Genomic DNA, 57671 nt, shown 5'->3' on the forward strand with positions numbered 1-57671 from the left:
CCAGCGCCGGGTCATCGGCCAGGTCAGGCCGGCCGATGGCCTGCATCATGCGCTTGAAGATGGCATCGCCGTTGGCCGCCACCAGCACGTATTCGCCGCTGCTGCACGGATAGGCGTTGGACGGAGCGATGCCGGGCAGCGCGCCGCCGGCGGGCTGGCGCACCGCGCCAAAGGCGGAGTATTCCGGCAGCAGGCTTTCGCTCAGGTTGAACAGCGACTCATACAACGCCACGTCGATCACCTGCCCTTCACCGCCGCGCGCATCGCGCTGGTACAGCGCCAGCAGCACGCCCATGGCGCCGTGCAGGCCGGCGATGGTGTCGCCCAGCGACAATCCGGCGCGCACCGGCGCGCGGCCCGGCTCGCCGGTCAGGTGACGCAGTCCCGCCATGGCCTCGGCCACCGCGGCAAAGCCCGGCTCGTCCTTCTTGGGGCCGGTCTGGCCATAGCCCGACACGCGCAGCATGATCAGGCGCGGGTTGTCGGCATGCAGCACGTCCCAGCCCAGGCCCCACTTTTCCATGGTGCCGGGACGGAAATTCTCGATCAGCACATCGGCCTCGGCAGCCAGTTTGCGCACCAGCGCCTGCCCTTCCGGCTGGCGCAGGTCGATGCAGATCGACTCCTTGTTGCGCGACTGGGCTTCCCACCACACCGACGTGCCCTCATGCAGCATGCGCCATTTGCGCAGCGGATCGCCCTGCCCGGGCGGCTCTACCTTGATGATGTGGGCACCGAAATCGGCCAGGGTTTTCGCTGCAAAGGGGCCGGCGATAAGTTGCCCGAGTTCGAGGACGCGGATGCCCTCGAGTATCTGTTGCGCCATGGCGTGTCTCCGTGCAATGCGGGGGATTTGTTGCGCCGCGGAAACTCGATCCGCTGATCGATACCGCCGCGTCTGTCATTGGCACGGAGTGTGCCCCAGCCAGGGGCGAGCCAGGAATCGGCAATCGGAGAAGCGGGTTTTCTCGGAACGCGAAAGGCTCCGGGGGCGCTTGCCGCCCAAGGCGTCAGAACGGCGCCCTATCCCCGCAAAGATGGGTGATGAGCAGCCGCGCCGACACCGTCAGGCCTGCCGGGTCGCGCAGGCCGATCAGCAGCGAGCGGCGCGCCCAGGCATCCTGCAGCGACACCAGCGACAAACCCATCGACTTGACGTGCGGCTCGGCGGCGATGCGCGGCAGCACACCCACGCCGAGGCCGGCCATCACCATGCGGCACATGGCATCGAAGCTGCGCACCTGGATGCGCAGGCGGAACGGCCGGTCGAGCCGGCTGCTCTCCTCCAGCAGCCGCGCCGCCAGCGAGGTTTCCTGCGGCAGGCTGACGAAGTCGAATTCGAGCGTGTCGGCGTAGCGCACCGGGCCGCGCGCAGCCAGCGGATGGTTGGGCGGCGTGATGATGACCAGTTCGTCCTGACGGTACTCGATCGTCATCAGCCCCGCCGCCGGGGTGCGGTCGGCAAAGATGCCGACGTCGGCGCGGTTCTCCACCAGCGCGGCGACGATGTCACGGCTGTTCTGCTCTTCCAGCTCGATGCGGATGGTGGGATGGCGCTGCATGAACGACGCCAGGTCGTCCGGCAGGAACTGCGTGATGGCCGACGTGTTGGCGCACACGCGCACCTGCCCGCGCACGCCGGATGCATAGTCGGACATCACGCCGGCCATGCGTTCAACATCCTGCAAGATGGTCAGCGCATGGTGGAAGCAGGCCTGCCCGGCTTCGGTCAGCTGCACGCCGGCGGCATGGCGGAAAAACAGCGGCGCGCCTACCGCGGTCTCCAGGTCCGAAATACGCTTGCTGGCGGCCGCAACGGCCAGGTGCGACTGGCGCGCGCCGGCCGAGATGCTGCCCTGTCGTGCCACGGCGACGAACAAGCCAAGCGTGACGAGATCGAAGCGGGCCAGGTTCATGGGGCAGGCAGGGACGCGGAAGAAAGCGGAAAACGGAAAGCGGGAAGCGGCGCGCGGGCATGCAGCCCCGCGCGGCCGGGATCAGAGGTTGCGGCGGTCCATCACCGCGCGCGCGATGGTGCCGGCGTCGACGTATTCCAGCTCGCCGCCGACCGGCACGCCGCGCGCCAGGCGCGACACCTTGAGGCCCCGCGCCTTCAGCATTTCGCCGATGTAGTGGGCGGTGGCCTCGCCTTCGCTGGTGAAGTTGGTAGCGACGATGACTTCGCCCACCGGGCCGCCCAGCTCTGGCTCGATGGCGCGCGCGAGCAGCCGGTCCAGGTGGATTTCGCGCGGGCCGATGCCGTCCAGCGGCGACAGCCGGCCCATCAGCACGAAGTACTTGCCGCGGTAAGTCAGGGTCTGCTCGATCATGACCTGGTCGGCCGGCGTTTCCACCACGCACAGCAGCGCGGCGTCGCGGCGGTCATCCAGGCAGGTCTCGCAGATATCCTGCTCGGTGAAGGTATTGCAGCGCTGGCAGTGGCGGATATGGTCCGCCGCGCCGCGCAGCGCGTCGCCCAGCTTGCGCGCGCCCTCGCGGTCATGCTGCAGCAGGTGGTAGGCCATGCGCTGGGCGGACTTGGGCCCGACGCCCGGCAGCACCCGCAGCGCCTCGACCAGCGCCTGCAGCGAAGTTGGCGCGGAACCCTTCACACCCGCTTTCACGCTTGCCTTCAGAACGGCAGCTTGAAGCCCGGGGGCAGCGGCAGGCCCGAGGTCATCGAGCCCATCTTTTCCTGCGTGGTGGCCTCGGCCTTGCGCACGGCGTCATTGAAGGCGGCGGCGACGAGATCTTCCAGCAGGTCCTTGTCCTCGCCCTCGGCCAGCAGGCTGGGGTCGATGGTGACGCGCTTGACGTCGTTCTTGCAGGTCATGACCACCTTGACGAGACCGGCGCCGGACTGGCCCTCGACCTCGATCTGCGCCAACTGCTCCTGCATCTTCTTCATGTTTTCCTGCATCTGCTGGGCTTGCTTCATCAGCCCGGCGAGTTGACCTTTCATCATGATGGAACGCTCCTGGATTCGGTAGGGAATTCGGTGGTGGAAATTCGTGGCAGGCCGTGGCCGTCAGGCCGCGCGCGGCTGGATCGAGCCCGGCACGATCTGGCCGCCAAAGTCGCGCAGCAGCCCTTGCACAAAGGGATCGGCCTCGATCACGGCCTCCGCTTCGCGCTGGCGTTCGGCACGTGCCTGGGCATCGGCCGCCGCGGCGGTGACCGCGACCGCGCCGACTTCGCACAACACGCGCACCGGCTGGCCGAAATGGTCGCACAGTACCTGTTGCAGGCGATCGGCGACGCCGTTCTCGCCGAGGGCTGCCACCGGGATGCGCAGGTTGAAGGTATTGCCGACCACCTGCGTCAGTTCGCTCTGGTACGCCAGCTGTTGCGCCAGGCCCTTGAGCGGCAAGCCGGCAGCCAGCGCCGGCCAGTCGCCGGCGAAGACAGGTGGCGAACCGTCTTCGCCCGCTGCGGGCGGGCGCGGGGCGACGTACTTGGCGCCCTCGGCCGGTGCTGCCGGCGTGGCGGCCTCGCGCACAGGCTCGGCTTCGCGCACGGGCGCGCTGGCGGGCCTGGTCGCGCCGTTGCGTGGGTTGACACGTGCCGGCGGCTCGCTGAATCCGTTGTCGCTGAAGCCGTTGTCACGCTCATCCGCACGGAAACCCGGGTCGCTGTCATAGGGGCCGATCACCGGCAAATCCGGCGGCAGGTCTTCCCATGGCGGCACGTCGCTGCCGCCGGACATCTCCCACGGCGGCACCGATTCGGGTTCAGGCTGGCGCGCCGCCGGAGCCGGCCTGGCGGGCGCTGCCGAGGGCACCTGCACAGCGCGCTGCGCCGGTGCCTGGGCTTGCGCGGACGGCTGCGGAGCCGGCCGGGCCGGCGCCGCGGCGGGACGGCTCACGGCCGCGGCACCAGGCGCGCGCAAAGGCTGTGCCGGCGGACGCTGCGCGCCCGCCGCTGCAGCGGCGGGCGCGGCAGGCGGCGGGGCATTGCGCGAGCCACCGCGCGCGGATGCCGCACGGGCGGCCGCCAGCGCGGCACGGGCCGGCGACATGGCAGCGTCTGGCGTGGGGCGTGCCGGTGCTGTGGGTGCAGCCTGTGCGGTCGGTGCAGCGGGCTCGGCTACTGGTTCGGATACGGGTGCCGGTGCGGCCGGCTTTGCCGCCGCCGGCATCGGCGCCGCCACAGTGGCCGGCGCAGCCGGTGCTGCCGGTGCGGCCGTCACAGCGGGCGAAGCCGCCACGGTGGCATGCCGGGGCGTGGCCGGATCGGCCGCCAGCGCCGCACTGCGGGGCCGCGACGGCGCAGCGCCGCCCCCCTGCCCTTGCGCAACGGTCGGGGGCGTCGGCTCCGGCGATGCCGACGGCCGGAACGCCAGCATGCGCAGCAACGTCATGGTGAAGCCGGCATACTCGTCCGGCGCCAGCGCCAGCTCGCTGCGGCCGAGGTTGGCAATCTGGTAGAACAGCTGCACTTCCTGCGCGTCGAACACGCCGGCGAGACGGCGCACATCGTCCGCCTCCGGCCATTCGTCCTGCACCGAAGCCGGCACGGCCTGCGCCAGCGCCACCTTGTGCAGCAGCGAGCCCAGGTCCTGCAGCGCGCCGGCAAACGACAGGCTGCGGTCGGCCATGGCATCGGCGATGCCCAGCATGGCGGCGCCGTCCTCGGCGGCGAGCGCATCGAGCAGCTGCACCAGGTAGCCCTGGTCGATCGCGCCCAGCATGCCGCGCACCGCGTCCTCGGAGACCTGTCCCGCGCTGTAGGCAATGGCCTGGTCGGTCAGCGACAGCGCGTCGCGCATCGAGCCATGCGCGGCCTGCGCCAGCAGCCGCAGCGCGTTGCCGTCATGGGCGATGCCTTCCTGCGCCAGGATATGGTCCAGGTGCGAGACGATATGCCCCGGCGGCATCTGCTTGAGGTTGAACTGCAGGCAGCGCGACAGCACCGTGACCGGGATCTTCTGCGGATCGGTGGTGGCGAGGATGAACTTCACGTGGCCGGGCGGCTCTTCCAGCGTCTTCAGCATGGCGTTGAAGGCGTGGTTGGTGAGCATGTGCACTTCATCGATCATGTAGACCTTGAAGCGCCCGGTGCCCGGCGCGTAGACCGCCTTGTCGAGCAGCTGCGCCATCTCGTCGACGCCGCGGTTGGAGGCGGCGTCCATCTCGATGTAGTCGACGAAGCGGCCGCTGTCGATCTCGGTGCAGGCCTTGCACACCCCGCATGGCTGTGCGGTGATGCCGCCGTTGCCGTCAGCGCCAGTGCAGTTCAGGGCCTTGGCCAGGATCCGCGACAGCGTGGTCTTGCCGACCCCGCGCGTGCCGGTGAACAGGTAGGCGTGGTGCAGCCGCTGCTGTTCCAGCGCGTGCGTGAGCGCGCGGACCACGTGCTCCTGGCCGACCAGCGTGGTGAAATCCCTGGGGCGCCATTTGCGCGCTAGAACTTGATAACTCATGGCGGCGATTGTAGCAAATGGCGACCATCCGCTGCCCGCCGCGGGGCCGGAGTTTGCGGCCTGGCGCGCGGGCCTGCCAGCGGCGCCGCGCCGCTGGCGGGTTTCAGGCGCGGGACGGCTTCAGCCGCATTCACCCACGTAGCCGCAATTCGCGCATTTCGCGCAGCCGTCGACCTTGTGCAGGGCGTGCGCGCCACACTCCGGGCAAGGCTTGCCGGTGCCCACGCCGGGGGTGACCACACCCGCTCCGGCCTGGACGGCGGACCCGGCATCCGCATCCATCGCGGCCCCGCCGCTTTCGCGCTGCGCCAGCCGGGCTGCCAGCGCCGCCACCGGCACCTGCCCGCCTTCGGCATCGAGGAAGCCGCGCTTGATCAGGATGCGCTGCAGCGCGTAGCTCAGCGCCGCCACCTCCGAGTCATGGAAACGCGGCACCTCGGTGCCGTCCTGCCGCACCAGCGAGCCGTAGCGCACCGTGCCCTTGTCCCACACCACGTTGCGCATGTCGGCCAGCGCCTTGGCGACCGAACCGCCCGAGCGCGCCACCATCGACAGCAGCCGCATGGTCGAGGTGATCCACTGCTGGCCTTCGCTGCGTTGCCCCGCCGGCATGAAGAACTCCACCGGCCGCTCGATCACCACAGGCTTGCCGTCGGCGACGCCTGCCACGCGCATGAAGTTGACGGTCAGGTAGACAGTCTTGTGGCCTTCGTAGGTGAGGTATTCGACCTTGGAGGTCACACCCTCCAGGTCGCCGACCGGCCGGCTGTTGAACGGACGCACCAGCGGGTTGTCATCGGCCACCGCCGCAGGCGCTGCCGACGGCGCTGCAGTTGCCGCGTCGACCGACAGCACCGCGCCAAGCACCGAATTGGGGCGATAAGTCGCCAGCCCCTTCAGACCAGCCTGCCAAGCCTCCAGGTACAGGTGCCGGAAGGCCTCGTACGGATAGTCCTCCGGCACGTTGACAGTCTTGCTGATGCTGGTGTCGATATACGGCTGCACCGCTTCCAGCATGCGCATATGGTCCAGCGCCGACATCTGCAGCGCCGTGACAAAGCTGTCCGGCAACTGCGCCATGTCAGCGCCCATGTGACGGTAGAGGCGCCAAGCGTGGTCCGCCACCTCGAACGCGCGGTAGCTGTTGTCCGGCATCCGCTTGCGGCGGTGATAGGTCCAGGAGAAGGCCGGCTCGATGCCATTGGAGGCATTGTCGGCAAACGCCAGCGTGATCGTGCCGGTCGGCGCGATCGACAGCAGGTGCGAGTTGCGCAGGCCGTTGCGCGCAATGGCATCGCGCACGGCCTGCGGCAGCCGGCCGGCGAAGCCGCTCTTCAGGTAGGCGTCGACATCCAGCAGCGGGAAGGCGCCCTTCTGTGCGGCCAGCTCGGTCGACGCCAGGTAGGCGTCGTCGCGCATGCGTTCGGCAATGCGCGCCGCCAGTTGCCGCGCCGGCTCGGTGTCGTAGCGCAGGCCCAGCATCACCAGCGCGCTGCCCAGCCCCAGGAAGCCCAGCCCCACGCGGCGCTTGGCATGGGCCTCGGCCTGCTGCTCGGGCAACGGCCAGAAGGTCACGTCGAGCACGTTGTCGAGCATACGCGTGGCCACGCGCACCACCTCGGCAAAGGCATCGAAATCGAATTCAGCCTGCGGCGAGAACGGCTGGCGCACAAAGCGCGTCAGGTTGATCGAGCCCAGGCAGCAGCAGCCATAGGGCGGCAGGGGCTGCTCGGCGCAAGGATTGGTGGCCTCGATGCGCTCGCAGTAATAGAGGTTGTTGTCGGCGTTGATGCGCGACAGGAACAGGATGCCGGGCTCGGCGTGGTCGTAGGTGGCCTGCATCACCTGGTCCCACAGTTGCCGCGCCGGCAGGCGGCGGTACACCCATTGGTCGTCGTCGCGGCGATAGGCGCCGGCGGCGATCATGTCGGCGCCGGGCTCCGCTTCATGGATCAGCTCGACCTCGCCATCGTCCTGCACCGCGCGCATGAATTCGTCGGTGACGCCGATCGAGATATTGAAATTGGTGAGGTCGCCCTTGTCCTTGGCGTGGATAAAGCTCTCGATATCCGGATGGTCGCAGCGCAGCACGCCCATCTGCGCGCCGCGGCGCGCGCCGGCAGATTCCACCGTCGCGCACGAGGCATCGAATACCTTCATGAAGGACACTGGCCCCGACGCGCGCGAGTGCGTCGCGCGCACCAGTGCGCCCGCCGGCCGGATCGCCGAGAAGTCATAGCCGACGCCGCCGCCGCGGCGCATGGTCTCGGCCGCCTGCGCCACCGCGGTGTAGATGCTGGGCCGCCCGTCGCGCGCTTCCGACACCGAGTCGCCCACCGGCTGCACGAAGCAGTTGATCAGCGTGGCCTGGATACCGGTGCCGGCGGCAGAATTGATGCGCCCGGCCGGCACGAAGCCGTTTTCCTGTGCCCACAGGAAGCGCGCGCTCCAGGCCTCGCGCTCGCCCTCTGGCTCGGCCTGCGCCAGCGCCCTTGCCACACGCTGCCTGACGTCGGCAATGCTGCCTTCTTCGCCCTTGGCGTATTTTTCGATCAGGACTTCGGTGGAGATTTCCTGCGGCGCCATGGCACCGTGAATGATCTGGTCGTTTGCGTTCATGTCTGGGCTCACCACGCTCCGAGGTTGGGTGAATCAGTGGATCCGGGACGCGCGTCGCCGGCGCGCCGCGCCGCTGATAGTGCGGCGGCCTGTCATGGTCGGGTCAGCGCGGCCTGCACCGCCTGCGCCAGATCAAGCCGGCGCTATGCCGCATGCAATGACCCGCGGCGGACAAGGCAATTCGACGCAATGCCGCGGACTGGGTTACAATGCCGCTCGGACGGGCCTCCTCGCATGGTGGCGCGGTCAACCTGGTCAGGTCGGGAACGAAGCAGCCACAGCCGTTTTCCACCAGTGCCGAGGGTCAGGCTCGTCCACCTCTACCCGCTCTACCTGCTCTACCCGCCCTACCCACCGTACGCTACCCGCCGTACGCCCCTCCTGCCTCACCCTTCCACCGCTTCACCCCACGCTCCCGCGAACCGCATTTCGCATCGGCATGCGCACGCCGCTTGCAGCGCCGTACCTGCCACTTTAGTACAGCATGCCGGCTGGCGTGCGCCGGACACGGCGCACCCACGTCCCATTCTGCGCCGATTCCCCGGAGCTGTCCGGCGCGATCACCACTCAGAACAGCGAACCCTGCTGCGTCAGCATCGGCGGCGCCAGCCGCTCGGCGGGAATCCACGCGCCGTCCGCGGTGGCTACGCCGGCCTCGATGCGCTTGCCCGGGAACAGCGGCGCGACCGCCGCCACGTAGCGCCCCAGCTGCGCGCGATAGGCCGCGTGCTCCTGCGGCAGCAAGCGCAACTTGTAGTCGACGATGACGACGCGGTCGTCAAATTCCACCAACCGGTCGATGCGCAGCAGCCGGCCGCGCGCGTCATACAGTTCGACTTCATTGCGCGCGCTGCCGGCTCCATCCAACGACAGCAGGCGCGCCAGCGCCGGCGCGCCCAGCATCACGCGCACCGCCGCGAGCGCTTCATCGACCTGCTCGCGCCACGCTTGCCGCGCCTCGCGGGTATGCGCGCCGGTGAGCGGGAACCAGCGCAGCACGGTATCAATGTCCGGAATGCCGGCAAACGCTTCCGGATAGCGCGTCAGCCGCTCCAGCAGGGCGTGCACCAGTTCGCCATGGCGGGCTGCCGCGGCGTTGAAGACGATGCCGTCATCTTCCGACGGCGCCTCTTCGGCCTGCGCGTCGTCCTCGAACGATGGCAGCGCCCCGGCGTCGCGATAGCGCAGGCGGAAGTCGGTGAAGCGCACCGGCTCGCTCAGCGGCGCCAGTATGGGCGCCTCGCTGTCGCCCGCTTGCGCCAGGTGCTCGGGGTACGCGGGCAACATCTCGCCCACGCCCGCGCCCTGCAGCCGCACGTACCAGCTGCCGGCGATCTCCGCGTTATTCTCGCCGGCGCCGGCGCGGCTGGTGCGGCCCTTCACGCCGCTGACCAGCAGGCCTTGCTGCGCCCGCGTCATGGCGACATACAGCAGGTTCCAGTTCTCCCGCTCGCCCAGCGCCAACTCGGCCTCGAACATCGGTGCGCGCGCCAGGCCGCGTTCACTGCGCTTGCCATACGCCGAGAAATGCCGCGGCACCGGCGACGACGGCGGCCAGTCGACCAGGATCCCGCCCTTGTCCGCAGCGGGATCGCTGTGGTTTGCATCGAGCAACACCACGAACGGCGCCTCCAGGCCCTTAGCCGCATGCACGGTCAGGATGTGGACCGCATCGAGGCCGGCGAAGGAAGCATCGTCCTCGGCCGGCTCGATGTCTTCGGCGTTGTCGCCCATGCCGCCTTCGTCAGGACTCTCGCCCTCGTCGCCACGGCGGATTTCCTGCAGCTCGTCGATGAACTTGGGCAGACTTGGGTAACGGCCGCCGTCCAGATCCAGCGACAGCTTCAGGAAGGCATCAAGGTTGGCCAGCACCTGCTCACGGATATCCGCCGGCGCGGCTTCGGCATAACGGCGCCGGACTTCGCCGCCGTGGAAGATCTGGTCGATCAGGTCGTGCACCGGCTGGTGCGGCGCGACGCGCAGCCACTGGCGCAGCCGAGGCACGCCTTCGCGCAACGCGTCCGAGACGTGCTCAGGCAGGCCGCAGGCCTCGATGCGCGCCCACCAGCCGCCCTCGCCTTCCAGCTGGGCCAGGGCCAGCAGGTCATCGTCGGTCGCGCCGACCAGCGGGCTCTTGAGCACGTGGGCGAGATCGAGGTCGGACTCCGGTGTCATCAGGAAGGCCAGCAACGCCGACAGGTCCAGCGCTTCAAGCGTGGCCAGCAGACCGCCGCGGCGCGGGCTCAGGCATGGGATACCCGCCTCGCGCAGGGCACGCTCGTAGTCGGCGAGGTGGGTCTTGCGGCGCACCAGCAGGTGCATGTCGCTCCAGCGCGCGGGGCGCGTGCCGCCGCTCTCGTGGACCGGCACGGTGTCACGCACATGGCGAAGCCACGCAGCCACGCGCCGGCCTTCTTCCAGGCGCAGCGAGTCGCCGGCCTGCCGGCGCGGCTGCAGCAGCGTGTCGCGATGCGTGGCGTTGTCCTCGGCCTGTGCTTCCGGCTCGTTCGCTTCGCTGTCGCTTGCCTTGTCGGCGGACTTGTCGTTGGCCTTGTCTTCGGCCTCTACCAGCGGCAGCAGCCACACCGGACCGCCGCCTTCGGCCAGCGCCGAGGTCTGCGTCTCGTACTGCGGATAGCGCCCTTCAGCACGCGCCGCGTCGAACACGGCATTGACCCAGTCAAGCACCTCGGCGCGATTGCGCCGCGTGCGGTTGGTGCGCAGCACCGTCGCCCCGAAGGCATCGCGCAGCATCTCGCCGGCAGCGCCGAAGAGGCGCGCGTCGGCTCGGCGGAAACGATAGATCGACTGCTTGGGATCGCCCACCAGGAACACGGTCGGGCGCTCGCCCAGGCCCGCGTAGCCGGCCAGCCAGCCCTGCAGGATGCGCCACTGCAGCGGGTTGGTGTCCTGGAACTCGTCGAGCAGCAAATGGCGGTAGCGCGCATCGAGCCGCACCTGCAGGTAGGTCGCCGTCCCTTCGTCGGACATCAGCTGCGCGGCCTGCCATTCCAGGTCGGCGAAGTCCATCGCGCGCTGTTCCTGCTTGTGCTGCTGGTAGCGCGTCAGCAATGCGTCGCCGATGCAGAACAGCGCCTCGTTGATGGCGAGCACCGCGGCCTCGCAGCAGCGGGCGCTGATCTCGTCAAGCATCGCGCAGATGGACGCGTGCTGGTCGAGCAGCGTGTCGATCATGCCCTCGCCCCCTGCGGCCTTGACGAGGGCATTAGTCCGGCGCAGCGAGCGCGGCTCTCCCGTGGTGGTGAAGAACGCTGCGCGCAGTTGCGCGAACACGCGTTCGGCGGCCTTGCCCGCTGCCTTGCCCGCTGCCTTGCCCGGTGGTGCGCCGGCTTCGCGCCAGGCGGTGATGGCCATCAGCGCGTCGGTGATGCGCGTGGCATGGGTCTGCTCGGTCTTGCCGCCGGCGCCCAGGCGCAGCGCCAGCGTCTCGCAGGCATCGCGCCAGCCTTCATCGGCCAGCGCCTGCAGCAGGACATCGCCCTGGGCGTCTTCGCCAAGGCAGTCGCACAATGCTTGCCGCGGGTCGCCGCCTTCCTGCATCGCCCACCATTCGCTGCGGGCATGGAACATGGCATCGAGCAGCGCGCGCGCCTGGAAGTCGCCCACGGTATCGACCAGCGTTTCCCATGCAGCACGCAGGTCTTCGTACTGCGGCGTGGCCAGCGCGCGCCAGACCGGCGCCCATGCTTCACGCTTCATGCGCAAGGCATCTTCGCGCAGCGACGCGCCGGGCACGATGCCCGATGCCAGCGGCGCGCCGCGCAGCAGCGTGCCGAACCAACCGTGGAAGGTGTCGATCGCCATGCGCCCGGGCGCAGCCAGCACCTGCGCATGCAGGCGGCGCGCGCGCGGCAGCGCCTCGCGCGCGGCTTCCGGGCTCAGGCCGCGCTGCACCAGCGCGGCGATGACATCGTCGTCGGGCTCGCGCGACAGTTGCGCCAGCACGTCCAGCAGGCGGTCGCGCATTTCTTCGGCGGCCTTGCGCGTGAAGGTGATCGCGAGGATCTCGTGCGGCGCGGCGCCGGCCAGCAGCAGGCGCACCAGGCGCGCCACCAGCAGCCAGGTCTTGCCGCTGCCGGCGCAGGCCTCGACCACGACCGAGCGCGCGGGATCGCAGGCCGCACGGGTGAACTCGGCCTCCGACACGGGATGGCCATCGCGCTGGTAGGGCTGGACCTGGTTATCCTGGGTATTGAGCGGATCGTGGACCATCATGTTTTCAGCACCGGCACGGCGGTGGATTCCCAGAAGCCCTTGCGGCACAGGCCGCGGGCGGTGCAATACACACAAGCCGAGGCATCGCCGAACGCAGGCAGCTGCGCGCCCTGGCGCAGCCGCATCACGTCATGGCGCATCTGCCGTTCCAGCCAGGTGACCGCGGCCTGGAAGTCGGGCAGGCCGACCTCGCGTTGCGCCGCCGAGGTGTCGCGCGCGCTTTCTTTCGCACCTTCAAGCGACACCCAGCCACCGTCCACGGCATCGGCGCGCAACAGCCCGTAGAACGGCAGCTGGCAATCTTCCTCGACCTCGGCCAGCTTGCGCTTGAGCCGCGTGGCACTCTGCGTCTTGTAGTCAAGCACCGCATGCGCGCCGTCCGGCCCCTGGTCGAGGCGGTCGATGCGTCCGGTCAGCCGCAGTGGCTGGCCGTCGGGCATAGGCAGGTCAATGCCGGCATCGAGCTCGCCGCCGCGCCAGAACCAGCCCTCGGCCTCGCGCGCCGACTGCCAGGCGACATACGAGGGCAGCACCTCGCACCAGCGGCGGTAATAGGCGATGGCGTTGCCGTCCTCGGCCATCAGCGCGCCGAACACATCGTCGGAGATCTCGCGCAGCCGCGCCAGGCGCTGGTCTTGCGACAGCGTCTCGCCGCACTCGCGCCGTGCGTGCAGATCCTTGTGGTAGCGCAGCAGCACACGGTGCAGGTGCTCGCCGATCTCGCGCTTCTCCAGTTCGTCGCTGACAGTCTCCAGCCCCGCCAGGCCGAGCATGCGGCCGGCGAAGAACTGGTACGGGCAGCGGCGCAGCATGTTGTAGGCCTGCGCGCTCCAGCGTTGCGGCACCAGCTCCGGCAACGCGAACGGCGCGGGCATGCCTTGCGGTTCGGCGAAGGTTTCGTAGGCCTGCGGCACGGCGTTGCCGTCAATGATGACGCCGCTGCGCGCACAGCATGCCGCCAGCCGCTCGATCCAGCCCGACACGTGATGCGGTTCGCCGCGGCCGCCGAAGCGCTGCCAGGTCATCACCACGTCGTCATTGTTCAGCAGCACCTCTGCCAGGTCGCGCGCCTGCTGGGCGAAGCGCGCCTCGCGGTCTTCCAGGTCCAGCTCGCGGCGCATCTGATTGGAAAAAAACATCAGCTCGGCCGCGCTCGACGGCAATTGCGCGTCGTCGCAGCCCACGATCACCACGCCCTCGAAGCGGCGCATGCGCGCGCCGTTCAGCGGCAGGATGGTGATGCGCGCCGGGCCGCTGGCGGACGGCTCCTTGTAGGCCACGGATTCGAGCAGCGCCGACAGCATGGCGCGGAATTCGCCCAGCGACAGCGTGGCATGGCCGCCGGTTTCGTCCTGCGGCAACTCTTGCAGCCGCGCCAGTGCGTCGAGCAACTGGCTGCCGGCAGCATCGGCTGCCAGCGCGGCGCGCATGCCGAGGCCGTCAAGCATGCCGTCGAGCCGCTCCAGCCACGTTGCCAGCGGATGCTGCGCAAGGCCGCGCGGCCAGCGTGCCGCCTCGTCCGCCAGCACCGCAACCAGCGCCCGTGCTGCGCGACGCGGCGCTTCGGCTGCCTCGTCCTCGTCGCGGCCAGACTCGGGCGCACTTGTCGGCGCGATGCCGAACAATTGCCGCAGGCGCTTCCAGCCGCCGGTAATGCCCTCGCGCCGTACCTGGCGCTCCAGCAACGCAATGGCCACGCCACGCTCGGCGAAATCGGGCAGGCAGAACGGGCTTTTCAACAGGTCGAGCAGCGCCGCGGTATCGCCGTCGCGCACCAGCAGGTCGAACCAGCGCATCAGCGCGGCGGCCGCGCGCGTGGTCGAAAGCTTCCAGCCGGTTTCGTCACGCACCGGTGCGCCGGCACGCGCCAGCAGCGCCCGCGCGCGCCGCGCCACCACGCGGTCATGGGCTACCAGCGCGACCTGACGGCGGCCTTCGTTGAGCCATTGCACCAGCTGCGCCGCCGCGGCCGCGGCTTCGTCCTCGAAGCGCGCGCTGCCGATCACGCGGATGGCCGGGCGTTGCTCGGGCAGTGCCGGCGTGGCGGGCGGCGGCGCAAGGGCATCTTCCTCCCCGGCAATTCGCGCCTCAGGCCACAGCGACAGCAGCGCCTGGTACCAGTCAGCATCGGCGTCCGCTTCCCCCTGCCCCGCCCAGTCATAGCCGACCTGCAGCACCGGCACCAGTTCGGCGGCTTCACGCAGGAACGCGGCTTCGAGCGGCGTGGGCGGGGTCGGCGCGATCCACACCACCGGGCCGCGCAGTTGCTGCGATAGCTCGCGCAGCGCACGGCGCCGTGCCGGCAGCGGATCGTCAGGCCCGGACAGCGCTTGCCAGAAGGCCAGCACGATGCGCGCCTCTTCACCGAGGAAGCGTTCGGACAGGTGCGAGTAGGTGCGTTCCAGCGCGCCCTGCAGCAGCGCGGCGCGATCGTTGCCGTCGATGTCGTCGATGTCGTCGATGTCGTCGCCATTGCGGATGGCAGCGTCCTCGAGCCAGCGCGCATTCAGTTCGTCGCAAATCGCAAGCAGCGTCTGCGACAGGCCCCACGCCGCGGTCTCGTTCTGCGCGCCGAAGGCACGGCGCAGCCACTCTTGCCCGCGCACGGCCTGCTGCACCGCCAGCAGACGCGCCGCTGGGCTGCGCACCGGCGTGCTGTCGGGCGGCAGGTCGAGCAGCCAGTGGCCCAGCGTCAGCACGCGCGGCAACAGGCGCGGCCGTCCGGCCGCACGCGCGGCGGCGTCGAGCGCCTCGCGCACGCCCGGAATCTGCGCCGCGGTCGGCACCACCACGTGCGCGCCAGCTTCGGGCGCGCCGCAGCGGTCAAGGAAAAACCACGCGGCGGTGGCCGCCTGTTCGAGGAAATCAGGGCCAGGGCGAAAACTTAGCGACGTCATGGGCTCGTGGGCCGCAGCGCGGCATGGCTGCGGTAACTGCGTCGGTCGGGGGAAGACGTCAGGGCGTCAGGGAACAAGGCAAAGAGAATACCGCGCGTCGCCGGCAGCACGGCGGGCGGCGATTCATGAAAGGGCCCCGGTGCGCGGCACGCGGAGCCGTTTGCGATCGGGCGGGCCGCTCAGTGCGTGCCGCCCTCCAGCCGGGCGCGGATCTCGCGCGCGGTTTCGAGAAGGCCCTCGTAGCCGGAGCGCGCATGCTCGGGGAGGTCCGGGTCGCCCACCAGGGTACCCAGCGTTTCGATGATGCTGTAGACCAGGCCCTTGGCGGCGCCGCTGGCAATGCTGTTGGTCTCGACTGCGCTGCTGATATGGTCCAGCGCATCGCTCAGGTGGTCCACGTCCGGCGCCTGGCCGGACTCGGGCTGGGTAGGCTTGCGGGGATCGGTGTTCATATCGATGACCTTGTCGATGACCTTCTCGGGAGAGCCGGGTTCGTGAGGGTCAGCCGGCCGGTGCGCGGCCCGCGGACTACTTTCTATTCTACGCGCACGCAACGCGGATCTGGCACTGCGCCGAGCGCGCATGTGCACGCCATGGCACCCCCCACCGATTGGCTGGTCTGATTGGCTGAAACTCTTGGCGCCATTGAAAATAAGCATTTCTACTAATCACCCGATTGCAGCAGAATCATTACCGTTGCCGACGACGCTTTCAGCCCCACACCGGTGCTGGTCTTGAAAATCGGCAAACTGGTAACATATTGGCAGCAACGGGCGCGGCTACGGCCGCCAGAGCCAGCCGGCAGGCGGCAAAGGCGTCTTCGGCGGGTCCGCGCAATCTCGTGTAAGGTTACGGTTCTGCCCTATCCAGCTTCCCGGCCTTCAACATAAACAGAGCGAAACCAGAGGTTTTCCGCCATGAGCGAACAAATCAAGTATGTGAGCGACGCCTCCTTCGACGCCGACGTCCTCCAGTCCGACAAGCCCGTCCTGCTCGACTTCTGGGCGGAATGGTGCGGCCCCTGCAAGATGATCGCCCCGATCCTGGACGAAGTCGCCAAGGACTATGGCGACAAGCTGCAGGTCGCCAAGATCAACGTCGATGAAAACCAGCAGGTCCCGGCCAAGTTCGGCATCCGCGGCATCCCGACGCTGATCCTGTTCAAGAACGGCGCGGTCGCGGCCCAGAAGGTCGGCGCGCTGTCCAAGTCGCAACTGACTGCCTTCCTCGACGGCAACCTGTAAGCTGCGCGCCGGAGCCAGACCAGCCGCTCCGTTTTTGTCACGATCCGACGTGCGTGCGCCACACCCTGGCGCACCGGTCGGATTGTGCTAAGATGCCACCAACAACTCCCCGAGCGTTCGCTCATTTTTCCCCCTTCTCTTTCAGTCTCGCCCGTCCGGGCAAATCTGTACCCCTCGTCTATGCACCTGACAGAACTCAAATCGCTTCACGTGTCTGCGCTTCTCGAAATGGCGGCAACGCTCGAGATCGACAACGCACAGCGGATGCGCAAACAGGAACTGATGTTTGCGATCCTGAAGAAGCGCGCCAAGATGGGCGAAACCATCTTCGGAGACGGCACGCTGGAAGTTCTGCCCGACGGCTTCGGCTTCCTCCGCTCGCCGGAGACTTCGTACCTGGCCAGCACGGACGATATCTACATCAGCCCGTCGCAGATCCGCCGTTTCAACCTGCATACCGGTGACTCGATCGAAGGTGAAGTGCGCACGCCCAAGGACGGCGAGCGCTACTTTGCGCTGGTGAAGGTGGACAAGGTCAACGGGCAGCCTCCCGAAGCGGTCAAGAACCGCATCATGTTCGAGAACCTGACGCCGCTGCACCCGAACCGGCCGCTCACGCTCGAACGCGACATCAAGGCTGAAGAAAACATCACCGGCCGCATCATCGACATGATCGCGCCGATCGGCCGCGGGCAGCGCGCGCTGCTGGTGGCCTCGCCCAAGTCCGGGAAGACCGTGATGCTGCAGCACATTGCACACGCGATCGCGAACAATCATCCGGAAGCCGACTTGTTCGTGCTGCTGATCGATGAGCGCCCGGAAGAAGTGACCGAGATGCAGCGCTCGGTGCGCGGCGAAGTGGTGGCGTCGACCTTCGACGAACCAGCCATTCGCCACGTGCAGGTCGCCGAAATGGTGATCGAGAAGGCCAAGCGCCTGGTCGAGCTGAAGCGCGACGTGGTGATCCTGCTGGACTCGATCACGCGCCTGGCGCGCGCGTACAACACGGTGGTGCCGGCCTCGGGCAAGGTGTTGACCGGCGGTGTCGACGCCAACGCGCTGCAGCGTCCGAAGCGCTTCTTCGGCGCCGCGCGTAACCTGGAGGAAGGCGGTTCGCTGACCATCATCGCCACCGCGCTGATCGAAACCGGCAGCCGCATGGACGACGTGATCTATGAAGAGTTCAAGGGCACCGGCAACATGGAAGTGCATCTGGAACGCCGCCTGGCCGAGAAGCGCGTCTACCCGTCGATCAACCTGAACAAGTCTGGCACGCGCCGCGAAGAACTGCTGATCAAGCCGGAAATCCTGCAGAAGATCTGGGTGCTGCGCAAGTTCATCTCCGACATGGACGAAGTGCAGGCCATGGAGTTCATCATGGACAAGATGAAGGCCACGAAGAACAACGCAGAGTTTTTCGATATGATGCGCAGAGGCGGCTAAAGCCTCGCTGCGGCGTACCGCTCAAGGACGCGCGGCAAGACGAACAAAAAGGCGTGCCACGGCACGCCTTTTTGTTGCCCGATTGGTTTCCTATGCTCGGCAAACTGACTGCATTCCTGCGCACCCGCTCCAGGGCCCGCAAGCTGGAACACTACGCGATCCCCGACGACCTGTGGGAGCGCACCGTCGCCACGCTGCCGTTCGTTCAGCGCTATGGCAGCGAAGACCTGACCGCGCTGCGCGAACTGGCCACGCTGTTCATTGCCGAGAAGGAATACTCCACCGCGCACGAACTGCCGCTGGCCGACGACATGGTCGTCAGCGTCGCCGTGCAAGCGTGCGTGCCGATCCTGAAGCTGGGGCTGGCGTGGTACCGCGGCTGGCACGGCATCGTGCTGTACCCCGGTGAATTCATCATCCGCCGGACCGTGCAGGACGAGATCGGCCTGGTGCACGGCGTGGTAGAGGAAGCCAGCGGCGAAGCCTGGGAGCATGGCCCCGTGATCCTGTCCTGGGCGGACGTGTATGCACCAGGGGCCGGCATCGACAGCGACCATGAGCTGCCGGCTGACACCTACAACGTGGTCATCCATGAATTTGCCCACAAGCTGGACATGCTCGACGGCGAGCCGGACGGCGTGCCACCCTTCTCGCGCGTGCTGCATCCGGATATCAATGCTGAGGCGTGGGCGGAAACCTTCCTCACCGAGTACGACCGCTTTGCAGCGGCATGGGAGGCACGCAAGGAATCGGACTGGGAGCATCCCGAACGGCTGCCGCCGGCTCTGCGTATCATCGACCCCTACGGTAGCGAGGCAGCCAGCGAGTTCTTTGCCGTGACGTCAGAAGCATTTTTTGTTGAACCCGGTGGGCTGGCCCGGCATTGGCCGGTTGTCTACCAGTCGCTAGCCTCCTTTTACCGCCAGGACCCCGCTGCGATGTGAATAAAAAGGCATAACCAGCCATCCAGACTGACAGCGCGCGATATGCCTCTCGCCCTTCCCCAAGTTATTGTTTTTCTGCCATAATCCCGGTTTGCCCGTTACCGGCAAGTGGTTCGTTCGTCGATGCGTCGTGTTTTCAGCGGTGAATTCAGCAGTAGAGCGCGGATCGCAACGGACTGGCTACCCAACCAGAAAGGACTCATCATGAAAGAAGGCATTCACCCGAATTACCGCGAAGTCGTGTTCCAGGACATGTCCAGCGACTTCAGCTTCATCACCCGCTCGACCATCCAGACCAAGGACAAGATCGTGAAGGACGGCAAGGAATACCCGCTGGCCAAGATCGAAGTCTCGTCGGAATCGCACCCGTTCTACACCGGCACCCAGAAGATCATGGACACCGCCGGCCGCGTCGAGAAGTTCCGCCAGAAGTTCGGCAACAAGCTGGGCAAGGCTGCAAAGTAATCGCTTTCGGCGAACCCCGCTTCGCGCGGCCCGCGGACAGATGCTCCGGGCCGGCGCGAACCAGCAAAGAGGCAGCAATCGGCTGCCTCTTTTCTTTTGTGCCGCCGTTTGCCCCGCGTTTGCGTGCCCCTCCCGGCCAGCCAGCGCCGGCACTGTTGTATCCACCGGAATCCCTCACCTGCGTGAGGCTTCTACGGCATGTCACGGCCCTCGCGGCCGCCGCATGCGCGATACTGTGGCCTTCGCGCCATTGCGCCACGGCCCGACCTGAGCATCGATGCGTCAAGCCAATACCTCACCCGTCCAGTTGACCGCTGCCGCGACCGGCGCCCTGCCGCGCGCCCTGCTGCTGGCGATCTGCATCATCTACGGCCTGGTCGGCCTGTTTGGCCGCGATCCGTGGAAAAACGAGGACGCCGCCGGCTTCGGCGTGATGTGGCAACTGGCCACCGGCGGCCTGCATGACTGGCTGATGCCGAACATCGTTGGCCGACCGTTCACGGCGGACGGCCCGCTGGTTTTCTGGATCGGCGCCCTGATGATCCGCGGCTTCGGCAGCTGGCTGGGACCCACCGACGCCGCGCGCCTTGCTACCGCCCTGTTCTTCTTCTCGACCTGCGCCTGCATCTGGTACAGCACCTACCTGCTGGGCCGGCGCGACGAGGTCCAGCCGTTCGCCTATGCGTTCGGCGGCCAGCCCAATGCGCGCGACTATGGCCGCACGCTGGCCGACGGCGCGCTGCTGATTTTCCTGGCCTGTGTCGGCCTGGCCATGCGCGGGCACGAGACCACGCCGCAGGTCGGCCAGGTGGCCTTTATCGCGCTGGCGCTGTACGCGCTGGTGCGCAGCCTCGACAAGCCGCTGATGGGCAGTCTGGTCTACGGCGCCGCACTCGGCGGCCTGGCGCTGGCCAGCGGCCCCATCCTGCCGCTGGCGCTGCTGTTCGGCACTGCCGTCTGCGCGCTGGTCTGCAAGCCGCTGCCGTGGCGGAGGCTTGCCGCCATCGGCATCCCACTGGCGTTGCTGATCGTCGCGGCCTGGCTGGCTGCGGCGTATTTCGGTGCGACGGACCGCACCGAGGCCGTCACCTTTATCCGCGAATGGGCGCGCTACGACCGGCGCAACTATGGTTCGCCGAACATGCAGACGTTCGGCTTCAACATGCGCAACCTGTTCCTGTACACGTGGCCGGTCTGGCCGATCGCGGCATGGGCATGGGTAGCCTGGGCAGGCATGCGCCGCGCCGCCCACGTGGCAATGCCCCTGGCGGTACTGCTGCCCGTTGTGGTGCTGCTGTTCCTGCAACGCAGTGGCGGCGACGTGCAGTTCATCCTGCTGCTGCCGCCGATGGCGGTGCTGGCAGCCTTCGCACTGCCCACGCTGGCGCGCGGCGTGATCAACGCGATCGACTGGTTCGCGCTGCTGTTCTTCACCATCTTCGGCGGCACGGTCTGGTTCATGTGGATCGCCAAGACCACCGGCTGGCCGCCGCGCGTCGCGCGCAACGTGTTTCGCCAGCTGCCTGGCTACCAGCATGAGTTCACGATCACTGCGGTGCTGATCGCGCTGGCGGCGACCATTGCCTGGGTGCTGATCGTGCGCTGGCGCCTGTCGCGCGCGCCCAAGCAGATCTGGCGGCCGGTGGTGATCTCAGCCGCCGGCACCACGCTGATGTGGGTGATGGCAATGACGCTGTGGCTGCCGTCGATCAACTACGGCAAGACCTACCGTGACGTGGCGCAGGCCGCGGCGATGGCGCTGCCGCCCGCATATCAGTGCGTGCAGCCGATCCGCATGGGCGATGCGCAGCTGGCGTCGTTCGCCTACTTCGGCCATATCCGCTTTGGCGGACCCAGCGACGGCTGCGACGTGCTGCTGCGCCACGATGCGGTGGACTACGGCGAGCCCGGCAATATCTCGCATTTCGAGTGGCGGCTGATCTGGGAAGGCCGCCGCCCCGCGGACCGGGACGAGCGCTTCCGCATGTACCGGCTGGTCGACACCGCGCGCGCCGTGCACCCGCGTCCCGACCTGCCGCGCCGCCGCCTGCCGCGGCAACCCTGATCCCATCACCGGCACGAACTCCCGCAGCGCACCGCAGCGCCATCGAACCATTCCGGCCGCAGGCGGCTGCGGGCATCGTGCCCGGTCAACGCCCCTGACATTGCCCCTGAGGCCTGAATGACCCTGATCCAAGACCTTCGCCGCATCTTCAGCCTGGCCGCGCCGGTACTGGCCGGCCAGCTGGCCGTGATCGCCTTCGGCGTCATCGACACGGTGATGGCCGGCCGCGCCTCCGCCACCGATCTCGCCGCCGTCGGCCTCGGCGGTTCAATCTACGTCACCGTCTATATCAGCCTGATGGGCGTGCTGCAGGCACTTGCGCCTGTCGCCGGCCAGCTCTATGGCGCCGGCCGCGTCGAAGCGATCGGTGCGGAAGTGCGGCAGGCCGCGTGGCTGGGTGCCGCGCTGGCGATCCCCGGCGTGCTGCTGCTGGCCTTCCCGGCGCCGTTGCTGGCCTTCGCCAAGGCGCCACCCGAACTGGTGGACAAGGCCACCGCCTACCTGCATTTCGGCGCGTTCGGGCTGCCCGCGGCCCTCGGCTTCCGCATCTATTCGGCGCTCAACAATGCGATGTCGCGCCCGATCATGGTCACGGTGCTGCAGGTCGGCGGACTGGCGCTGAAGATTCCGCTCAATGCCTGGTTTATCCACGGCGGCCTGGGTGTGCCCGCCATGGGCGGGCCCGGCTGCGGGCTGGCCTCGACGTTGATCAGCTGGGCATGGTGCATCGCCGGGTTGCTGATCCTGCGCTATAGCGCTGGCTACCAGCCGCTGCGGATCTTTGCCACCTGGAGCTGGCCGGCAGCCGCGCCGCTGCGTGCGCTGCTGCGTCTGGGCGTGCCGATGGGGCTGACCTACCTGATCGAGATCACTTCGTTCACGCTGATGTCGATCTTTATCACGCGGCTGGGCACGGTCACGCTGGCGGGACACCAGATCATCGCCAACCTGGGCGCCGTTGCCTACATGCTGCCACTGTCGCTAGCCATCGCCACGTCGACGCTGGTCGCGCAGCATATCGGCGCACGCGATCTCGCCGGAGCGAGCCGCATTGCCTGGCGCGGCATCCGCGCGGCAGCGGCACTGGCCATGCTGACCGGTGCGCTGCTGTGGCTGCTGCGCGAGCCCATCCTGCACGCCTATGCGAGCGACCCTGCCGTGGTGGCGGCCGCACTGCCGCTGGTGTTGTTCGTGGCCTTCTACCAGGCGTTCGATGCCGTGCAGGTGATGACGGCGTTTGTCCTGCGTGCCTATAAGATCGCGGTGATTCCGACGCTGATCTATGCGGGGTCGCTGTGGGGTATCGGACTGGGCGGCGGCTATGTGCTGGGGTTCGGACTGATTGAAGGCCTGCCGGCGTTCACGCACGGGGCCGGCGGATTCTGGCTGGCAAACAGCATAAGTCTCGCCATTGCCGGCGGATTGCTGGTGCGGTATTTCGCGCGAGTAAGCACCGACGAGAAGGGCTGAGGGACTGAGGGGACTGAGGGGACTGAGGGGACTGAGGCGATCGTATGCTTCGATGACGCGCCCGCGCTTGCCGCAGCCGCGCCTCGATACTGAGGCGTAATAAACCTGGAGCAGGAAAGAAAAACGCCCGCTTGCGCGGGCGTTTAATTTGGCGGAGTGGACGGGACTCGAACCCGCGACCCCCGGCGTGACAGGCCGGTATTCTAACCGACTGAACTACCACTCCTTAGTCGGCGTCGTTTCAAGCGTATGGCTTGAAACAACTGCTGGACGTCTGATTACGCCCGGCTGTTTTGGCGTCCCCTAGGGGATTCGAACCCCTGTACTCACCGTGAAAGGGTGATGTCCTAGGCCTCTAGACGAAGGGGACAGAAACTTGTTTTACAACGCGTTTTCTGTCGTGCGCTGGAAAGTCCAACATGCTAACAGACTTTTTCACGCTTGGGAAGCATCTTTTTTGACGCCTCCCGAATCCTTGGTGGAGCTAAGCGGGATCGAACCGCTGACCTCTTGCATGCCATGCAAGCGCTCTCCCAGCTGAGCTATAGCCCCTTACAGGCAACTGCCTGATCTGCGCTTTCGCTACATTCACAAACTGCTGTGCTTGCAGCGAAGCAAAGATTATATGTCGATTTCCGCAACGATTGCAACATTTTTTACTGTTGCCGCGGCGATTATCAACATAATCCCTCACCCTAAAAGAAAAACCCGCATGGCGATTAACCATGCGGGTTTAGATTTGGCGGAGTGGACGGGACTCGAACCCGCGACCCCCGGCGTGACAGGCCGGTATTCTAACCGACTGAACTACCACTCCTTAGTCGGCGTCGTTTCAAGCGTATGGCTTGAAACAACTGCTGGACGTCTGATTACGCCCGGCTGTTTTGGCGTCCCCTAGGGGATTCGAACCCCTGTACTCACCGTGAAAGGGTGATGTCCTAGGCCTCTAGACGAAGGGGACAGAAACCTGTTTTTCAACACGTTCCGTCTGGCGCCATCCGATACTGACTGGATGCCACCTAAATCTTGGTGGAGCTAAGCGGGATCGAACCGCTGACCTCTTGCATGCCATGCAAGCGCTCTCCCAGCTGAGCTATAGCCCCATGGTACTTCCATTTACTGCAACTTGCGTATTTTCGCTTTTCTTAACCACCGTTTCAAGCGAAGCCAAGATTATATATCAACCACTAATCTTTGCAAGCTCCCATTTTAACTTTTTCCGCTTTTCTCTTTGCTTTCTAAAAGCTTGGAGACCGCGTAGATCCTTGCGGATCCGCTAGCCCGCTTGGTCAGGGACCGCGCTGCAGGGAGAACGAGATTATGCGCAACTCCGGCCCGGAGCGCAAGCCCCCGGCACGGACTTTTGCGAGATTTTTTACGCGGCGATACCGGCGCCCAGGCGGCGCAGGACCGTGTCGCGGCCGAACAGTTCGAGCACCGCATCAATGCTCGGCGTTTGCAGCTGGCCCGCCACCAGCAGGCGCACCGGCATGGCCAGCTTGGGCATCTTCAGGCCGAACTCGGCAAGCACCGCCTTGAAGGTCGCGTTGATGGCCTCGCGCTTCCACTCGGGCAGCGCGGCAAGCTGGCTGGACAGCGCGGCCAGCGCGGGCTGGATCTCCGGCGTCAGATGCTCGGCCTTGAGCGCGGCATCCGCCTGCGGCTCGCCGCGATAGAACAGCAGCGCGGCCTGCGCGACCTCCTTCAGCGTGTTGGCGCGATCCTTCACAAGGGCCACCACGCCGACCAGATCGGCACCTTCCACCTTGCCGCCGAGCGCCTCAACGAACGGCTGCGTGAGCCCGGCCAGGCGCTGGTTGTCGCCGACTTTGATGTAGTGGTTGTTCAGCCAGGCCAGCTTCTCCGGGTTGTACTGCGCCGGCGACTTGCCTAGGTGCTCGAGGTCGAACCACTCGATGAATTGCTCGCGCGAGAAAATCTCGGCATCGCCATGGGCCCAGCCCAGGCGTGCCAAATAGTTCAGCACGGCTTCGGGCAGGTAGCCTTCGTCGCGGTAGCCGGTCACGGCCATGGCGCCGTGGCGCTTGCTCATCTTCTCGCCCTGCTCGTTCAGCACGGTCGGCAGGTGCGCGTAGACCGGCGCGGTGCCGCCGAGCGCGCTGATGATGTTGATCTGGCGCGGGGTGTTGTTGACGTGGTCGTCGCCGCGGATCACGTGCGTGATCTTCATGTCGAGATCGTCCACCACCACGCAGAAGTTGTAGGTGGGTGTGCCGTCCGGGCGCGCGATCACCAGGTCATCGAGTTCGTCGTTGGAGATCTCGATGCGCCCCTTGACCGCGTCGTCCCACACCACGCTGCCGCCGATCGGGTTCCTGAAGCGGATCACCGGGTCCACGCCGGCCGGGGGCTCGGGCAGTACCTTGCCCTCTTCCGGACGCCAGAAGCCGTTGTAGCGCGGCTTCTCGCCACGCTCGCGCTGGGCTTCGCGCAGTGCGTCGAGTTCCGCGGTGCTCATGTAGCAGCGGTAGGCCAGGCCCGCGTCGACCATCTGCGCCACGACCTCCCGGTAACGGTCCATGCGCTGCATCTGGTAGAACGGGCCTTCGTCGATGTCCATGTCCAGCCAGGCCATGCTTTCCAGGATCACATCGACCGCTTCCTGCGACGAACGCTCGACGTCGGTGTCTTCGATGCGCAGGATGAAGTCGCCCTTCATGCGGCGGGCGAAGGCCCAGGGATAGAGCGCGGAGCGGATATTGCCGAGGTGGATAAAGCCGGTCGGGCTCGGCGCAAAGCGGGTGCGGACGCGTTGGGTCATGGTCAGGGGCAGAAACAAGAAAGCCCGCGCGCAGCGGCGCGCGCGGGCTGGTATGTGCAGGCTTTGCATTATACAAGCACGTTCCGCCGCCCCTGCGCATGGCGCCAGGCGTGCGCGGTATCATTTATGCTTGCACCGGTCTGAGATCGTGCCGGTCGACCGGCATGCCGACGCAAGCAGCGCCGGCATCACATGCCACCGCATTACCGGTCACCCCTGATTTACTGATCCCGCTTCATGCAACGACGTCATTTCCTCGGTCTCTCCGTGGCCGCCCTGCTGGCGGGCTGCGCCTTCGGCCCGCGCACTGCGCCGCCGGTGGCAACCACCCCCGCCGCCCCGCCCGCTCCGCGCCCGATCAAGATCGGCCTGGCGCTTGGCGGCGGTGCCGCGCGCGGCTTTGCCCATATTGGCGTAATCAAGGCGCTCGAGGCCCAGGGGATCCATGCCGACCTGGTGACCGGCACCAGCGCAGGCGCGGTCGTGGCCGCGCTGTACGCGAGCGGCCTGGACGGCTTCAAGCTGAACAAGCTGGCGCTGACCATGGACGAGGCGTCGATCGCCGACTGGGCCCTGCCCTTCGGCACCCGCTTCGGCGGCTGGCTCAAGGGCGAGGCGCTGCAGAACTACGTCAACCGCCAGGTGCAAAACCGGCCAATCGAAGCGATGAAACTGCCGCTGGGCATCGTCGCCACCGACCTGAAAACCGGCGAGAAGATCCTGTTCCGCCGCGGCAATACCGGGCAGGCGGTGCGCGCCTCAAGCAGCGTGCCAGGGGTGTTCCAGCCGGTGTCGATCCAGGGGCATGACTACGTCGACGGCGGCCTGGTCGAGCCAGTGCCGGTCGACTCGGCCCGCGCCATGGGCGCCGACTTCGTCATCGCGGTGAATATCTCCGCCGACCCGTCTGCGCAGAAAAACGCCGGCCAGAGCGGCGTGCTGCTGCAAACCACCGCAATCATGGGCCAGTCGATCAACAAGATGGCGCTGTCGCGCGCCGACGTGGTGATCCGCCCCGAACTGCCCGACATGAGTGGCAGCGACTTCAACGCACGCAATCGCGCGGTGCTGGCAGGCGAACAGGCGACGGCCGCAGTGATGGCCACGCTGCGGCAGAAGCTGGAGCAGGCGCGGCTGCAGCCGGCCAGCACGGTCGCCACGCAATAGCGGCGCCCGAAGCAGAAAAACAAAAAGGACTGCCGCGGCAGTCCTTTTTATTGGTGGCGTTGCTGTAAAGCTCAGCCGCCGTACATGGTGGCGCGTACGGCCTTGGGGTCGTAGCGCTTGAGCGTCTCGACCATGTCGCCGAGGCTTTCGCTGCGGCTATGGCCATCGTCCTCGATACGGCGCGCGCCGTTGTAGCGCGTCACCCAGTACGCGGCGCGCATGTCGTCGACACGGATCTTGCTGCCCGTCGAGGGGGCGTGCACGAACTTGTTGTCGCCGATATAGATGCCGACGTGCGAGAAAGTCTGGCGCATGGTGTTGAAGAACACCAGGTCGCCCGGACGCAGGTCGCTTGTCGCCACATTGGTGCCGACACGGCTGATTTCGACAGAGCGGCGCGGCAGCATGAAGCCGAAGGTGTCATGGAACACGTAGCGGACAAAGCCGCTGCAGTCCAGGCCGGATTCGGGGCTGTTGCCGCCGAAACGGTAACGCACGCCGATCAGGCCCAACGCGTTCATGACCAGGTCGCCAGCCTTGCTGGCAACGTTGCTGGTGGAGTTCACCACCGACGACAGCAAGCCACGCTTGCCTTCCGCATGCGAGTCCGCGGCCGAGGCCGTGGCATCGATACGGGCGTCGGCGTCCTTGAACACCGTGTCCGCCAGCACTCCATTCGACACAGTCGCACCGCAGGCAATGGCAATTCCGACGGCGGCGCGCGCCAGGGAATGAAGTACCGATCGCTGCATTGGTTCTCCCGTTGATCGTTTCCAAAGCAAGCCCCGGCACAAAGTCCGGGGCTGCTGGGTATCTGCGTACGGCGTGTGCACCACGCCGGCACTACGGGGAGGACGTTACGCAACATTCGCGCCAGACAGAAAAGGCGCAATTGCCTCACGACACCCCGGCGATGCACTGTCGACGTGCAGTGCACGATTCAATGCGCCGGAGACACCACCCCCAAAAGTAGTACTCGCGGGATGGTAAAGGGTTGCCATTCACATGTCAAAGTTCGTTACAAATTCGCCGGATTTGACTTGCAAATCAACGATATAGGCCGAATTTTGCATCTTGTTTATCGGATTGCGCATATAAAAACGCCGCCAGACCGGCGGCGTGAAAAGCCATGCAGCAAGGCACCACAGTCAGGCTGCACCAACCTGCGCCGCGGCCATCAGCTTGCGGGTATAGGGATGCTGCGGCGCGCCAAGCACCGCCTCGGTTTCCCCGGTTTCGACCACCTCCCCCGCCTTCATCACGATGACCCGGTGGGCCATGGCCCGGATCACTGCCAGGTCGTGGCTGATAAAGAGGTAGCTGAGGTTGTACTTGTGCTGCAGCTGGGACAGCAGCGCCAGCACCTGCTGCTGGATCGAGACGTCCAGCGCCGAGGTCGGTTCGTCCAGCACCAGCACCTGGGGCTTGAGGATCAGCACCCGCGCGATCGCGATGCGCTGGCGCTGTCCGCCGGAAAACTCGTGCGGATAGCGCCCCAGCGCGGTGCGGTCGAGCCCGACTTCGCGCAGGGCGTCGATCACGCCCTCACGCGTGGCCTCGCGCGACAGGCCGGGCTGGTGCAGCGCAAGGCCTTCGCCGACTATCTGTTCGATGGTCATGCGTGGCGCCAATGAGCCGAACGGATCCTGGAACACCACCTGCATGCGCGAGCGCAGCTGGCAGCGATCCTTGCGCGTGGCGTCGTCGAAGCTGCGGCCCAGGAAATGGATGGTGCCCGCGCCCTTGCGCTGCAGCGCAAGCACGGTATGCGCCAGCGTGGTCTTGCCCGAGCCGGATTCACCTACGATGCCGATGGTCTCGCCCTCGCGCAGCTGGAAATCGACATCCTTGACCGCCGCGAACTGGTCCTTGCCGAACCAGCCGGCCAGGCCGCGGCGCTTGCGCGCGTAGTTGACGCTCAGGTTGCACGCCTCCAGCAGCACCGGCGCCAGCGGCACCAGCGGCAGCACCTCGCGCTTCGGGCGGCTGTCGATCAGCTTGCGCGTGTACGGGTGCTGGGGCGCGGCAAATACCTGGCCGGTCTCGCCGGTCTCGACCAGCACGCCCTTCTCCATCACGCCCACGCGCTGCGCAAAGGAACGCACCAGGTTCAGGTCGTGGGTGATCAGCATCACCGCCATGCCGAATTCGGCCTGCAGGTCGCGCAGCAGGTCCATGATCTGGGCGCGGATGGTCACGTCCAGCGCTGTGGTGGGCTCGTCGGCAAGCAGCAGCTTGGGCCGGCATGCCAGCGCCATGGCGATCATGGCGCGCTGGCGCTGGCCGCCTGACAACTGGTGCGGGAAGCTGTCGAAACGGTGGGCGGCGTCGCTGATGCCGGTGCGCTCCAGCAGCGCGATGGCACGCTCGCGCGCGGCGCGGCGGTCCAGGCCTTCGTGCAGCGCCAGCGTTTCGACGATCTGGTTACCGATCGTGTACAGCGGGTTCAGCGCCGTCATCGGTTCCTGGAAGATCATCGCGATCTCGGCGCCGCGGATTCCCCGCATCTCGCGGTCGGAGACGTCGAGCAAATTCTTGCCTTCGAAGCGGATCGCGCCATCGTAGTACGCGTCTTCCACCAGCCGCAGCATAGCCAGCGCGGTCACGGTCTTGCCCGAGCCGGACTCGCCGACCAGCGCGTAGCGCTCGCCGGCGCGCAGGTCGAAGCTGACCTCGCGCACCGCGCGGGTGGCATGTTCGCCGTGGCCAAAGGTGACGGATAGCTTGTCGACGCACATCAGCGTGGAGCCAGGCGCCGGCGCCGCGGCGTGCGTGGCGCCAGCGCCTGGCTGGAGGACTGGCGCGACTGACGAAAAGGCGCTCATGGCGTCACCCCCGGTGCCGTGCCAGTCGGCGCGCCGGCCGGGACCTTGGGTTCGACCCGGCCACGCAGCGCAGCCAGTCCCAGGCGGGTGTCGAAGGCATCGCGCAGCGCGTCGCCCATGAAGGTCAGCAGCATCAGCGTCACCACCAGCACGGTGAAAGTCGACAGCGAAATCCACCACGCATCGAGGTTGCCCTTGCCCTGCGCCAGCAGCTCGCCCAGGCTCGGCGTGGTCGGCGGCACCCCCAGGCCAAGGAAGTCCAGGCTGGTCAGCGCCAGGATCGCTGCGCTCATGCGGAACGGCAGGAACGTAATCACCGGGGTCAGGCTGTTCGGCAGGATATGGCGCCACATGATCTGCACATTGGACAAGCCCAGCGCCCGCGCCGCCTTGACGTAGTCAAGCGAGCGGTTGCGGTAGAACTCGGCGCGCACGTAGTCGGACAGCCCCATCCAGCCGAACAGCGAGAGCAGGATGATCAGCAGCGCCAGGCTGGGCTCGAAGATCGAGGCGAAGATGATCAGCAGGTACAGCTCGGGCATCGAACTCCAGATCTCGATGGCACGTTGCGAGAACAGGTCGAAGCGGCCGCCGAAGAAGCCCATCAGCGCCCCGGTCAGCGTGCCGATCACCACGCCGATCACGGTCAGCGCCAGGCTGAACAGCACCGACACGCGGAAGCCGTACAGCAGCCGCGCCAGGATGTCGCGGCCGCGGTCGTCGGTGCCGAGCCAGTTCTCGGCCGAGGGCGGCGCCGGGTTGGGCTCCTTGGCGAAGTAGTTGAGCGAGTCGTACGAATACTGGTTGAACGGGAAGACCGCGAAGTTGCCGTTGGTGGTGATGCGGTCGCGGATATACGGGTCCAGATAGTCGGCCGGCGTCGGGAAGTCGCCGCCGAAGGTCGTCTCCGGGTAGGTCCTGACGATCGGGAAGTAGTAGTCGCCCTGGTAGCGCACCACCAGCGGGCGGTTGCTGGACAGCAACTCCGCGCCCAGGCTCAGCACGAAGATAACGACAAAGATCACCAGGCTCCAGTAGCCGCGCCGGTTGCGCCGGAAGCGCTGCCAGGCGCGCTGGCGCGGCGAGGGCGAATGCGGCAGGCCGTTGGGCACCGCGTGCGAGAACGGTTTCATCGGTGCAGGCCCTCGAAATGGATGCGGGGATCGACCAGCACGTAGCAGACGTCGGAAATCAGGCGCGTGACCAGCCCGATCAGGGTGAACAGGTAGAGCGTGCCGAGCACCACCGGGTAGTCGCGCCGCAGCACGGCCTCATACGACAGCAGGCCCAGCCCGTCGAGCGAGAACAGCGTCTCGATCAGCAGCGAGCCGGTGAAGAAGGCGCCGATAAAGGCCGCCGGGAAGCCGGTCACCAGCGGGATCAGCGCGTTGCGGAACACATGCTTCCACAGCACGCGGCGCTCGCCCAGGCCCTTGGCGCGCGCGGTCAGCACGTACTGCTTGCGGATTTCCTCCAGGAAGGCGTTCTTGGTCAGCATGGTCACCACGGCGAAGCTGCCCACCACAGAGGCGGTGATCGGCAGTACCAGGTGCCACAGGTAGTCCATTACCTTGCCCATCAGCGACAGCTGCTCCCAGTTGTCGGAGGTCAGCCCGCGCAGCGGGAACCACTGCACGAAGGTGCCGCCGCCGAACAGCACCAGCAGCAGCACGCCCAGCACGAAGCCCGGGATGGCGTAGCCGACCAGCACGATGATGCTGGTCACCACGTCGAAGCGACTGCCCGCCCGGATCGCCTTGGAGATCCCGAGCGGCACCGATATCAGGTAGGTCAGGAAGAAGGTCCACAAACCCAGGCTGACCGAGACCGGCAGCTTGGATTTGACCAGCTCCCACACGCTGCGGTGCTGGAAATAGCTCTGGCCCAGGTCGAACTGGGCGAAGCGCTTGAGCATCAGGAAGTAGCGCTCCAGCGGCGGCTTGTCGAAGCCATACAGGGCCTGGATTTCCTTGATCTTGTCGGGGTCGACGCCGCGGCGCCCGCGGTATTCGGCGCCGCCGCCGCTGGCTTCGCCGGCGCCGCCCCGCCCTTTCAGTTCCATCATCATCTGCTCGACCGGGCCGCCCGGGACGAACTGGATGACGACAAAGGTCAGCGTGATGACGCCGATCAGCGTCGGGATCATCAGCAGGATGCGCTTGAGCAGGTAGGCAAGCATCGGCCGGTCCTTGTTTCGTTCGTCAGGGCATGCGCAGGCGCGTGCCAGTGCATCAGCGCGCTTGCGGCTTGAGGTCCTTGCGCCACCACTGGCTCAGGATCCAGCCTTCGGCCGTGTAGAAATGAGGCAGCCGTTCCGGGTACGCCAGCTCCTTGCGGTACGAAACGCGGTGCGACGCACTGTACCAGTTGGGAACGATGTAGTAGCCGTGCATCAGCACCCGGTCGAGCGCGCGTCCGGCGGTGATCAGCTCCTGGCGAGTATGGGCATGCAGCAGGTTGTCGACCAGCTTGTCGACAACCGGCGACTTCAACCCGAACAGGTTGTCCGAGCCGGGCGTGGTGGCGGCCTCGCTGGCAAAACGATCGCGCAGTTCGTTGCCCGGGCTCTGCGAGTCGGGGAAGCGGATCGACACCATGTCGAAATCGAAGTCTTCCAGCCGCTTCTGGTACAGCGCAAAGTCGGTGGTGCGCTGGTGCACCTGGATGCCGAGCTTTTCCAGGTTGCGCACATAGGTCGTGATGACGCGGCTCATGGCGCCGCCATCGTCCAGGAACTCGAATACCAGCGGTTCGCCCTTGGCGTTGCGCAGCGCACCGTCGGTGTAGGTCCAGCCGGCCTGTGCCAGCAGGCGGCGGGCCAGGCGCAGGTTGTCGCGCAGCGAGCGCGGCGCCGCGGTGCTGGGCTGCACCACGTCGGGGCCGAAGACTTCGGGCGGCAGCTCGGCGCGCAGCGGCTCCAGCAGCGCCAGCTCGGCGGGTCCGGGACGGCCGTCGAAGGTGGCGCTGGCGGCCAGTTCGCTGTTGGAGAACCAGCTGTCCAGTCGCTTGTAGGCGCCATAGAACAGTTGCCGGTTGAGCCATTCGAAGTCCAGCGCCAGGATCAGCGCCTGGCGCACGCGCACGTCCTGGAACACCGGCTTGCGCATGTTCATCACGAAGCCCTGCATGCCGGCGCCATTGCGGTGCGGGAATTCGGTCTTGATCAGATCGCCTCTGCGGAAGCGCGTGCCCTGGTAGCTCTTGGCCCAGTTCTTGGCCCGGTACTCGACGATGGCGTCGAATTCGCCGGCCTTGTAGGCCTCCAGCTTGGCGGTCTCGTCCTTGTACAGGCGGTAGACCACGCGCGCGAAGTTGAAGGTGCCGCGGCGCACCGCCAGGTCCTTGCCCCAGTAGTTGGAAGCGCGCTTGAAGATGATGCCGCGGCCTGCGTCGTAGCGCTCGATCAGGTAGGGGCCGCTGGTGATGGGCGGCTCGAAGGTCAGCTTATCGAACGGCACCTTGGCGGTCCACTTCTTCGAGAACACCGGCAGCGCGCCAACGATCAGCGGCAGTTCGCGGTTGCGCTGCTTGAAGTCGTAGCGCAGCGTACGCTCGCCGGTCACCACCACCGCCTTGACGTCGGTGCACATGCTGCGGTAGCCGGGGCTCGACGCCTTGCTCATCAGCATGTCATAGGAATATTTGACATCCGATGCCAGCACCGGGTCGCCGTTGGAGAAGCGCGCCTGCGGGCGGATGCGGAAGGTGACCGACAGCTCGTCCGGCGCAACGGTGACGTCCTCGGCCAGCAGGCCGTAGGCGCTGGCGGTCTCGTCGGCGCTGCTGACCAGCAGCGATTCGAACATCAGCGCATTAAGCCCGGGCGCCGAAGTGCCCTTCAGCGTGAACGGGTTGAATTTGTCGAAGCTGGTGCGCCGGTCCGGATTGGCGAGTGTGAGCGTGCCGCCGGCCGGGGCGTTGGGATTGACATAATCGAAGTGCGGGAAATTTTCGGCGTACTTCAGGTCTCCGTGCAAGGCGAACCCATGCGCCGCCATGGCCGGAGAAGAGACCAGACAGACCAGGGAGACCCCCGTTGCCAGCATGGTCGCCAGCCCGAACCGCAGTACCGCATCCCGCCGGAAGCACTGCCATGCCGCCTGAAGCGGCCAACGTGCTTGAATAGGCATCCCGTTGGATTCCTCCACTATCACCCTGTGGGGCCCGGCGTTCTGCGGCCGGGCCAAGTATGAGACAATTTTACATGCGTCCGGGGTGGCGCCAGCCATCCGGACATTCCCTCTGCGCGGCGCAATAAAACGGCCGCAGAACAGCCAGGGCACGCTCACGGCCGCACGGCGGACGCAGGAAGCGTGCCTGATACACCACCTTGGAGAACTTATGGGATTTCTGGCAGGTAAGCGGATCCTTATCACGGGCTTGCTCTCGAACCGCTCGATCGCCTATGGCATTGCGTCCGCGTGCAAGCGCGAAGGCGCCGAACTCGCCTTCACCTATGTCGGCGAACGGTTCAAGGACCGGATCAGCGAGTTTGCCAAGGAATTCGGTACCGACATGGTGTTCGAGTGCGATGTCGGCAGCGACGAGCAGATCGCAGCGACCTTCGCCGCGCTGGGCCAGCGCTGGGAGAAGTTCGACGGGCTGGTGCACTCGATCGGCTTCGCGCCGCGCGAAGCCATCGCCGGCGATTTCCTCGAGGGCCTGTCGCGCGAAGGCTTCCGCATCGCCCATGACATTTCCGCCTACAGCTTCCCGGCGCTGGCCAAGGCCGCGCTGCCGCTGCTGTCGGACAAGGCCTCGCTGCTGACGCTGACCTACCTGGGCGCCGAGCGCGTGGTCCCCAACTACAACACCATGGGCCTGGCCAAGGCCGCGCTGGAAGCCAGCGTGCGCTACCTGGCTTCGTCGGTCGGCCCGCGCGGCATCCGCGCCAACGGCATCTCGGCCGGCCCGATCAAGACGCTGGCCGCCTCCGGCATCAAGGACTTCGGCAAACTGCTGGGCCACTTCGAGCAGGCTGCCCCGCTGCGCCGCAACGTGACCATCGAGGAAGTCGGCAACGTGGCGGCCTTCCTGCTGTCCGACCTGGCCAGCGGCGTGACCGGTGAGATCACCTACGTCGACGGCGGCTTCAATATCGTCGGCGCGAGCGTCGCGGACGCCTGACGGCAGGACTGCCGGCCGCAGCGCCGGAGTCGACAGGGGCGCCAGCGATGGCGCCCTTTTTCTTGGCAGGTTTTCCCATTCTCGCGCGAACCAGCCGGCCCTAGGCCAGCAGTTCGCGCACCAGGGCAATATGCTCTCGCCGCCGCGATTGCAGCGCGGCGGCATCGGCCTTGCCGAACACCAGTTGCCACAGCACCTGGTAGGCCACCGGCGCCAGCAGCAGCCACGGGTGGCGCGTGGCGACACCGGCGCGGCAGCTTCCCTCCGCCACGCCACGCGCCAGCACGCGCCTGAGCTGTGCCACCAGCGCCTCGACCGTATCGTGCTGCCATTGCGCGCTCAGGTGGGGGAGGCGCGTGCCTTCGGCCACCAGCAGGCGTTGCACAGCCAATGTCTCCGGCCGCATCAGGTCGTCGTAGATGCGGTAGACGAAAGCCTGGGCAAAGTGGCGCGTGTCGGGCGATGCGGCCCACAGCGCGGCAAGGTCGAGGTCTGACGGGCTTAGCGCGCGACGCAACAACGCTTCGAAGATTTCGTCCTTGCTGCGGAAGTGGGCGTAAAGGCCACCCTTGGAGAGACCGGCGCGGGCAGCGATATCGTCCATCCGAGCGGCCTCGAAGCCGCGTTCGGAAAACACCGCCAGCGCGGCGTCGAGGATCTGGCGGTTGCGCACCTCGGCGGGCAGGCGCTGACGCGCCGCTCGCGTGGCGGCGGCAGGATCTTGCGGAAGCGGGTTCGGCATGGCAGGCAACCTTGATGCAATGGATTTGGCCTGGCCATGCCGGGGGCAGCGGCTTGGCAATGCCGGTCACACCGGCCGAAATCATGCTTGCCAAGGTGTGGTCGATGGGGCTGGTGGTGATGCTCGCCGCCATGCTGTCGCTGGTGCTGGTGGTACGTGGCGCGCTGCACGTGCCGATCGAAGGCTCGGTCGCGCTGCTCATGTGCGGGGTGCTGCTGCACCTGTTCGCCACGACGTCGATGGGCATTTTCCTGGCCACGCTGGCGCGCAATATGCCCCAGTCCGGCATGCTGATGGTGCGCCGCTGCAGATGCTTTCCGGCGGCACCACGCCGCGCGAAAGCATGCCGCAGCTGGTACAGGACATCATGCTGGCCGCGCCCACCACGCATTTCGTCGCGCTGGGCCAGGTTATCCTGTTCCGCGGCGCAGGCCTCGACGTGGTGTGGAAGCCGTTCCTGGCGCTGCTGGGCATCGGCACGGTGCTGTTCGGCCTGTCGCTGAACCGCTTCCGCAAGACCATCAGCCAGATGGCTTGGCGCCGAAAGCAGAGATCAAGCCGCAGCAGTGGCGCCGCGGCGGTCCATGTCGAGCACCGACCACGCATAGATGGCCAGGCCGCCCAGCGCCAGCAGCAAGCCCACCCAGCCGGTCGAGGTCCAGCCATAGCCGGCGGCGATGGTCACGCCGCCCAGCCACGCGCCGAGCGCATTGGCCATGTTGAACGCAGAGTGGTTGAGCGCGGCCGCCAACGCCTGCGCATCGCCGGCCACGTCCATCAGCCGGATCTGCAGCGCCGGGCCTAGTGCCACCACAGTGCCGATTAGCAGCACATTGGCGGCGGCCAGCCACGCATGTGGCGCGGTGAAGGTGAAGGCGCCCAGCACCAGTGCGGTCCATGCCAGCACGCCGCCGATGGTCGGCATCAGCGCCTTGTCGGCCAGCCGCGCACCGGCGAGATTGCCCACCACCATGCCGACGCCGAACAGCGCCAGCACCACGGGGATTCCCGCGGCCGGCATATGCGCCAGTTCGAGCATGCTCGGCTTGATATAGCTGAACACCGAGAACATGCCGCCAAACCCGATCGCGCCGATGCCCAGCGTCAGCCACACCTGCTTGCGCTTAAGCGCCGACAGCTCGCGCAGCGGGCTGGCGTGCCGGTCGGCCGGCGCGAACGGCACGCAACGCCAGACCAGGAGCGCCGTCAGCGCGCCGAGGGCGCCCACGATCACGAAGGCGGAACGCCATCCCAGCCAAGTGCCGACGGCCGCGGCGATCGGTACGCCGACCAGCGTCGCCGTAGTCAGGCCCAGCATCACCAGCCCCACCGCCTGCGCGCGCCGCTCGCGCGGCACCAGCCCGGCGGCGACCAGCGCCGCCACGCCGAAGTACGTGCCGTGCGGGAAGCCGGTCAGCAGCCGCGCCACCAGCATCGACAGGTAGGCTGGCGCCATCGCGCTGGCGAGATTGCCCGCCGCGAACACCGCCATCAGCGCCACCAGCAGGTTGCGCCGGGGCCAGCGCGCGCCCAGCACCGCCAGCAGCGGCGCGCCAATGACCACGCCCAGCGCATAGGCGCTGATCAGGTGACCGGCTTCAGGGATGGAGATGGCGAGGTCGCGCGCGGCATCGGGCAACAGGCCCATGATGACGAATTCGCCGGTGCCGATGGCGAAGCTGCCGACGCCAAGCGCCAGCAGCGCGAGGCGGCCGGAGCGTGCCGGCGGTTCAGCGGACGTGGGGATGGGAGCGCCAGGCGTGCGGACGGCGTCCGCGGCGGCGTGTGCATGTGGGGCGGCCATGTACAGGATTGCAGAGGGTTCTACGGAATGCCGCCCGCTGCCGGGCGGGTCGATGACCCCGCCTCTGGTGATCCAGCGTGCTCCTGTGCGGCGCGCAAGGTCGTATTGTGAAGCAAATCGCCGAAACGTGCCGGCGCACCGGCACGTTTCCCGTGCGTTCAGGCCTGCAGCTGGTAGCGCTCCAGCCAATGTGCGTAAGGCGCCGGCAGCACCCACGATGGCTTCTGCACCTGCAGGCGCTGGGCGGCGTGGTAAGGCCAGTGCGGATTGGCCAGCAGCGCGCGGCCGACCATGACGAGGTCCATCTTGCCCTCCGCGACGGCACGGTCGGCCAGCACGGGGTTGTCGATGCCCCACGACGAAGCCACCGGCAGCCTCGCCTCGCTGCGCACGCGCTCGGCGATTGGCGCAAGGAAGGCCGGCCCCCAGGGGATCTTCGCCTTGGGCGTGGAGAAGCCGACGCTGACGTTGAGGAGGTCGAGCCCGCCCTCACGCATGGCGCGCGCCAGTTCGATCGAATCGGCCAGCGTTTCCTCGTCGTGGCCGTCGAATTCGATCACGCCGAAGCGCGCGGTCAGCGGCAGGTCGGCGGGCCACACTTCGCGCACCGCGGCCAGCGTCTCCAGCAGGAAACGGCTGCGGCCGGCCAGGTCGCCACCATAGGCATCGTCGCGCTGGTTGGCGTGGCGCGAGAAAAAGCTCTGCGCCAGGTAGCCGTGGGCGAAATGCAGTTCGAGCCATTCAAAGCCGGCATCGCGCGCACGGCGTGCCGCGGCGACGAAATCGCGCTGCACGTGCGCGATGTCGTCGAGCGTCATGGCCTTGGGTACCTTGGGCAAGTGCGCGCCGAATGGCACCGCCGATGGCGACAGCGTCTGCCAGCCGCGCGGATCGTGCTCGGCGATATGGTCGTCGCCTTCCCACGGCCGGTTGGCGCTCGCCTTGCGGCCGGCATGCGCGATCTGGATGCCGGGAACCGCGCCGCCGGCCTTGATCGCCGCGGCAATGCGCGCCATGCCGGCTTGCTGCGCATCGTTCCACAGCCCGGTGCAGCCGGGGGTGATGCGGCCTTCGGGCGACACCGCAGTTGCTTCGACGATCACCAGCCCGGCACCGCCACGGGCCAGGCCGGCGTAATGCGCCTGGTGCCAGTCATTGACCATGCCGTCGGCGGCGCTGTACTGGCACATCGGCGGGATCGCAATGCGGTTGCGCAGCGTGACACCTTTCAATTCAAACGGGGAAAACAGGGCAGACATGTGATTGGGTTCCTGCGTCATTGCATGAGCCCAGATGGTAGGCGCGCAGAACTATAATGAAAACAACGTGCCAGTTATTGAATCAATAAATATTCATTATGGTGAACCCGCAGTGGCTTCGCTCCTTCGTCACCCTGTCTGAACTGGGCAGCTTTACCCGCACCGCCGACCGCCTCGACCTGACCCAGGCTGCCGTCAGCCAGCATGTGCGTCATCTGGAAGGCCAGTTCGGCCCGCTTCTGATCCGCCGCCCGCGCGCCATCGAACTGACCCCCGCCGGCCGCGCCCTGCTCGACTACTGTCGCGAGATGGACAAGGCCGGCGAGCGGCTGAATGCCCGGCTGTCCGATGCCGACAGTACCAGCGGCGAGGTCTCGCTGATCACGCCGGGCAGCATCGGCCTGTACCTTTACCCGATTCTGCTGGCCTTCCAGCAGGCCAATCGCGGGCTGGTCGTGCGCCATCGCTTCGCGCCCGACCATGAAGTCGTGGAAGCCGTGCTGCAGAACCACTATGAGCTTGGGTTGGTCACGCTGAAGCCGGACGATGCACGGCTCGCGGCGAGCCCGTTTATCGAAGAGCGCCTGGAACTTGTCGTGCCCGCGCACGAAGACGTGCACACCTGGCAGGATCTGGAACGCATCGGCTTTATCGACCACCCCGATGGCAAGGCGATGGCAAGCCGGTTGTTCGGCAGGCGCTTTCCGGGCAATCCTGGCGTGCGCAGCCTGCCCTGCCGTGGCTTCAGCAATCAGGTTGGCCTGATCCTGGAACCGGTGGCACGCGGCCTGGGCTTCACGGTGATCCACCAATACGCGCGCAAGGCCTTCGCGCATGCGGAGGCGGTCAAGGTGGTCGACTGTGGCCCGCCCGCAGTCGATACGCTCTGGCTGGTCCATCGTGCCGAGTGGCCACTGTCGCCGCGCGCTGCGCGGGTGCTGGAGCATCTGCGTCAGGAAGTCGCGCGCTGACGGCGCGCATGCACGCTGTCAGCCGATCTGTACGATCCGATCGTCACGCAGGTCGGGCTGCCGGTCTCGGCGACCGTCCTGGGCAAACCCAGAGCCAGCGGCTGGCAGTGGTTGCCTTGCAAGCTGGCGATGCAGTCGCGCGAAAAAAAAGGGAGGCGGCTTCCCTATGCCCTAGCGGTCCTGCCGTTCGTGCCACATCTCATAGAGGTCGGGGCCTTCGTCGCGCGCCGGCAGGTAGGCCAGCTTCATCTCGCGCTGTTCGATCGGCCGCGCCAGCTCCACATAGCCGCGCTCCGCGGACAGGTCGTAGGGCGCGCCGTCTTCGTTGGAGTAGGCGTAGTAGACCGCCCCGACGCCGGCAAGGTACATCGCGGTCAGGCACATCGGGCACGGGTAGCCACTGGCGTAGACCGTGCAGCCGCTCAGGTCGGGCTTGCCCAGTGCCCGGCTCGCGGCGCGCACTGCCTGCATTTCAGCGTGCGCGCTGGGATCGCAGGTGGCTTCCACCTCGTTGACCGCGCGCGCCAGCACCTTGCCATCCTTGACCACCACGGCGCCGAAGGGCCAGGTGTTGCGCTCCCGCACGTTATCCATGGCGAGGCGGATGGAATCGATCAGATAGGTTTCCGTGGTCGACACGCGCAATCTCCGGTGAGGGCTCGGCCCTGGGTGGGCCGATGGCTGGCTGACAGACTATAGGCCAGCGTGCGCGCGCGGCGTGGTGCAAGTTGTTATACGGCGTATTTGAATGCAGCCAGAACAATCTGTTTCATGATCGAACTCTGTTCGGCGACGACGGATGAATTGGAGGACGCGTTCGGTCAGGCGGCGCCACCGTTTGCACGCAGGATCTGGCCGTTCACCCAGCCCCCATCAGGGCCGACGAGAAACGACACAACGCCGGCAACGTCGCTGGGCTGGCCCAGCCGCTGCAGCGGCGGCATCTTTGCGAACGCCTGGATCTGCTCGTCAGTCTTGCCGTCGAGGAACAGCGACGTGGCGATTGGCCCCGGCGCCACCGCGTTCACGGTGATGTTCCTGCCGCGCAGCTCCTTGGCGAACACGTGCGTGAACGACTCGACCGCTGCCTTGGTCGCGTTGTAGACCGCATAGCCGGGCATGTTCAGGGCCAGGGTGGTGCTGGAGAAATTGACAATACGCCCGCCGTCGTTCAGGTGTGCGGCGGCTTCGCGCAGCGTGTTGAAGGTACCGCGCACATTGATGCCGAAAGCCTGGTCGAAGAGCGCGTCGCTGGTATCAGCCAGCGGCACCGTCTTCAGCACGCCAGCGTTGTTCACCAGCACATCGGCTTTGCCGAGTTGCTGCTCGACGACCTCGAACATGCGCCGCACTTCGGCGGCAACCGAGACATCTGCCTTGACGGCAATGACCTTGGCGCCGCCCGCTTGCAGGCTGGCGACCAGCGCCTCCGCCTGGGCGGGGCTCGAAGCGTAGTTGACGGCCACGGCAAATCCGTCTTGTGCGAGCCGCAGTGCGACCGCGGCGCCAATGCCGCGCGATGCACCGGTAACGATGGCGACTTTGGTGTGGTTGGTTTCACCCATGATCCGTTTCCTCATTCGGGTTGGTGGTGAAACGAATACTGGACCATTCAATGCAAAAGAAAATTACTCCTAAACTGGCGATATATTTCCATTTACTTTAACAATGGATTCAACAGGGGCGTCTGATGGATCGCTTTCAGGAAATGCAGGCCTTCGTGCGCATTGCCGAGCGGCAGAGCTTCACGCAGGCATCCGAGGATATGCGGATACCCCGCGCGACCGTCACCAATCTGATTAAGCGCATGGAACAGCGGCTCGGCACGCGGCTGCTCGAGCGCACCACCCGCACGGTGCGGCTGACGCATGACGGCGAGGCGTACTACCGTCGATGCGTGCGGCTGATCGCCGATCTGGAGGAGGCCGAGGGATCGTTCCGGAACACGGCACCAAAAGGGTTGCTGCGTGTGAATCTGCAGGGGACCCTGGCACGCCATTTCGTGATGCCGGCGCTCGCGGACTTTCTGGCCCGGTACCCGCAGATCGAACTGCAGATCGGCGAAGACGACCGCCTGGTGGACCTTGTGCGCGAAGGCGTCGATTGCGTATTGCGAGCCGGCAAGCTGCAGGACTCATCGATGGTCGGCAGGCAGATCACTCTGCTGGAGCAGGTGACCGTCGCCAGCCCCGCCTATCTCGAGAAATATGGAGAGCCACCCGATTTGCACGCATTGGCGACGCATCGGGCGGTGAACTATGTGTCCAGCGCGACGGGCAAGGCGGTCCCCCTCGAATTCACGGCGAATGGCCAGATAACGGCAGTCCAGCTCCCCGCGATTGTTTCGGTGACCGGCGCGGATCTCTACACCGGCGCGGCGGTGGCGGGGCTAGGGCTGGTGCAGGTGCCCCGCTACCGGGTGGTCACGGAACTGGCGTCGGGTCGGCTGAAAATCGTGCTGCCGGACTTCCCGTGCCCGCCGATGCCTGTCTCCGTCCTGTATTCGCAGAATCGCCAGCTCTCGTCGCGGGTTCGGGTTTTTGCACAATGGCTGCGCGAGATCTTTGCAGCAGGAGACACCTGAAGCATGGACGGCGGCCGAAGGCAAGGCAGGCGCACTGTTGCACGCAACCCTGAATGGGAAAATCCGCCCTGCACGATTCGAACGCGCGACCGCTCGCTTAGAAGGCGAGTGCTCTATCCAACTGAGCTAAGGGCGGCCTGATGAAGAGGCCGAGATTCTACCAAATATGGACCCAGAACCCCACCCAAACAAGAACCCCTGACTGCTCGCCTGGAAGGCGAGCGTTCAATCCAGCTGAGCCAAGGACGCGAAGGCGTGCATTCTAACGCGGCGCCGGCCTGCAGTGCTTATCCGCGGCGCTCAGGACGCCAGGCGCTCGCTCGCGCGGGTGACGTAGCGGCCCGCTGCCGGCGCATGGTTGCCGGCAACCGGGTGCATGGATACGCCGTTGCGGCCTTTGAGCTTGGCGTCATACAAGGCGCGGTCGGCGCGGCGCATCAGCGCGTCGGCGCCCTCACCGGGGTTGCGCGTGGCCAGGCCGATGCTGACGGTGTAGGCAATCGCATCGGGCTCGGAAGGACAAGGGCTCGCGCGCACGGCGGTCGCCAGCCGCATGCAGGCCAGCCGGCCATTCTCCATTCCGGAGTCGGGCATGACGATGGCAAATTCTTCGCCGCCGAGTCGCCCGATCACGTCGTGCGGGCCGCTGGTACGCCGCAGCAGCCCGGCGAAGTGCCGCAGCACGCTGTCGCCGGCCAGGTGGCCGTAGACATCGTTGATCGCCTTGAAGTGGTCCAGGTCCACAAAGGCCACGGTCAACGGCTTGCGCTGGCGCTCGGCCTGCAGGCAGGCTTGTTCGAGCGCTTCCCAGAAGGCGCCTCGCAGCAGCACGTCGGTCAGGTCGTCATGCCGCGCGCGCCGCTCAAGCATGCGCCGCAGCCGGTCGTGCGCCATCAGCGCAAAGCTGACCGAGAGGCCGACCAGCGCAAAGACATTGAGCATGGCCAGTTCGCCGTCCCACGGCAATGGCCGCGGCCAGCCGCCGTCCTGCACCAGCGCGGCAACCGGCAATGCCATGGTCCATGCGTTGGTCGCGGCCACGGCAATGGCGATCAGCACCAGCGAAGTGGCCGCCAGGCGCCCGATGCCGCGCGCGGTTCGCATCGATGGGCCAATGCTGCGGGTCACGTCGAGCAGCAAGCCGATATGGCATGCCGTCAGCAGCGGCGCCATCTGCAAGCCTGCCAGCGGCGCTTCGGGGATGCCGGGCGCCACCACCTGCCATGCCACGCCGACCGCGGCAGCCAGGCAGGTTCCCAGCAGCAATCCGGCCTTGCCGGAGCGACCGGCAAAATGACGCGCCCCGATCGCCATCAAGGCGAGCGCAGCCAGCAACGCGAGATCCGTTGCCTCCGGCACCAGCCAAGCGGGGCGCGCGTCCCGCACCGCAGCCAGAACCGAGGCAGTCGCCGCGGCGACATTGCCCAGTGCCCATGACGTCAGGCCGCTGCGGCCCATGCCCGCGGATCGACGCAATACGACGCAAACCACCGCCATCTGCAAGGCGAACAGCCCTGCGATGAGCACCACAATATGCGACTGAAACATCTTCATTCCCGTCCAAGGCGACAAACGGCGCTCCGCCAGGCGCCACCTTTCCCCCTTTTTATGCCGATCCTGTGCCGGACCGTTGTCATCGTTTGCCGCATATCCTGTGTCGGGCCGCCGAGGCGTTGCCAGCGGCAAAGCCAACGCGCCAAGGCGCTCGCCGGGCAGGGAGTGCCGTTCTTGTTATGGTGATCAGGTCAGTCCGGAAGGAATCTGCAAACCAGCATTCCCAACATCACGCCGGTCGGACTAAAGCGGTGTGCGGATTATCGCAGCGCGCAAACCCAAGTCAAGCCAAAGCGCCCCCGCCAAAAGGGGGAGCGCGCCCGCGAACCGCTCGCGTACCGCCAGGTGCCGTGTACGCCTGATTGACCGGCCCTGCCGGCGCACGCTACAATGCTCGGCTTCGGGGCGTAGCGCAGCCTGGTAGCGCATCTGATTTGGGATCAGAGGGTCGCATGTTCGAATCATGTCGCCCCGACCAGTTTTGATTTTGGCTTCAAGGAACACGGCCTGGACAGCGATGTCCAGGCCGTTTTTCTTTTCTGCCCCCCACACACAACTGCGTCGGCCCCGCTCACCAGCGCGGCATCATGTCGGGCCAGATCAGCGCGGCAGCGGTCAGGAGCAGCAGCACGGCTGCCAGCATAAGGCCGCGGCTGGCGCCGTCGTGTTGTTTGTCGACCTGCGGCAGCCAGCCAGGGCCGCCGTCCCGTTGTGGCGATACGGGCACTGGCGGTGCCACATTGACCGGAGAAACCGCCAGGCCTTGCGCGACAGCCCGCGGCACATAGTCCGGCTGCGCCAGCAGGAAGCCCATCGGCGTGGACTGGCCTACCGCCCCCATCTGCTGGAACAAGAGCTTTGACAGCGCCAGGCAGTCGTCCAGCGCAATCTGCGGCCGTGGCCGGAAGATGCGCAGGTGTTCGCACAACGTATCGAGCTTGTGGTTAGGCGCATGGAAATACTGGGACCAGCGCACCTGGCGCACGGAACAGCGCCAGCGCTTGCGCTGTATGTCGGGCAGCACTTTCTCCAGCATGCGGACATTGAATTCGGCGCCATGGGCGACCAGCACGTCGGCATCTTCGACAATGGCGCGGATCGCGCCGACATCGAAACGCTGCCCGCGCAGCATCTCGGCCGTGAGGCCGTGCATGCCGGTAGCAGCCTCGCTGATCGGCACGGTAGGCTCCTGCGAACCGTAGTAGTCAGTGATTTCGCGCACGAGACTGCCCGCCCTCGGCGCCACTTCGACAAGCAGCAGGCCGATGCTGACAGGCTCGTCCGCTGGCGTGAGCCCGGTTGTCTCGGTACTGACGATTGCGACCCGCATGGGCACTCCGGTGTGGCCGTCCGCAAGGCGCGTTGGCGGCGGCCGCTATGGTCGTTTGCCTCTAGCGTAGTGCGGGGGTGCCAAACGTCATATCAACCAGATGGGCTAGCCGAAGGCGCCAGCCGGTTGGAGACGGCCGGCGCGCCAGCACAAGGCCAACCATTCAGGCCGGCCGCGGGCCCTCGGTGTCGCCGCGGCGCCGCTCGAGATTGCAGTACACATCGGCTGCGACCAGCCCGAACAGTGCGTGGGCGAACAGGCTTTCCCATCCGCGCGCCTCGTCGAACCAGTTGAAATAGCGGCCGAACACATAGAAATTGACCAGGTAGACCACGACGCCGAACACGATGCCAGCCAGCGACGCCAGCCCCATGCTGGAATCGAGCCGGAACGACGCCAGGATCATCGCCAGCACCGCCGAAAGTATGATCGACAGGGCGAAATGGACCGTGCCGGCTGACAGCACGACGGTCCAGTTGAAGGCATCGGCGGAAAGCGCTTCGCGGCCGAGGATAATGGCCGCCACCATTTTTACCGTGCCCCAGGCGCCCTGGTACATCAGGAAGCGCGCTGTCAGCAACTCAAGCACCATGTAGACCGCGCCGGCGATCAGCCCGGCCACCACGGCGGCCCGCCAGTCCGGCCTGCAGCGGACGTAGCGGTGCGAGTCCAGATGGAGTTCCATGGCAGTCTCCTTGCGAGATTCCGGCCCCGCTGTTTCCGGCGAACCGTACGAGTTAGTTCTAGCTCATACGGGGCAAATACCAAGGCATGCCGGATATGCAACGTGCCCCATACATCACCAAAAACGCGCGTATCGTGACTGCACAAGGACCGTCGCCCCGTGGCTTGCCGCGTTCGCGGGGCAATGCTGCAACTGCGCACGTGATACAATACAGGAGCAAGTAGCCCCGGGGTGTCCGTGCATCCCTGTAACCGGGCGTTCTCACCAGCGCGCTCTCGCGAGCGCTCAGCAGCAGCCGACGCGGCCATCCGCGGCGACACCAGAACTGGCGAACCACCGGGTACATCTGCCCGCCCTGCTCCGCGTAGCGAAACGGCCGCCCAGGCCGTCACCGGCAGTGTCCATGCCAGGCAATCCGCGTTCGCCTGGCCGGGGCGCGACCGGCATGGATCGAGTATCTAGCGCCACGCATGGCGCCGCGCGGGACCGTCCGCGTGCGCCTGCCCCGAACGACTTCAATGGCGCGGTTCGCCAGCATGGTGAATATGCGCTGGTTTGCACCGTGCCCTCGGGCCGAACAAACCGGACCGGAATTTTTGATAACGCAACCATGCAGCCTTCGCGGGCTGCCGAAAAGGAAAGCAGATTGGCTAAGGAAGAACTCATTGAATTTGGCGGCGTGGTGTCGGAAGCCCTGCCTGACAACCGCTATCGTGTCACGCTGGAAAACGGCGTGGAAATCTGGGCATACGCTTCGGGCAAGATGCAGAAGCACCGCATCCGCATCCTGGCCGGCGACCGCGTGACCCTGGAAATGTCGCCCTACGACCTGACCAAGGGCCGCATCAACTTCCGCCACAAGTCCTGAGTCTTCGCACGGCGGGGCCCACCGCTCCCGCCGTCACAAGTGGATTCCGGGGCGCTGCCGACGCGCTGTCATGCAGTTGACACCGCGCCCGGACACACTTGCGGGCTGCCCGACGGGCGGCCCGAATTCGTTTACGGTCATTGACGGCGCCGGCTCAGCCGCTCTTGCGCGCTTGCGCCGGTCGGGCAGCTTCACCATACTCGAAGCATCACCATCGCCTCGCCCCACATGAACCTGATCCTCTGGCGCCACGCCGAAGCCGAAGACCTCCCCGACGCCCTCAGCCTGAGCCGACACGCCGACCTGCAACGACCCCTGACGCGTCGCGGCCGCAAGCAGGCGGAGGCCTCCGCCAAATGGCTGCGTGCGCATCTGCCGTCAGATACGCGCGTGCTGTGCAGCCCCTCCGTACGCACCCGCGAGACTGCGGCGGCGCTGACGGGCGACGCGCAGATCGTCGAAGCGCTGGCCCCCGGCGCCGACGTCAGCGCGGTCCTTGCCGCGGTCCAATGGCCCGAACGCACCGAGCACGTGGTAGTGGTCGGGCACCAGCCATGGATCGGCCGCGTTGCCAGCCTGCTTCTGGCCGGCAACGAGATGGACTGGAGCGTGCGCAAGGCAGGCATCTGGTGGCTGACCGGACGGACCCGCGAAAGCGAGGCGCAGACCGTGCTGCGCGCGGTCATCAACCCCGAATTTCTCTGACGCAGCCCAGATATTTCCGACTTCGCCCTTGCAGCCGGCCCGCATGAGCCGGCTGCGGCCTCTGGCATGGCCGGCCTGGTCGCGTCCTGCAAAATCTGAAATCGCTGATGGCAGCCGGAATCTCCGCTCCCTAGAGTTCGCTACGGCGCCGCCCTCTGGCCGCGCCGCCCTTGCCATGGCTCGCATGGGCATCGACCGAAGGTGTCACGGAGATTTCCCATGGATTGCTCGTCGGACCCCCATCGTTCCCGCCAACCCGCCAGCACGCCGACCGACCCTCCCCCCGAAGCCGCCCGGCCGAGCATCGGCGCCACCAGCACCAGCGCCCCGCCCCCGCTGGACGTCACGGAAGCGTCATCGCCGGGTCACGGCACTGTCACCGCACCTCACTACATTGCATCGCAACAGTTTCGTCACCAAAAGGACATACTGATGCGAGACCTCCCCACGCCGACCCAGCCGCTCTTCGACTCTTTGCCCAATGGCCTTGGCGGCCAGACGGCGCGGAGCCGTCTTCATCGCCAATCGGATAAGGCAAGTGAGTCGCCTGCTCTCAGCGTGGCGTGGGCGCGCCACCAGGACGAAGTAGTCGAAGCGCAGCGCCTGCGCTACAAGGTGTTCGCCGAAGAGATGGGCGCACGCCTGACGTCTTCGGTGCCAGAGCTGGACATCGACATGTTCGATGGCTACTGCGACCACCTGATCGTGCGTGACATGGCCACGCTGCGCGTGGTCGGCACTTACCGCGTGCTGCCGCCGCACCAGGCCAAGCGCCTGGGCTGCCTGTATGCGGAATCGGAATTCGACCTGGTGCGCCTTTCCCACCTGCGCCCCAAGATGCTGGAGCTGGGCCGCTCCTGCGTGCACCGCGACTATCGCTCGGGCAGCGTCATCATGGCGCTGTGGGGCGGGCTGGGCGAGTACCTGCAGCGCTGGGGCATCGAGTCGATGCTGGGCTGCGCCAGCGTGCCGATGAGCGACGGCGGCCACTATGCGGCCAGCCTGCACCGGTTGTTCAGCGAGCGCTACCTGGCACCGATCGAATACCATGCCTTCCCGCGCCTGCCGCTGCCGGTCGAGGACCTGAACCAGCAGCTCGAGGTCGAGCCGCCCGCGCTGATCAAGGGCTACCTGCGCCTCGGAGCAAAGATCTGCGGCCAGCCGGCCTGGGATCCGGATTTCAACGTGGCCGACTTCCTGACGCTGCTGCGCGTGAACGACATGAACCCGCGCTACGCTCGCCACTTCCTCGGCCTGAACCAGGCCGTATGATCCAGGCCGCCTGAGCGGCGGCCCCTACCTCCACGCTCTGCCGCTCTTCAGTCGTAGACGACCTTGTAGCGCTTGCCGATCCGCTGCCATTCATCGGCCTCCTGCGCGAGGCTGTATTCGATCAGCGGATTGGCCTCGATCCACGTCTTGGGCAGGCGCACCTCGAAGCCCTCGTCAAGCGCCTCGGCCAACTGGCTGACGCGGATATCGGGCGAGCCGACGTCCGAACGGCGCCGGCACAGCACGAAGGCCAGGCGCAGGCTGAACAGCATGCGCCAGTCGACGAACTTGCCGCTGCCCGACAGCTTGCCAAGCTTGCCCGCATGCCCCAGCAGCAGCGTGGCCAGCCGCGCCTGGTCGGTCTTGGAGAAGCCCGGCATGTCCGCATGCGTGGCGATATACGCCGAATGCTTGTGGTAGCCGCTGTGCGAGATCGACATGCCGATCTCATGCAAACTCGCGGCCCAGCCCAGCAGCGCCAGATTGTCTTCGCGCCGTTCGTTGGCGGGATCCGGGAACTGTGACAGCAGCGCCTGCGAGGCGCCGCGCACGCGACCTGCCTGGGCACGGTCGACCCCGTAGCGGCGCATGAACTGGTCGACCGTGACGGTGCGCATGTCCTCATGGTGACTGCGCCCAAGCAGGTCGTAAAGCACGCCCAGGCGCAACGCGCCGTCGGTGACGTCCATGCGGTCGATGTCGAGTTCCGCGAACACGCCCAGCATGATCGACAACCCGCCCGGCAGCACCGGGATGCGGTCCGGCTTCAGCCCGGTAAGCTTGACGCGGTTGGTGTTCTCGGCCTTGACCAACGCGCGCTTGAGGCGCTCCAGCCCTTCGCGCGTGATGCCATGGTCGGCCGGGTTGTCGTTCATGCCGTTGAGCTCGATCAGCTCGGCCAGCGCGCGCGCAGTGCCTGACGAACCGACCGCCTGCTCCCAGCCGGCGGCGCGGTACTGGCGCACCAGCACCTGGATCTCGCGGCGCGCGGCCAGCTCGGCCTGCTTCATTGCGTATTCGTCGACATTGCCGCTGGGGAAGAACTGCCGGCTGTGCGATACGCAACCGATGTACAGGCTCTCCATCAGCTTGGACTGGTAGCCGCTGCCGATGATGAATTCGGTCGAGCCGCCGCCGATGTCCACCACCAGCCGGTTGCCCTGGCAGGCCGGCGCATCGTGCGAGGCGCCCAGGTAGATCAGCCGCGCTTCTTCGCGCCCGGCGATGACTTCGATCGGGAAGCCGAGCGCGTTCTCGGCCTCGATCAGGAACTCGGACGCATTCTTGGCGACGCGCAGCGTATTGGTCGCGACCGCACGCACCTGCTCGGGCGCAAAGTCGCGCAGGCGGTCGCCGAAACGCCGCAGCGCATCGATGCCGCGCCTGCGCGCGGGCTGATCGAGGTACTTGTCGGGCGTCAGGCCAGCCGCCAGCCGCACAGGCTCACGCAGGGCGTCGACCTGGAATATCTGGCTCGCGGTGCCGTTGGCCGTGGTGGTCTCGTCCACTCGCCCGATCATCAGGCGGAAGCTGTTCGAGCCCATGTCGACGGCGGCGAGCAGGTGTGGAGTGTTGTTCATCGTGTGCTAGGAGGGCTGGTTCGCGTTCGTGTTGCGTGCCTCGGCCCCGGGGCAGGTGTCCCGCTGCCGGCGCTCGCGCCCCGGAAAAATATGTCCTTGGCGTGTCCGCCTCATGACAAAATCAAACTGTCATAAAATCGACACGATTCTATGGAAAAGTCGCCACATTACCAAAAGAAGGCCACAACCATGTCGACGACACCGTCCGGCACGCTGCTCAATCGCGAGCTGGGCATCCTGGAATTCAATGCCCGCGTCCTGGCGCAAGCCGCGGACCCTAAAGTGCCGTTGCTGGAGAGGCTGAAGTTTATCTGCATCGTGTCCAGCAATCTGGACGAGTTCTTTGAAATCCGCATGGCGGGCCTGAAGGAACAGATGCGCGACAACGCTTCGGGGCTGACGCCGGACGGCCTGTCCTTCCTGCAGACTTACCAGCTTGTCACCGAGCGCACGCAGCGGCTTGTTGCTTCGCAGTATGACATGCTGCAGAACACCATTTTTCCACTACTTGAAAAAGAAGGTGTCTTTTTCCACCTGACCACGACCTGGACGGACGCTCAGCGCGAATGGGCGCGCGAGTTCTTCCAGCGCGAGCTGGCGCCGGTGCTGACGCCGATCGCGCTCGACCCCGCCCACCCCTTCCCGCGCGTGCTCAACAAGAGCCTGAACTTCGTGGTCGAGTTGTCCGGCAAGGATGCCTTCGGCCGCGACGCCGACCTCGCCATCGTGCAGGCGCCGCGCGCGCTGCCGCGCGTGGTGAAGATGCCGGAGAAGCTGTCGGGCTACCCCTTCGGTTTCGTGATGCTGTCGTCGTTCATGCAGGGCTTCGTGCATGAGTTGTTCCCAGCGATCGCGGTGCACGGCTGCTACCAGTTCCGCGTCACGCGCAACTCCGACCTGTTCGTTTCCGAGGACGAGATCACCGACCTGCGCGAAGCGCTGCAGGGCGAACTGCCGACGCGTCATTTCGGCGACACGGTGCGACTGGAGGTATCCTCCGATACCCCGATGCCACTGGCACGCCGGCTGCTGCTGGAATCGGGCCTGAGCGAGCAGGACCTGTACCGTGTCTCCGGCCCGGTGAACCTGGTGCGGCTGATGCAGATCCCCGACATGGTCGATCGCCCCGCCCTCAAGTACCCGCCCTATGTGCCGGCGCCGGTGAAGCCGTTTGCCGCGGGGGCCTCGATGTTCGACGTGATGCGCCAGCAGGACGTGCTGCTGCACCACCCATACGAGAGCTTCAGTTCCGTACTCGACCTGCTGCAACTGGCAGCCGCAGATCCCAACGTGGTCGCGATCAAGCAGACCGTCTACCGCACCGGCAACGAATCGCTGGTGATGGAAGCGCTGATGACCGCCGCGCGCAACGGCAAGGAAGTCACCGTGGTGGTGGAGCTGCTCGCGCGCTTCGACGAAGAGACCAATATTAACTGGGCCGAGCGGCTCGAATCGGCCGGTGCACACGTAATCTATGGCGTGGTCGGGCACAAGTGCCACGCCAAGATGCTGCTGATCGTGCGGCGCGAGCCGACCGGGCCCAAGGCCAAGCAGGTCAAGCTGCGCCGCTACGCCCACCTGGGCACGGGCAACTACCATCCGCGCACAGCGCGCCTCTACACCGACTTCGGGTTGCTGACCGCCGACGAGGCGATCTGTGAAGACGTGCACCACGTGTTCCAGCTGCTGACCGGCACCGCCGGCACGATCCGGCTGAACCATCTGTGGCAGTCGCCGTTCACCATGCAGACCAATCTGGTTGACCATATCCGCGCCGAGTCTCGCCACGCGCGCGCCGGCAAGCCGGCCCGGATCATCGCCAAGATGAATGCGCTGCTGGAGCCGTCGATCATCGACGAGCTCTACAAGGCCTCGCGCGCGGGGGTGAAGATCGACCTGATCGTGCGTGGCGTCTGCGCGCTGATGCCGGGCGTGCCGGGCATGTCCGAGAACATCTCGGTGCGCTCGATCGTCGGGCGCTTCCTGGAACACCATCGCGTCTATTATTTCGGCGCGGGCGGCGAAGAGGTGCTGTATCTGTCCAGCGCCGACTGGATGGATCGCAACCTGTTCCGCCGCGTCGAGGTTGCCTTCCCCGTGCTGGACAAGGCGCTGAAGGCACGCGTGATCAAGGAAAGCTTGCAGGTGCACCTGCGCGACAATGCTTCCGCGTGGATCATGCAGCCGGACGGCAACTATGTGCGCAAGCAGACACGCTCCAGGCATCCGCGTGTCAGCCAGAACGACATGCTGGCGATGTTCGGCGGCAATCTGTGATGCATGCGTGAAAAGCAACAAGCCCCGCCGCGGCGGGGCTTGTTGCTTTGGCGGACCGGTGAGGCGAACCGCTCAGGCGGCCCGGCGCGAAGAATCCGGTGCCTGCGGTGACGCCGGCACGGCGGCCGCCGCATCGTTCAGGCTGCGCACGCTGCGCTCCAGCGGGAAGATGATGCGGAACACACTGCCGCGCCCTTCCTCGCTGGTCACGCGCAGGTCGGCATGGTGGCGCGACAGCACGTGCTTGACGATGGCCAGGCCCAGCCCGGTGCCGCCGGTATCGCGTGAACGGCTGCGGTCGACGCGGTAGAAGCGCTCGGTCAGGCGCGGAATATGTTCGGCGGCGATGCCAAGCCCGGTGTCGGCCACCGAGAACACGGCATGGCCCTCTTCCCAGCCCAGCCGCAACGAGATGCGCCCGCCCTCCGGTGTGTAGCGCACTGCGTTGGACACCAGGTTGCCCAGCGCCGACAACAGCTCGGTCTCGGCACCGCGGAATCCCACCGTGGGGTCGATCTCGGCCGCAATCTTGTGCCGGCCTTGCGACAGCGCCTCGGCATCATGCATCAGGTGCGCGACCATCGCCTGCACGGCCACCATGTCGTTGCCCGGCGGCTGCGCATCGCTTTCCAGCTTGGCCAGCGCCAGCAGGTCTTCGACGATGCTCTGCATGCGCATCGATTGCACCAGCATCATGTCGACATAGCGGCGGCGATCGTCTTCCGACACCGGCAGGTCGCGCACGGTTTCCAGGAAACCGGTCAGCACCGTCAGCGGCGTCTTGAGCTCATGCGAAACGTTGGCGACAAAGTCGCGGCGCATCGCTTCGGTGTTTTCCAGCTTGGTGATGTCCTGCGTGATCACTAGCTTGCGGTTGTCGCCGTAGGGCAGGATCTGCACCGCGATCACGCTGTGCTTGTGTTCGCCCATGTCGCGCATCACCAGCGGATCGTCGAAGCGCTGCCGCGTCAGGTAGTGGACAAACTCGGGCCGGCGGATCAGGTGCGTGATGCGCTGGCGCACGTCGCGGCGCGCGTTCAGGCCGAAGTGCTGCTCGGCCACGTCGTTGCACCATTCGATCTGGTCGGCATCGTCCAGCATCAGCACGCCATTAGGCGAGGCCTGGATGGCCTGGATAAAGCGGGTGTGCTGCTGCTCGACCTGCAGCACCTGCGTGCGCCAGCGCTTGACCAGCCGGTGCAGCCGGTAATACACCTCGCCCCAGAGGCCCACGGCGCTTGGGATCTCGCCGTAGACGGGCGCGTCCAGCACTTTCCACAGGCGGTTGATCTGGTAGAGGTAGAAGCAAAGCAGCCCGAACAGCACCGCGCAGGCTAGTGTCAGCGCGGCGACCGGACCAAAGGCCAGGTAAACGCCGGCAGATACCACCAACAGGCCGATCAGGATGGCCGCGGAACGGGCCCAGATGACATTCATGCGCAGGGTTCATGCTCGCGGCCGGCAGCGGCCGCATGGGTTGCGACGGAGTGTGCCACGAATTCGCCGCGCCCTGCCAGCAGCGTGGGTTAGTAGCGCGGGGCGAATGGCGCCGCCCCGTGCCAACCGGGCGCCTCAGGCGCCGGGAGCGCGCGCGAGGCGGTAGCCGCTACCGCGCACGGTTTCGATCATGTTGCTGTAGCCACCCGGGGTAAGCGCTGCGCGCAGGCGCTTGATGTGCACGTCGACGGTGCGCTCTTCGACAAAGACGTGGTCGCCCCAGACCTGGTCGAGCAGCTGCGAGCGGCTGTGCACGCGCTCCGGATGGGTCATCAGGAAGTGCAGCAGGCGAAACTCGGTCGGGCCGAGGTCCAGCTTGATCGGGCCGCTGTCGTCCTCGCCGGTGACACGATGCGTGGCCGGATCCAGCCGCAGGCCATTGATCGCCACCACGTCGTCGGTCAGCTGCGGCGCGCGGCGGCGCAGCACGGCCTTGATGCGGGCCAGCAACTCCTTGGGCGAAAACGGCTTGGTCACGTAGTCGTCGGCACCGGCCTCCAGGCCCATCACCTTGTCCTGCTCCTCGCCGCGGGCGGTCAGCATGATGATCGGGATCTGGCGGGTGCGGTCGTTGGCCCGCAACTCCTTGGCGAAGGTCGCGCCCGACTTGCCCGGGAGCATCCAGTCCAGCAGCACCAGGTCGGGCAGTACGTCGCTCATCAGCGACAGCGCCTGCTCGGCGTTATAGGCCCGGATCGGATAGTGCCCCGCGTGCTGCAGATTGACGGCGATCAGTTCGGCGATCGCCGGTTCGTCTTCGACAACGAGAATACTGCTCGGCATGTGTATCGTTCTCCGCAATCAGGCGGCTCAGCTCAGGGCTTCGCGCTCCATGTCCTCGCGCGAGACATGGCGGACGTCCGTCCCCTTGACAATGTAAATGATAAATTCCGCGATATTCTTGGCGTGGTCGCCGATGCGCTCCACCGCCTTGGCGATAAAGAGGAAATCCAGCGCGACCGAGATCGTACGCGGGTCTTCCATCATGTAAGTGATCAGCTTGCGCACGAAGCCGCGGAATTCCTCGTCGATCGCCTTGTCGTCCTTGACGATGCGTGCCGCGGCCACGGTATCCAGGCGGGCGAAGGCATCCAGCGCCTGGCGCAGCAGCGAGATCGCCATCTCGCCCGACAGCTTCACTTCGGCATAGTTGATGCTGTGCGCCGACGCGTCTTCCATGATGTGCTTGGTGCGCTTGGCGATCTTTTCTGCCTCGTCGCCGGCGCGCTCCAGGTTGGTGATGGTCTTGGAAATGGCCATCACCAGGCGCAGGTCGCGCGCGGTCGGCTGGCGCCGGGCGATGATGTTGCCGCAGTCGGCATCGATCTCCACCTCCAGCGCGTTGAGCTGCTGCTCGCGTGCGATGACCTGGTCGGCCAGGTCGGCGTCAAAGTCGGCCAGCGCGCGCATGGCCACTTCGATCTGAGACTCGACCAGCCCGCCCATCTGCAGCAGCTTGGTGTTGATCGCATTGAGGTCGGCGTCGAACTGGGTCGACAGGTGCTTGTCAGTCATGGGTTTCTCCTGGCCGCTATGGATATGCTAATCCTTGCCCTGCTTTCCAGCGTCGGGAATCAGCCGAACCGGCCGGTGATGTAGTCTTCCGTTTCCTTGCGGTGCGGCTTGATGAAGATCTTCTCGGTCTCGCCAAATTCGATCAGCTCGCCCAGGTACATGTAGGCGGTGTAGTCGGAGCAGCGCGCGGCCTGCTGCATGTTGTGCGTGACGATCACCACGGTGTATTCGTCCTTCAGCTCGGCGATCAGCTCTTCGATGCGGCCGGTGGAGATCGGGTCCAGCGCCGAGCACGGCTCGTCCAGCAGCAGCACTTCCGGGCGGATGGCGATACCGCGCGCGATGCAAAGACGCTGCTGCTGACCGCCGGACAGGCCGTAGCCGGACTGGTGCAGTTTGTCCTTGGCCTCGTTCCACAGCGCCGCCTTGGTCAGCGCCCATTCCACGCGGTCATCCATCTCCGAGCGCGACAGCTTCTCGAACAGGCGCACGCCGAAGGCGATGTTGTCGTAGATCGACATCGGGAACGGCGTCGGCTTCTGGAACACCATGCCGACCTTGGCGCGCAGCAGGGCGATGTCCTGCTTGGCGGTCAGCAGGTTGTCGCCGTCCATGTTGATCTCGCCCTCGGCACGCTGCTCGGGGTACAGCGCGTACATCTTGTTGAACGTACGCAGCAGCGTCGACTTGCCGCAGCCGGACGGGCCGATGAAAGCCGTGACCTTGCGCTCGGGGATCGACATGTTGATGTTCTTCAGCGCATGGAACTGGCTGTAGTAGAAATTCAGGTTGCGCACGTCGATCTTGGCGCGTACCGAATCAGGAATGTCGATGACGGTGGAGGTCATTGCGTTCTCTCGCTTGCAGTCAGCTTGCAGTCTTCAGGTCGAAACGTGGGATAGGTCGTCCCGCCGCTCATTTATTCTTGAACAGGATGCGCGCCAGGATGTTCAGGGCCAGCACGCCGATCGTAATCAGGAACACGCCCGCCCAGGCCAGTTGCTGCCATTCGGTGAACGGGCTCATGGCGAAGCGGAAGATGGTCACCGGCAGGTTGGCCATCGGCTTGTTCAGGTCGGAGGTCCAGAACTGGTTGGACAGCGCGGTGAACAACAGCGGCGCGGTTTCACCGGCAATACGCGCCACCGCCAGCAATACGCCCGTCACAATGCCGGCATACGATGACTTCACCGTGATCGACATCACCATCTTCCACTTGGGCGTGCCCAGTGCAAAGGCGGCCTCGCGCAGCGAGTTGGGCACCAGGTTCAGCATGTTCTCGGTGGTGCGCACCACGATCGGGATCTGCAGCAGCGCCAGCGCGCAGATGCCGGCCCAGCCCGAGAAATGGCCCATGCGGGTCACCACCAGGGCGTAGACAAAGAGGCCGATCACGATCGACGGCGCCGACAGCAGGATGTCGTTGATAAAGCGGATAAAGCTGGCCAGCGGCGAACGCTGGCCATATTCGGCCAGGTAGATGCCGGCCAGGATGCCCAGCGGCGTGCCGAACAGGGTGGCCATGCCCACCATCACGAAGCTGCCGAAGATGGCGTTTGCCAGACCACCGCCGGCGGTGTTTGGCGCCGGCGTCATCTGCGTGAACAGATCCAGCGACAGGCCGCCGACGCCCAGCGTGACGGTGGTCCACAGGATCCACGCCAGCCAGAACAGGCCAAAGCCCATCGCCACCAGCGAAGCGGTCAGCGCGTACAGGTTGACGCGGCGGCGGCGACCCTGCAGGCGCGCGCGCACGGCATCGGCATCGGGACGGACGGCGGGGATCGATACGGAAGACACAGCCTGGCTCGCTTGGGTCATTTGGCTCATTTGGCGCCCTCATTCTTGGCGAGTCGCAGCAGCAACAGCTTGGACAACGCCAGCACCACGAAGGTAATGAAGAACAGGATCAGGCCCAACTCCATCAGCGCGGCCGTATGCAGGCCGGGGCCGGCTTCGGCGAACTCGTTGGCGAGCGCCGAGGTGATGCTGTTGCCCGGCGAGAACAGCGAGGCGCTGTCCAGCAGGTTGGTATTGCCGATCACGAAGGTGACGGCCATGGTCTCGCCCAGCGCGCGTCCGAGGCCCAGCATCACGCCGCCGATGACGCCGGCGCGGGTGTAGGGCAGCACCACGTTCCACATCACTTCCCAGGTCGTGCAGCCCACGCCGTAGGCGGATTCCTTGAGCAGCACCGGGGTGACTTCGAACACGTCGCGCATCACCGAGGCGATGTAGGGGATGATCATGATCGCCAGGATCACGCCCGCGCACAGCAGGCCGATGCCCAGCGGCGCACCCTGGAACAGCTTGCCGACCACC

The 57671-nt window shown here is 66.4% G+C and carries 44 protein-coding genes, 8 tRNA genes, 1 other RNA gene and 1 pseudogene (2 of these 54 only partly in view); 17 read left to right on the forward strand and 37 right to left on the reverse strand.

All coding sequences use genetic code 11. The features are described from left to right. From ACIP1U_RS07990 to ACIP1U_RS08015, 6 genes are all read right to left on the reverse strand, one after another. A protein-coding gene (locus ACIP1U_RS07990; RefSeq protein ID WP_400313609.1) for a CaiB/BaiF CoA transferase family protein crosses the window boundary here: on the reverse strand, positions 1 to 826 show its 5' portion. Its footprint begins 371 nt before the window's first position; only the first 826 of its 1197 coding nucleotides appear in the window; the start codon lies at positions 824 to 826; its stop codon lies beyond the left edge, outside the window. 184 nt (positions 827 to 1010) lie between these two features. After that, positions 1011 to 1916 carry a LysR substrate-binding domain-containing protein gene (locus ACIP1U_RS07995; protein WP_400313612.1) on the reverse strand — a complete coding sequence of 302 codons (906 nt, stop codon included), beginning with the start codon at positions 1914 to 1916 and terminating at the stop codon, positions 1011 to 1013. Between the two features lie 81 nt (positions 1917 to 1997). Next, positions 1998 to 2612 carry a recombination mediator RecR gene (gene recR, locus ACIP1U_RS08000; protein WP_400313844.1) on the reverse strand — a complete coding sequence of 205 codons (615 nt, stop codon included), beginning with the start codon at positions 2610 to 2612 and terminating at the stop codon, positions 1998 to 2000. Positions 2613 to 2632: 20 nt separating this feature from the next. Then, positions 2633 to 2965, reverse strand: a complete 333-nt coding sequence (locus ACIP1U_RS08005; RefSeq protein WP_012353187.1) for a YbaB/EbfC family nucleoid-associated protein — start codon at positions 2963 to 2965, stop codon at positions 2633 to 2635. 63 nt (positions 2966 to 3028) lie between these two features. Next, entirely contained in the window at positions 3029 to 5422 is a 2394-nt protein-coding gene (locus ACIP1U_RS08010; protein WP_400313615.1) for a DNA polymerase III subunit gamma/tau, read from the reverse strand. Positions 5423 to 5542: 120 nt separating this feature from the next. After that, complete coding sequence (locus ACIP1U_RS08015; RefSeq protein WP_400313617.1) at positions 5543 to 8041, reverse strand: adenosylcobalamin-dependent ribonucleoside-diphosphate reductase; 2499 nt, start codon at positions 8039 to 8041, stop codon at positions 5543 to 5545. A gap of 219 nt (positions 8042 to 8260) precedes the next feature. Between ACIP1U_RS08015 and ffs the strand changes: the two genes are divergently transcribed. Beyond that, an RNA gene (ffs, locus tag ACIP1U_RS08020) (signal recognition particle sRNA small type) lies at positions 8261 to 8359 on the forward strand. A gap of 249 nt (positions 8360 to 8608) precedes the next feature. Here ffs and ACIP1U_RS08025 read toward each other — a convergent pair. From ACIP1U_RS08025 to ACIP1U_RS08035, 3 genes are all read right to left on the reverse strand, one after another. Further along, positions 8609 to 12277, reverse strand: coding sequence for a UvrD-helicase domain-containing protein (locus ACIP1U_RS08025; RefSeq protein ID WP_400313619.1), 3669 nt, complete (start codon positions 12275 to 12277; stop codon positions 8609 to 8611). Then, positions 12274 to 15174 (reverse strand): PD-(D/E)XK nuclease family protein, encoded by a 2901-nt coding sequence (locus tag ACIP1U_RS08030; RefSeq protein WP_400313622.1) that lies wholly within the window; start codon positions 15172 to 15174, stop codon positions 12274 to 12276. The genes ACIP1U_RS08025 and ACIP1U_RS08030 overlap by 4 nt, the downstream gene beginning before the upstream one ends. Positions 15175 to 15353: 179 nt before the next feature. Then, entirely contained in the window at positions 15354 to 15626 is a 273-nt protein-coding gene (locus ACIP1U_RS08035; protein ID WP_116322035.1) for a hypothetical protein, read from the reverse strand. Between the two features lie 465 nt (positions 15627 to 16091). Here ACIP1U_RS08035 and trxA point away from each other — a divergent pair, with 465 nt between their 5' ends. The 6 genes from trxA (at position 16092) to ACIP1U_RS08065 (ending at position 22805) form a co-directional block, all read left to right on the forward strand. Then, the gene (gene trxA / locus ACIP1U_RS08040; RefSeq protein WP_029046118.1) at positions 16092 to 16418 is read left to right on the forward strand and encodes a thioredoxin TrxA; all 327 of its coding nucleotides are present in this window, start codon (positions 16092 to 16094) and stop codon (positions 16416 to 16418) included. Positions 16419 to 16598: 180 nt separating this feature from the next. Next, positions 16599 to 17861, forward strand: coding sequence for a transcription termination factor Rho (gene rho, locus ACIP1U_RS08045; protein WP_042886485.1), 1263 nt, complete (start codon positions 16599 to 16601; stop codon positions 17859 to 17861). A gap of 92 nt (positions 17862 to 17953) precedes the next feature. After that, a complete protein-coding gene (locus ACIP1U_RS08050) occupies positions 17954 to 18805 on the forward strand; it encodes a M90 family metallopeptidase (RefSeq protein ID WP_400313626.1) in 852 nt (283 codons plus the stop codon). Positions 18806 to 19009: 204 nt separating this feature from the next. Further along, the gene (locus ACIP1U_RS08055; protein WP_010814268.1) at positions 19010 to 19270 is read left to right on the forward strand and encodes a type B 50S ribosomal protein L31; all 261 of its coding nucleotides are present in this window, start codon (positions 19010 to 19012) and stop codon (positions 19268 to 19270) included. A gap of 277 nt (positions 19271 to 19547) precedes the next feature. Continuing rightward, on the forward strand, positions 19548 to 21335 hold the full coding sequence (locus ACIP1U_RS08060) for an ArnT family glycosyltransferase (RefSeq protein WP_400313630.1): 1788 nt from the start codon (positions 19548 to 19550) through the stop codon (positions 21333 to 21335). 117 nt (positions 21336 to 21452) lie between these two features. Next, entirely contained in the window at positions 21453 to 22805 is a 1353-nt protein-coding gene (locus ACIP1U_RS08065; protein WP_400313633.1) for an MATE family efflux transporter, read from the forward strand. Between the two features lie 149 nt (positions 22806 to 22954). Here the strand turns inward: ACIP1U_RS08065 and ACIP1U_RS08070 are convergent. From ACIP1U_RS08070 to gltX, 7 genes are all read right to left on the reverse strand, one after another. Further along, positions 22955 to 23031 (reverse strand) — tRNA-Asp (locus tag ACIP1U_RS08070). A 68-nt stretch (positions 23032 to 23099) separates the two neighbouring features. Continuing rightward, positions 23100 to 23175, reverse strand: a tRNA-Glu gene (locus ACIP1U_RS08075). A gap of 106 nt (positions 23176 to 23281) precedes the next feature. Then, positions 23282 to 23357, reverse strand: a tRNA-Ala gene (locus tag ACIP1U_RS08080). A gap of 188 nt (positions 23358 to 23545) precedes the next feature. Then, positions 23546 to 23622 (reverse strand) — tRNA-Asp (locus ACIP1U_RS08085). Positions 23623 to 23690: 68 nt separating this feature from the next. Next, positions 23691 to 23766: transfer RNA gene (locus tag ACIP1U_RS08090), tRNA-Glu, on the reverse strand. A gap of 66 nt (positions 23767 to 23832) precedes the next feature. Next, a tRNA-Ala gene (locus tag ACIP1U_RS08095) sits at positions 23833 to 23908 on the reverse strand. Between the two features lie 272 nt (positions 23909 to 24180). Continuing rightward, on the reverse strand, positions 24181 to 25587 hold the full coding sequence (gene gltX, locus ACIP1U_RS08100) for a glutamate--tRNA ligase (RefSeq protein WP_400313636.1): 1407 nt from the start codon (positions 25585 to 25587) through the stop codon (positions 24181 to 24183). A 237-nt stretch (positions 25588 to 25824) separates the two neighbouring features. Here gltX and ACIP1U_RS08105 point away from each other — a divergent pair, with 237 nt between their 5' ends. Continuing rightward, positions 25825 to 26754, forward strand: coding sequence for a patatin-like phospholipase family protein (locus ACIP1U_RS08105; protein WP_400313639.1), 930 nt, complete (start codon positions 25825 to 25827; stop codon positions 26752 to 26754). Between the two features lie 71 nt (positions 26755 to 26825). Here the strand turns inward: ACIP1U_RS08105 and ACIP1U_RS08110 are convergent, their stop codons facing one another. From ACIP1U_RS08110 to ACIP1U_RS08130, 5 genes are all read right to left on the reverse strand, one after another. After that, entirely contained in the window at positions 26826 to 27506 is a 681-nt protein-coding gene (locus tag ACIP1U_RS08110) for a C40 family peptidase (RefSeq protein WP_400313641.1), read from the reverse strand. 396 nt (positions 27507 to 27902) lie between these two features. Next, positions 27903 to 29492: an ABC transporter ATP-binding protein gene (locus tag ACIP1U_RS08115; protein ID WP_400313847.1), complete on the reverse strand. Its 1590-nt coding sequence runs from the start codon at positions 29490 to 29492 to the stop codon at positions 27903 to 27905. An 83-nt stretch (positions 29493 to 29575) separates the two neighbouring features. Next, positions 29576 to 30712, reverse strand: a complete 1137-nt coding sequence (locus ACIP1U_RS08120; RefSeq protein WP_400313643.1) for an ABC transporter permease — start codon at positions 30710 to 30712, stop codon at positions 29576 to 29578. Next, entirely contained in the window at positions 30709 to 31758 is a 1050-nt protein-coding gene (locus tag ACIP1U_RS08125) for a microcin C ABC transporter permease YejB (protein WP_354685462.1), read from the reverse strand. The genes ACIP1U_RS08120 and ACIP1U_RS08125 overlap by 4 nt, the downstream gene beginning before the upstream one ends. Positions 31759 to 31810: 52 nt before the next feature. Next, positions 31811 to 33709, reverse strand: a complete 1899-nt coding sequence (locus tag ACIP1U_RS08130; protein WP_400313647.1) for an extracellular solute-binding protein — start codon at positions 33707 to 33709, stop codon at positions 31811 to 31813. A gap of 211 nt (positions 33710 to 33920) precedes the next feature. Between ACIP1U_RS08130 and fabI the strand changes: the two genes are divergently transcribed. After that, positions 33921 to 34706 (forward strand): enoyl-ACP reductase FabI, encoded by a 786-nt coding sequence (gene fabI / locus ACIP1U_RS08135; RefSeq protein WP_400313650.1) that lies wholly within the window; start codon positions 33921 to 33923, stop codon positions 34704 to 34706. 100 nt (positions 34707 to 34806) lie between these two features. On the opposite strand, the gene ACIP1U_RS08140 is transcribed toward fabI, so the two are convergent. Next, complete coding sequence (locus ACIP1U_RS08140) at positions 34807 to 35448, reverse strand: TetR family transcriptional regulator (protein WP_400313653.1); 642 nt, start codon at positions 35446 to 35448, stop codon at positions 34807 to 34809. 53 nt (positions 35449 to 35501) lie between these two features. On the opposite strand from ACIP1U_RS08140, the pseudogene ACIP1U_RS08145 reads away from it, so the two are divergent. After that, positions 35502 to 35983, forward strand: a pseudogene (locus tag ACIP1U_RS08145) (ABC transporter permease); the annotation flags it as partial. 18 nt (positions 35984 to 36001) lie between these two features. Here ACIP1U_RS08145 and ACIP1U_RS08150 read toward each other — a convergent pair. Further along, positions 36002 to 37252, reverse strand: coding sequence for an MFS transporter (locus ACIP1U_RS08150; RefSeq protein ID WP_400313654.1), 1251 nt, complete (start codon positions 37250 to 37252; stop codon positions 36002 to 36004). Between the two features lie 158 nt (positions 37253 to 37410). Then, a complete protein-coding gene (locus ACIP1U_RS08155; RefSeq protein WP_400313656.1) occupies positions 37411 to 38511 on the reverse strand; it encodes an NADH:flavin oxidoreductase/NADH oxidase in 1101 nt (366 codons plus the stop codon). A gap of 98 nt (positions 38512 to 38609) precedes the next feature. Here ACIP1U_RS08155 and ACIP1U_RS08160 point away from each other — a divergent pair, with 98 nt between their 5' ends. Next, entirely contained in the window at positions 38610 to 39482 is an 873-nt protein-coding gene (locus ACIP1U_RS08160) for a LysR family transcriptional regulator (protein ID WP_400313658.1), read from the forward strand. A gap of 171 nt (positions 39483 to 39653) precedes the next feature. On the opposite strand, the gene ACIP1U_RS08165 is transcribed toward ACIP1U_RS08160, so the two are convergent. Then, positions 39654 to 40121: a nucleoside deaminase gene (locus ACIP1U_RS08165; RefSeq protein ID WP_400313661.1), complete on the reverse strand. Its 468-nt coding sequence runs from the start codon at positions 40119 to 40121 to the stop codon at positions 39654 to 39656. 182 nt (positions 40122 to 40303) lie between these two features. Continuing rightward, on the reverse strand, positions 40304 to 41047 hold the full coding sequence (locus ACIP1U_RS08170) for an SDR family oxidoreductase (protein ID WP_400313664.1): 744 nt from the start codon (positions 41045 to 41047) through the stop codon (positions 40304 to 40306). Between the two features lie 125 nt (positions 41048 to 41172). Here ACIP1U_RS08170 and ACIP1U_RS08175 point away from each other — a divergent pair, with 125 nt between their 5' ends. Next, positions 41173 to 42066: a LysR family transcriptional regulator gene (locus ACIP1U_RS08175; RefSeq protein ID WP_400313667.1), complete on the forward strand. Its 894-nt coding sequence runs from the start codon at positions 41173 to 41175 to the stop codon at positions 42064 to 42066. 62 nt (positions 42067 to 42128) lie between these two features. Here ACIP1U_RS08175 and ACIP1U_RS08180 read toward each other — a convergent pair. After that, a tRNA-Arg gene (locus ACIP1U_RS08180) sits at positions 42129 to 42202 on the reverse strand. 164 nt (positions 42203 to 42366) lie between these two features. After that, a complete protein-coding gene (locus ACIP1U_RS08185; RefSeq protein WP_400313670.1) occupies positions 42367 to 43614 on the reverse strand; it encodes a GGDEF domain-containing protein in 1248 nt (415 codons plus the stop codon). A 407-nt stretch (positions 43615 to 44021) separates the two neighbouring features. Here ACIP1U_RS08185 and ACIP1U_RS08190 point away from each other — a divergent pair. Further along, a tRNA-Pro gene (locus ACIP1U_RS08190) sits at positions 44022 to 44098 on the forward strand. A gap of 93 nt (positions 44099 to 44191) precedes the next feature. Here the strand turns inward: ACIP1U_RS08190 and ACIP1U_RS08195 are convergent. Both ACIP1U_RS08195 and ACIP1U_RS08200 read right to left on the reverse strand, forming a co-directional pair. Then, positions 44192 to 44950, reverse strand: a complete 759-nt coding sequence (locus ACIP1U_RS08195) for an exonuclease domain-containing protein (protein ID WP_400313673.1) — start codon at positions 44948 to 44950, stop codon at positions 44192 to 44194. Between the two features lie 163 nt (positions 44951 to 45113). Further along, positions 45114 to 45635 carry a hypothetical protein gene (locus ACIP1U_RS08200; protein ID WP_400313676.1) on the reverse strand — a complete coding sequence of 174 codons (522 nt, stop codon included), beginning with the start codon at positions 45633 to 45635 and terminating at the stop codon, positions 45114 to 45116. A 646-nt stretch (positions 45636 to 46281) separates the two neighbouring features. Here ACIP1U_RS08200 and infA point away from each other — a divergent pair. The 3 genes from infA (at position 46282) to ACIP1U_RS08215 (ending at position 48480) form a co-directional block, all read left to right on the forward strand. Continuing rightward, complete coding sequence (gene infA, locus ACIP1U_RS08205) at positions 46282 to 46503, forward strand: translation initiation factor IF-1 (protein WP_008641674.1); 222 nt, start codon at positions 46282 to 46284, stop codon at positions 46501 to 46503. 228 nt (positions 46504 to 46731) lie between these two features. Continuing rightward, positions 46732 to 47208 (forward strand): SixA phosphatase family protein, encoded by a 477-nt coding sequence (locus tag ACIP1U_RS08210; protein WP_400313681.1) that lies wholly within the window; start codon positions 46732 to 46734, stop codon positions 47206 to 47208. A 432-nt stretch (positions 47209 to 47640) separates the two neighbouring features. Continuing rightward, positions 47641 to 48480, forward strand: coding sequence for a GNAT family N-acetyltransferase (locus ACIP1U_RS08215; RefSeq protein WP_400313684.1), 840 nt, complete (start codon positions 47641 to 47643; stop codon positions 48478 to 48480). A 47-nt stretch (positions 48481 to 48527) separates the two neighbouring features. Here the strand turns inward: ACIP1U_RS08215 and ppx are convergent, their stop codons facing one another. Further along, positions 48528 to 50060, reverse strand: a complete 1533-nt coding sequence (ppx, locus tag ACIP1U_RS08220) for an exopolyphosphatase (RefSeq protein ID WP_400313687.1) — start codon at positions 50058 to 50060, stop codon at positions 48528 to 48530. 150 nt (positions 50061 to 50210) lie between these two features. Here ppx and ppk1 point away from each other — a divergent pair, with 150 nt between their 5' ends. Beyond that, positions 50211 to 52337, forward strand: a complete 2127-nt coding sequence (gene ppk1 / locus ACIP1U_RS08225; protein ID WP_400313690.1) for a polyphosphate kinase 1 — start codon at positions 50211 to 50213, stop codon at positions 52335 to 52337. 72 nt (positions 52338 to 52409) lie between these two features. Here the strand turns inward: ppk1 and phoR are convergent, their stop codons facing one another. The 6 genes from phoR to pstC all read right to left on the reverse strand — a co-directional run. Next, a complete protein-coding gene (phoR, locus tag ACIP1U_RS08230; RefSeq protein ID WP_400313693.1) occupies positions 52410 to 53774 on the reverse strand; it encodes a phosphate regulon sensor histidine kinase PhoR in 1365 nt (454 codons plus the stop codon). Positions 53775 to 53909: 135 nt separating this feature from the next. After that, positions 53910 to 54617: a phosphate regulon transcriptional regulator PhoB gene (gene phoB, locus ACIP1U_RS08235; RefSeq protein WP_133096101.1), complete on the reverse strand. Its 708-nt coding sequence runs from the start codon at positions 54615 to 54617 to the stop codon at positions 53910 to 53912. Between the two features lie 27 nt (positions 54618 to 54644). Next, complete coding sequence (gene phoU / locus ACIP1U_RS08240) at positions 54645 to 55349, reverse strand: phosphate signaling complex protein PhoU (protein ID WP_209753752.1); 705 nt, start codon at positions 55347 to 55349, stop codon at positions 54645 to 54647. Positions 55350 to 55408: 59 nt separating this feature from the next. Then, the gene (pstB, locus tag ACIP1U_RS08245; RefSeq protein WP_400313697.1) at positions 55409 to 56197 is read right to left on the reverse strand and encodes a phosphate ABC transporter ATP-binding protein PstB; all 789 of its coding nucleotides are present in this window, start codon (positions 56195 to 56197) and stop codon (positions 55409 to 55411) included. A 67-nt stretch (positions 56198 to 56264) separates the two neighbouring features. Then, positions 56265 to 57170: a phosphate ABC transporter permease PstA gene (pstA, locus tag ACIP1U_RS08250; protein ID WP_400313850.1), complete on the reverse strand. Its 906-nt coding sequence runs from the start codon at positions 57168 to 57170 to the stop codon at positions 56265 to 56267. A gap of 5 nt (positions 57171 to 57175) precedes the next feature. Next, positions 57176 to 57671: the 3' portion of a phosphate ABC transporter permease PstC gene (gene pstC, locus ACIP1U_RS08255; protein WP_400313699.1), read on the reverse strand. It continues 473 nt past the right edge of the window; only the last 496 of its 969 coding nucleotides appear in the window; its start codon lies beyond the right edge, outside the window; the stop codon is at positions 57176 to 57178.

The organism is Cupriavidus sp. NPDC089707, from assembly GCF_044748965.1.
Classification (GTDB): domain Bacteria; phylum Pseudomonadota; class Gammaproteobacteria; order Burkholderiales; family Burkholderiaceae; genus Cupriavidus.

Bases quoted from the DNA above. Each gene is read 5' to 3' on its own strand.
- ACIP1U_RS07995 (WP_400313612.1), bottom strand. From the start codon at position 1,916: ATGAACCTGGCCCGCTTCGATCTCGTCACGCTTGGCTTGTTCGTCGCC.
- ACIP1U_RS08005 (WP_012353187.1), bottom strand. From the start codon at position 2,965: ATGATGAAAGGTCAACTCGCCGGGCTGATGAAGCAAGCCCAGCAGATG.
- ACIP1U_RS08010 (WP_400313615.1), bottom strand. From the start codon at position 5,422: ATGAGTTATCAAGTTCTAGCGCGCAAATGGCGCCCCAGGGATTTCACC.
- ACIP1U_RS08015 (WP_400313617.1), bottom strand. From the start codon at position 8,041: ATGAACGCAAACGACCAGATCATTCACGGTGCCATGGCGCCGCAGGAA.
- ACIP1U_RS08025 (WP_400313619.1), bottom strand. From the start codon at position 12,277: ATGATGGTCCACGATCCGCTCAATACCCAGGATAACCAGGTCCAGCCC.
- ACIP1U_RS08030 (WP_400313622.1), bottom strand. From the start codon at position 15,174: ATGACGTCGCTAAGTTTTCGCCCTGGCCCTGATTTCCTCGAACAGGCG.
- ACIP1U_RS08035 (WP_116322035.1), bottom strand. From the start codon at position 15,626: ATGAACACCGATCCCCGCAAGCCTACCCAGCCCGAGTCCGGCCAGGCG.
- trxA (WP_029046118.1), top strand. From the start codon at position 16,092: ATGAGCGAACAAATCAAGTATGTGAGCGACGCCTCCTTCGACGCCGAC.
- rho (WP_042886485.1), top strand. From the start codon at position 16,599: ATGCACCTGACAGAACTCAAATCGCTTCACGTGTCTGCGCTTCTCGAA.
- ACIP1U_RS08050 (WP_400313626.1), top strand. From the start codon at position 17,954: ATGCTCGGCAAACTGACTGCATTCCTGCGCACCCGCTCCAGGGCCCGC.
- ACIP1U_RS08055 (WP_010814268.1), top strand. From the start codon at position 19,010: ATGAAAGAAGGCATTCACCCGAATTACCGCGAAGTCGTGTTCCAGGAC.
- ACIP1U_RS08060 (WP_400313630.1), top strand. From the start codon at position 19,548: ATGCGTCAAGCCAATACCTCACCCGTCCAGTTGACCGCTGCCGCGACC.
- ACIP1U_RS08065 (WP_400313633.1), top strand. From the start codon at position 21,453: ATGACCCTGATCCAAGACCTTCGCCGCATCTTCAGCCTGGCCGCGCCG.
- gltX (WP_400313636.1), bottom strand. From the start codon at position 25,587: ATGACCCAACGCGTCCGCACCCGCTTTGCGCCGAGCCCGACCGGCTTT.
- ACIP1U_RS08105 (WP_400313639.1), top strand. From the start codon at position 25,825: ATGCAACGACGTCATTTCCTCGGTCTCTCCGTGGCCGCCCTGCTGGCG.
- ACIP1U_RS08110 (WP_400313641.1), bottom strand. From the start codon at position 27,506: ATGCAGCGATCGGTACTTCATTCCCTGGCGCGCGCCGCCGTCGGAATT.
- ACIP1U_RS08115 (WP_400313847.1), bottom strand. From the start codon at position 29,492: ATGTGCGTCGACAAGCTATCCGTCACCTTTGGCCACGGCGAACATGCC.
- ACIP1U_RS08120 (WP_400313643.1), bottom strand. From the start codon at position 30,712: ATGAAACCGTTCTCGCACGCGGTGCCCAACGGCCTGCCGCATTCGCCC.
- ACIP1U_RS08125 (WP_354685462.1), bottom strand. From the start codon at position 31,758: ATGCTTGCCTACCTGCTCAAGCGCATCCTGCTGATGATCCCGACGCTG.
- ACIP1U_RS08130 (WP_400313647.1), bottom strand. From the start codon at position 33,709: ATGCCTATTCAAGCACGTTGGCCGCTTCAGGCGGCATGGCAGTGCTTC.
- fabI (WP_400313650.1), top strand. From the start codon at position 33,921: ATGGGATTTCTGGCAGGTAAGCGGATCCTTATCACGGGCTTGCTCTCG.
- ACIP1U_RS08140 (WP_400313653.1), bottom strand. From the start codon at position 35,448: ATGCCGAACCCGCTTCCGCAAGATCCTGCCGCCGCCACGCGAGCGGCG.
- ACIP1U_RS08150 (WP_400313654.1), bottom strand. From the start codon at position 37,252: ATGGCCGCCCCACATGCACACGCCGCCGCGGACGCCGTCCGCACGCCT.
- ACIP1U_RS08155 (WP_400313656.1), bottom strand. From the start codon at position 38,511: ATGTCTGCCCTGTTTTCCCCGTTTGAATTGAAAGGTGTCACGCTGCGC.
- ACIP1U_RS08160 (WP_400313658.1), top strand. From the start codon at position 38,610: ATGGTGAACCCGCAGTGGCTTCGCTCCTTCGTCACCCTGTCTGAACTG.
- ACIP1U_RS08170 (WP_400313664.1), bottom strand. From the start codon at position 41,047: ATGGGTGAAACCAACCACACCAAAGTCGCCATCGTTACCGGTGCATCG.
- ACIP1U_RS08175 (WP_400313667.1), top strand. From the start codon at position 41,173: ATGGATCGCTTTCAGGAAATGCAGGCCTTCGTGCGCATTGCCGAGCGG.
- ACIP1U_RS08185 (WP_400313670.1), bottom strand. From the start codon at position 43,614: ATGTTTCAGTCGCATATTGTGGTGCTCATCGCAGGGCTGTTCGCCTTG.
- ACIP1U_RS08195 (WP_400313673.1), bottom strand. From the start codon at position 44,950: ATGCGGGTCGCAATCGTCAGTACCGAGACAACCGGGCTCACGCCAGCG.
- ACIP1U_RS08200 (WP_400313676.1), bottom strand. From the start codon at position 45,635: ATGGAACTCCATCTGGACTCGCACCGCTACGTCCGCTGCAGGCCGGAC.
- ACIP1U_RS08210 (WP_400313681.1), top strand. From the start codon at position 46,732: ATGAACCTGATCCTCTGGCGCCACGCCGAAGCCGAAGACCTCCCCGAC.
- ACIP1U_RS08215 (WP_400313684.1), top strand. From the start codon at position 47,641: ATGCGAGACCTCCCCACGCCGACCCAGCCGCTCTTCGACTCTTTGCCC.
- ppx (WP_400313687.1), bottom strand. From the start codon at position 50,060: ATGAACAACACTCCACACCTGCTCGCCGCCGTCGACATGGGCTCGAAC.
- ppk1 (WP_400313690.1), top strand. From the start codon at position 50,211: ATGGAAAAGTCGCCACATTACCAAAAGAAGGCCACAACCATGTCGACG.
- phoR (WP_400313693.1), bottom strand. From the start codon at position 53,774: ATGAATGTCATCTGGGCCCGTTCCGCGGCCATCCTGATCGGCCTGTTG.
- phoB (WP_133096101.1), bottom strand. From the start codon at position 54,617: ATGCCGAGCAGTATTCTCGTTGTCGAAGACGAACCGGCGATCGCCGAA.
- phoU (WP_209753752.1), bottom strand. From the start codon at position 55,349: ATGACTGACAAGCACCTGTCGACCCAGTTCGACGCCGACCTCAATGCG.
- pstB (WP_400313697.1), bottom strand. From the start codon at position 56,197: ATGACCTCCACCGTCATCGACATTCCTGATTCGGTACGCGCCAAGATC.
- pstA (WP_400313850.1), bottom strand. From the start codon at position 57,170: ATGACCCAAGCGAGCCAGGCTGTGTCTTCCGTATCGATCCCCGCCGTC.